This is a genomic window from Salipiger marinus (assembly GCF_900100085.1).
Lineage (GTDB): Bacteria > Pseudomonadota > Alphaproteobacteria > Rhodobacterales > Rhodobacteraceae > Salipiger > Salipiger marinus.
In genome coordinates this window covers 1-57671 of record NZ_FNEJ01000016.1, presented here as the reverse complement: position 1 = coordinate 57671, position 57671 = coordinate 1, and the positions used below count along the sequence as shown (strand labels likewise).

The window sequence follows — 57671 nt, the reverse complement described above, 5'->3', positions numbered from 1 at the left end:
GTTACGCTTGGAGCTGCACCAACTAGAGCGTGCTGGTGCTTGGTGAATTCCGGCACATCGAACCCACTCTGTTTGGCCAGATCCTCAATGGTGACCATACGGGTGTCATCTTCGCTGACGAAACGCAACAGCTTCGTCCAGTTGTCAGGATTACCGCACACCAGATCCTCGTAATGCACAGTCATGCACAGTTCTGGATAGGTCAGGCTGGCGGCAAGCCCCGGTGCGGTGCGGGCTGCCCACCAAGAGGCCGCCTGTATGGGAGTTGTCGGTCCCCACTCGAGCTTACGTACAGAAGAGAATACCGCCCGCCCGTCTCGCACCAGACTGATGAAGCGCGCTTTCGGAAAGGCATCGCGCAACAGAGAAAAATTATCGAGGTTGATCGGGGTATGGTCAATCCAGACCGGCACCTCGCCCGGTTTGAGGCCGTCCGGAAAAACAAGTTTGGCAAAAAATTCGGACGGAGTGTCGCAGGCCAAAAGCGCAGCACGGCTTGGACGCTTGGTCCACAGTCGGTAGGTATAATGGTTTTCAAGGATCGCGACAGCACGTTCAGTGTTCTTGTCGCGAAGAGCCATGAGAACCTGACGCTTGAACTGAGATTCAGGGGTCACGCGACCGTTCAGCAGAGCACCTAGCCGGTCACCAAGGAATGTCGTCCCGCTTCTGGGGCAGGCGCCGATGAAAACTGGTTGGATTTCAGGTAAATCTATCATTGGTTAGCCGCATAGTTCCGCCAAGCCGCGATAACTCGAACCGGATTCGCTGCACCGAAACAAGAATTTCCGCTGTGTCGCGCTATGAAGTGGTAAGCGCTCATTGCGAGCCTCTCATGATTTTTAGAAGTTTTAATATGTTGATAAGATTGATTACAACGCTCGATGCCGCCACGCTGATCACGGCAATTACGACAGTGTCTGTCATGGCAGCTAGAGCAATGCAACCAATGACGAGGACAAGCCCGACGATGTTGGCGAAGAAGTTGTTCCGCTCGTTGCCGCTCATTGCAAGAATGATCCCAACTGGCCCGACAAAGAGGTTGAAGGCCGCGCCTGCCATGATTATCAAGGTATAAAGCGGAAAGGGCGGGTCGGTCGGGAACGGTGGACTGACCAAAAGGTAAAGCCCGATCAGAAAGGCTATTCCGGTTATTCCCAGCGCGGCATTCAGCCATAACATCCTGAAATATAGACGCCGAACCTGTTCCATACTCTTGTCCGCAACTCTGGGCATGGTAAACAGCCGTGCAGGCTCGTTGAGATAGGTCAACAGGCCTCCGAAGCGGTTGGCCAAGGCAAAAACACCCGTCGCGGTCGGGCCGAAAATAGCGGCAATCGCCAATGTCACCCCATGACTGCGCGCCATGCCCATGCTTTGATATCCTAGGAAATACCATTGCTCGGGACCGAATAGGATCCTGACGCGTTGTGGATTGGCCCGTCTTTCTCGCAGGCAGTCCCTGAGGAAGCCACGTAGCCATATCGCACTGGTCAGGGCGGCAAAGTAATGGCCGACCGCGAAGAAACCGATCGCTAGGGTCGGACCGGAAATTGGCAACCTGTCCAGTGCGGGAGCCGCAACTGCAAAGAGCCCAGTACTGATCGCCATCGGCAGTGCATTGCTCAAGAACGAGGCAAGAGTAGGTTGTTTCCGTGCAATCATGATACGCGACAAAACAAGCGACAAATTAAACCCGATGACAAACAGCACGAACACAACGCTTTCCGGTCCTTGCCAAGTGCGAAAAACCAACAATGTCACCACCGCAAGTACTGTCAGCCCGGCGACAAGGGACATTCCTGCAACGGCAACCAGAAAGCCCGGAAAGTGGGCGCAAAACAGAGGATCCCTCTTGTAGTCCCGCACTATCAGATTGTCTGATCCCAAGCGCCCCAGAAGGCTCGCCATCGCCTGCGCGCCGAGGTAGGCAGAGGTGATGCCGAACGCATCAAGACCCAGAACAGCCGCCCAGAGGGTCGTCTGTGCAAGCGATAGAAGGATTACCGCCAACCGGACGGACATGATCCCCGCCACGAAGGTTAAAAGTGACTTCATGTTGTTGAGATGCAGTAGAACTGCCCATCTCTGCATGAAGCTACCAAACTAGTATACTGGGATATCAAGCTAGCCATCAACACCCCCTCTACGCACAGGAGATGCCATGCCACGATGCGCCTCCATTCCATGCCAAATCTCCAATAGGGTGCTGTTATCGCCTATTTTTTCAAACTTACGCTCGTCTTCGAATTACTACGAGTCGTCAGTTAGCTTTCCCTTGTCACGGGATCAGCGGAGCTGTCAAGCGATGGTCAGCTCTTAGTTCCGTGGCATATGAGCATATGCCCAATCTACTGACAAGGTTCTGCACCTATCTAACTCCCTTTATAGGTCAACGACCCGACCTGACGGCCGAAAACACCTGAAAGACAGGCGCTGCAGCTGATCTATCGGCTAGAAATCTCGTAGCCTAACTCCATGCCGATGCTCCAAATCACGTCGGACCGAAAATCGGCTAGATCACCGCCTATAAGGCCTCCGACACGCGCAGGCCCCATGGCGCCGTCGCTCGAACGAGGCGCCCGTCCCATTATACCGCTGCGCAAGAACGCCAAACCGTGGAAGTCACGAATGCCTGGGACGATTGTCCGAAGCGATTTTTCGCGCGCATCAAAATACCTCCGCTTCGCGATCTGGCGAAAATGGACCAGCTATCACCGCCGAGGTCGCGCTGAGACGAAACTGCACTGCCTGAAGCTAATGGGTAGCTCTCTCACTTCGCACGGAAATCATTTTGGTGATCAAGAAACCAGCTGTAGGTCTCATCAATGCCCTCGTGCAAGCCTTTCGACGCGGTCCAGCCCATCTCCTTGAGGCGGCTGACATCCATCAGCTTGCGCATCGTACCATCGGGCTTTGACGGATCTGTGACGATCCTGCCCTCAAACCCGGTGATCCGGGCCACCATCCGGGCAAGGTCGAGAATGCTCACATCCGTGCCGGAACCGACATTGATATGGCTGAGCATCGGGTCGGTATTGGCCTCGTAGCTGGCCTTGTCGAGGTCGAGCACAAACAGCGAAGCCTCGGCCATGTCATCCACATGCAGGAATTCCCGCATGGGCTTGCCCGAGCCCCAGATCACCACCTCGTCCCGTCCCTCCTGCGCGGCTTCGTGGAAGCGCCGGATCAGGGCGGGCAGCACATGGGAGTTCTCGGGGTGGAAATTGTCGCCCGGCCCGTAGAGATTGGTCGGCATCACCGAGCGGTAATCGACGCCATATTGCCGGTTGTAGCTTTCGCAGAGCTTGATCCCGGCGATCTTGGCCACGGCATAGGGCTCGTTCGTGGGCTCCAGCGTGCCGGTCAGCAGCGCGTCCTCGCGCATCGGCTGGGGCACCGCCTTGGGATAGATGCAGCTTGATCCCAGCTGCAGCAGCCGGGTGACCCCCGCGGCATAGGCCTGATGGATCACGTTGCATTCGATCATCAGGTTTTCATAGATGAACTGCGCGGGATAGCTGTTATTGGCAAGGATGCCGCCGACCTTGGCCGCCGCGAGGATCACCACATCGGGGCGCTCGGCCTCGAAGAAATCACGCACCGCCGCCTGATCGGTCAGGTCCAGCTCGGCGCTGGTGCGTGTGACCAGCGTGATCTCCTCGCCCGCCGCGCGCCGCGCCTCCAGACGGCGCGTGATCGCGCCGCCCACCATGCCGCGATGGCCCGCCACATAGACCTTCATCGCTCAGCCCTCCAGCGCCACGGGCAGCTCGTAGCCATGTTCCTTGAGCAGGGCGTGACGGCGGGCGGTCTTGAGATCCTCGGTGACCATCTCGGCGCACATTTCCTGCGCGGTGATCTCGGGCACCCAGCCCAGCACCTCCTTGGCCTTGGCGGGATCCCCCAGCAGGGTCTCCACCTCGGCGGGGCGGAAATAGCGCGGATCGATGCGCATCAGCACGTCGCCGGGCTTGACCGCCGGCGCCCGGTCGCCGCTCACCGCCGTGACGGTGGCGATCTCCTCCACGCCCTCGCCGGAGAAGGTGAGTTCAATGCCAAGCTCCTGCGCCGACCAGGTGATGAACTCGCGCACCGAATACTGCACGCCGGTGGCGATGACAAAATCCTCCGCCACCTCCTGCTGCAGCATCATCCACTGCATGCGCACGTAATCCTTGGCATGGCCCCAGTCGCGCAGGGAGTCGATATTGCCCATATACAGACACTGCTCCAGCCCCTGCGCGATATTGGCAAGGCCGCGGGTGATCTTGCGGGTCACGAAGGTCTCGCCGCGGCGCGGGCTCTCGTGGTTGAACAGGATGCCGTTGCAGGCATACATGCCATAGGCCTCGCGGTAGTTCACCGTGATCCAGTAGGCATACATCTTCGCCACGGCATAGGGGCTGCGCGGGTGGAAGGGCGTCGTCTCGCGCTGGGGGATTTCCTGCACCAGCCCGTAAAGCTCCGAGGTCGAGGCCTGATAGAAGCGGGTCTTCTTTTCCAGACCGAGGAAGCGGATCGCCTCCAGCAGGCGCAGCGTTCCCATGGCATCGACATCGGCGGTATATTCGGGAGCCTCGAAGCTCACCGCCACATGGCTCTGCGCCCCGAGGTTGTAGACCTCGTCGGGCTGCACTTCCTGAAGGATCCGCGTGAGGTTCGAGGAATCCGTCAGATCGCCGTAATGCAGCTTCAGCTTGGGGGCGGGCTCATGCGGATCCTGATAGATGTGATCGATCCGGCCGGTGTTGAACAGCGAGGCCCGGCGCTTGATGCCATGGACCTCGTAGCCTTTTTCCAGCAGGAATTCCGCAAGATAGGAGCCGTCCTGGCCCGTGACGCCGGTGATGAGTGCGCGTTTTGTCATGGTCTCAATTCTCAGAAAAATTGCTGGATCTTGGACAGGTTCTTCATGGCAAGGGCTCCAAGCCCGCCTACACCATTGCCTTTCAGGGCGCGATAGTCTTCCCGGCTCTTCTTCAGGATCCGGGAGAGGGATTTGTTGCTTTCTCCCCCCACGCGCATCTTCACGAAAACCTCCGGCACATAGGCGAGCCGGATCTCCCCCTTGGAGAGATAGCGCAGCATGGCATCGTAATCCGCCGCGATCCGGAAGGAGGTGTCATAAAGCCCCCAGCGGTCGAAGATCTCGCGCCGCAGATAGAGCGTGGGATGCGGCGGCATCCAGCCCCGGCGCAGCTTTGTCGGGTCATAGGAGCCCGAGCGCCATTTGCGGATGATGCGGCTGGTATCCTGTTCGGCCACGTAATCGAGATCGCCATAGACCCCGTCGACCGCCGGATCGGCCATCGCCTCGGCGACGCGGTCCAGAACATGCGGGCTGGCAAACAGGTCATCGGAATGCATCAGCCCCACGACATCGCCGGTGGTGCGGGAAATGCCCTTGTTGATGCCGTCATAAATCCCCGTATCGCGCGCGCTCTGCAGCGACACTTCCGGCCCGGCGACACGGGCGATCACCGCCAGCGTGCCATCCTTCGATTCGCCGTCCTGAATGACGTGTTCCACATTCGGATAGGTCTGGCTGGCGACGCTTTCGATGGCCTCCGCAATGGTAACCTCACGGTTGAAGACGGCCGTCACAACAGAAATTTTCAAGGTCAGCAACCTTTTGGAAAGGAGATAACAACCAAACTCACTTTGTGAAACGAAACACAAACCCAGTCCCAGCGGCACTTGGACCGGACAAATAGAAGCCTGTCTTCTCTCACACAGGCTCGGAGGATCCACAAGCAACAAGCCTATGACGATAGACGGGAATGTCCCGCGAAAGCACCTGCTGCAACTTGCGCGGGCAGTCACTTCTTCACCATTTACAACCTTCCAGCATAGACCTTTGGTTACGCGGCTTTGCAGTAAGGTTACGCATATAGCTTCACTGAACATTGAGGACGTGTCCGCCCCAGTGGCAGGTAAAGTCCAGTTCGTCGCGCGAGCAGGTTGGTTGGGCTTACTGATGCCAAACCTAAGAACCCATCGAATTCGCTCCGCACATCCCTATTCTGCATCAATCCAGCGAAAGCGGCCTCTCTTCGCGGAGAGCAATTCGAGTAGTGATCTCTGGCCTGACGTTAGCGCGATGCCATTTCCGCGTTCATGTCGGCGAGTTGGCTGCGCAGGACGGCGCGCTGCATGGGGCTGAGTCCGCCCCGGTTCAGCATCTGCCGCATCAGCCCTGCGGCTTCCTGCATTTGTGTCGGGGAAAGCTGTCCCACGTCAAAACTTTGAATCGTCAGCAGGGTGACGCCGCCGGGGGACATTCCGCTGGCGGCCCCGCCGAACGGATCCACTCCCGGTGCCACGGAGGGCGCAATGGGAGTAGGTGACACCGAGACCACCGGCGGTGGCGCGGGCGGGGTAGGAACCACGATATTCGGCGGGTTGATCACCGAGACTTGGCCGGCGGAGGCGAAAGTCGCCCCGGTCAGGCTGCAGGCGAGGATAAGGAAGATGCGGCGCATAAAACTCTCCAGTCCCGGCTCTCAGAAGATGTCCGCTCGGACAACGGCGATGCTGAGCATCCAGCGGCCATCGGAGTTGCGCTGGCCAACATCACCATAGCTGAGACCAAGCTGAAGATCGAGCCGGTCGCTCACTTCGAACGTGCTGGTCACGCCGGCGATCACCTCGTCGCCATACCAAGAGGCGCCAAGGGACAGATGGTCGCTCACCCCGAGGCCGAGGCCGAAGAACAGACCGTCCTCGTCCTCGCTCGTGCCGATCTCCGTGGCATAGCCCAGCGTCATCAGGCCCGGCAGCAGGATGTCGTCGTTCACCGGCAGGGAAAAGGTGGTGGTGCCAGCGGCATAATAGCTGGGATCGGCCTCTTCCATGTCACCCCAGCGTCCGGCTCGGTCCACGCCGACTGCCACGCTTGCCACCTCACCCTCGAAAGGCGCCGGAATGCGACGGGCAAACTTGATGCTGACCGATCCGGAATCGCCAAAGTCATCCCAGTCGATCTCATTGCCCTCACCTTTGCCGACGCTGCTGAAACCGAGGATGACATCGACCCCGACAGTTTCTTCGGCATCGCCAAAGCCCAGACCCAGCGCGCCGGATCCGTCCAAATTCTCAGACCCCGTGCGTTCGCGGCGGTCGCTGAGCGCCAAGGCCGCAAACCCCGTGCCCCGCGGCAGGGTGAACCCGCTGGGCAGCCCCACCGTAGAGGCGGTGCCGACCCGGCGGGGCGGCAGGCTGTCGGCCATGCTGCGCAGGGAGGCCAGATAGTCGCTTGGGGTAATCTCGCTGCCTTGGGCGCGGGCTGGCCCACTCACGCACAACACGCTTGCAGCACAGGCTGCGGCGAGACCAAGAAGGGACCGGGAGGGAAGGGCCATGGATTTTCTTTCCTGCATGCGGAAACGCCAGCCAAGCTGGCGTTTCCGGGTCTTATAAGAAGGATCAGACTTCGGGCAACGAGAAGTTGTCCTCGGTCAGGCTGCCCAGATCGAGCCCCGGCAGGAAGGCGACCTGCTGGGTGGCACCGCCCACTTCGACCGCATAAAGACCGGGTTCGGCCTCTTCGGTATCCGCGACCACATAGAAGCGGTCGCCGGTCTCCGCGCCCTCCAGCGAGCCGAGGAAGTCGGCGAGCGATCCCTGCAGCTCGTTGGTATAGACCAGCAGCCCGGTCTCTTCATCAAGGCTGTCGCCTTCGCCGGTCATGATCTGGATTTCCGACCCCGACAGCAGCGCCGGATCGATCCCGGTGATCAGGATCTGGTCGCTGCTTCCGGGCACCGACCCGCCGGTGAAGTTGAGGATCGTGTCCACATCCCCGGCAGCCGGAGTGCCATCCACCGCAACGAAGTCGCTGCCCCCCCCGCGAAGGTCGACGGTGTCGGCGCCGCCATTGCCGAAGATCAGCTGTGTGCCGGCCATGTCGGTGATCGAATTGGCGGCATCATCGCCCAGAACCAGCGGCACGGTGATTTCCGTATCGCCGTTCTGCACCACGATGAAGACATCCTGGGTGTCCAGATCGAGCTGCGAGGCATCATAGCTCTGGTCGAGCTCGTTGAAGAGCATGTCCAGCGCCGCCTGCCCGGTCCAGCCGGTAAAGTCGTTGCCCTGCTCCATGATCGCAGCCGTCAGCTGGCCGGTCTCTGCGGTCTCACCGACCACATAGACCCCGATCATGGTCCGGTCGCCCAGATCCGCGTTGAAGCCGTTGCCCTCGATCAGGACATTGCCGCTCAGCGCCCCGGCAAGGCTGATGCCCGACAGCGCGCCCAGATAGGAGGAGAGCGGCACCTCGAGATCGGCCAGACCGTCGAGGATCGCCGCAGAGGAGTCCTCCGTCCAGGTCAGCGGGTTCTCGGAGATTTCCAGCCCGGCGACATTGCCCTGCACGAAGATCAGCGAGCCCAGATCCCGTGCGGAATAGACCTGATCGGCCGCCGCGGTGATGACGTTGCCGGTGATCAGGACCCCGGAGGCCTGGCTGCCATCGCCCACCGAGACCGAAACCGCCCCCATGAAGCCCGACTGCCCCCGGCCCGCACCCAGCACGCCATTGGGATCGGCGTTCACGAAGTCGCGGAAGATGTTGCCCGAGATGGTGATGTTGTCGAAGCTGTAGCCCGCCTCCTCGCCGAAGATCTGGATGCCGCCGCTGTTATACTGGCCGTCATTGCCGGTGATGGTGACACCGTCATTGTCGCCCTTCAGCTCCAGCCAGAAGTTGCGCCCGAAGAACTCCGCGCTGTCATCCCCGTAGCCATAACCGTAACCATAGCCGCCGGAATTTCCCAGCTCCTCGGCCAGACCGTCGAAATCGGCCCCCCCCGCATGCAGGCCGTGGTAGAAGAAGTTGCCCTCCACCTCGGTGCCGGTCAGCGAGGACAGGTAGAGATGGCCCGCACCCGGGCGCCAGAACATGTTCTCGGAGATGCTGGAGTCAGCCAGACCGCTGAGATACATCGACCCGCCATTGCCGTTGGCCACGCCGCCGATCAGGTTGTTGCTGATCTCCCAGCCCGAGGCTGCGGCCGGGCCGGTATAGCTGCCCGGGGCCGCGTCGGAATTGGCGTTGAAGCTCGGCGCCCCGTCCGCGTCATAGCCGAAGAGGATGGAGTTGGTCAGGGTGAAGTTGTCGAGCGCGCCCGGCATGGTGTCGAGCAGCGCCTCGTCCCAGGTGATGGGCTGGCTGTCGTTTTCCAGCACCACACCGTCCAGCGTCACGCCGGCTGCGGCGATGGTGACCGTGCCGGTGATCTGGCTTTCCGCGCCGCGCGGGCTGTCCCCCGCCGCGATATCCGCCAGATCCTCGGGGCTGAACTTGGCGCTGTTGCCGGCCTGAACGCCCAGAAGCGTCAGCGGCTTGTCGATGGTCACCGCCTCGTCGAAGCTGCCTTCGGCCAGTTCCAGCGTGTCGCCTTCCGCCGCCGCCGCGATCGCTTCGGCCAGCGAGCCATAGCCGATGTTCTGGCTGGTGTTCACCACCACCGGCACCGTCACGCCCTCGACCGTGCCCGAGCCGCTGTTGCCGACATTGTCGGCATAGTCATAGCTGACCTCCAGAGCGCTGCCCGGCGCAAAGCCGGTCACCGCGATCGTCGTCGTTCCCGCCCCTGCGCCGGTGAAGACATAGTCGGTGCTGGTGGTGCCGTCGCTGACCGTCATGGTGCCGGTCACATCCTCGGCAAGGCCGGTGATGCCGAAGGTCAGGGCCGGACTGTCGCCCTGCACGTCGATCGGCGCCGCCTCGCTGCCGTCCAGCAGAGAAATGCTGACCGGATCAAGGACGGTATCAAGCTCGATGCTGCCGGAGGTGCCCGCCTGAGCCTGAGCTCCGCCAACGGTCACAACCGCGTCCACGGTCAGCGTGCCATCGGTCAGGCCGGTGACATCGACCTGAGCCGAGAAGCTGCCATCGTCATTGACCGCGATGCCGGTCAGCACGATGTCCTCGGTGCCGGCATCCTCGTCGGAGATGACCAGATCGACCAGACCGCCAGTGGCATTGGTGGTGGTGCCGAAGATCGCCGCGGTGGCGGCGGTGGCGGCCGAGATGTCCACAAGGTCAAGCTGGATCGTCGGCAGCTCGCCATCGGGATCGGCCACGCCGGTCACGTTGATTTTCAGCGTCTGCGTGGCGAAACGGCCATCCTCAAGCTGCACCGTGTAGGTGAAGTTGTCGGTGACCACGACCCCTTCGGGGATGGGCTCGGCATTTTCGCCGCCCACCTGATAGAGATAGTCGCCGCCCTTGGTCACCACCAGCGAGCCGTAATAGCCCGTGGCCAGCGTGGCGGTGATCTCATTGATCACATCGCCACCCTCGGCCACATTGCCAAGCTTGGTAAAGTCGTCCAGCGCCACGGTGCCAAGCGCATTGCCTTCGGCATCGCTCAGCTCGATGTTCCGCACCGTCATGATCGAGTCGACGATGGAGTCGCGCACATCGGTGACGCCGATGGCGATGGTGAAGGTGCCCGCTTCCTCGAACGTGTATTCAAAGGCGCCAGTGCGGGTGGCCGTGACCAGCTGACCCGCCTGATTGTAAAGCACCGGACCCTTCAGATCCCGCACATCCATCGTGCCGTCATTATCTTCGCCGCGCAGCACGACCCCTGACTGTTCCGCAGCCGATCCGCCCGACACGGCCTTGACCGCGAAGAAGCTGTAATCGTTGTAGGGCAGGTAGTCGAAGGACCCGAAGTCGTAATCGAAGGTGATGGTCTCTCCGGCCTCGACGGTGATTTCCTTGACGATGGCAGAACCGCGGGTCGGGTTGCCGCTGGGGCGACCGACGGGGAAGTTGCCCTCAAGGCCGATCGCGTCGGCGATGGTGCCGATCGGCACGGTCACACCAGTATTGGTCGCCCAGTCAGCCGTGCTGATCACATAGGTTTCCGAGGAACCTTCCCCGGCAGCTCCTTCCTCCAGCTCGGTGCCGTTCACCGAGAAGATCGCTGTGGAGGCGGGCAGGGCCGTGCCATCGGCCAGTTGGTCGTTTTCCAGCACGTTGCCCTTGACCAGCGCGGCCTGACCTTCGGTGGCCGACGCCGAGTCTCCAGCAAGGCGGATGCCCAGAAGCGTCTCGTTGACCGTCTCGGACACTTCTTCATCAGTCTCGTCGAGGGCCGCGTCCAACTGCTCCTTCAGCGCCTCTTCCAGCGCCGCAGCATCAGCCCCATTCGCGACGTCAAGATTTTCGAAGATGTCCTCGACATCCTGTGCCGAGTTGCCCAGCACATCGGCGGTGCGGGTGGAGCTGTCGGCCTGCGCATCGGTCAGGAGGCCATCCGTACGCAGCTGTTCGATGGTCTGCTGGAGGGCCTCCTCAGCCGACGCTCCGCCAGCGATCGCATCAATCAGGTTCTGGGCTGCGGCATCGGTGTCCAGCGCGGGGTTCAGCGCCCCGGCCATCACCACGCCCGACACCGCTTCGGTCACCTCGGCCAGCGACAGGCCTGCGGACATCTTTTCGATGACATTGACGGCATCCAGGAAGGCCTTTGCAGCCACCTGCTGCACCTCGGCCGCGTTGATCGCGCCGCCGGTGGCGGCGGCAGTCAGCGCCGCCTTCACGACAGAGGTCATGACGGTGGCTGCAGCCGACATCTTCTGCGCGGCATCCCGGACCGCCGGATCAGGGTCGGAGAGGGCGCTGAAGAAATCGAAACTCGCCAGATCCAGATCGGCAGGCAGACCAAAAATCTCCTTGATCTGCTCATCCGGCAGGCCGGCCGCCATCAGCGTGGAGATCGGCGAGATCACCTGATCCCCGTCAGCGCCAGTATCGTCGGCCTGCAGCACCTGATCGAAGATGTTGTCGGTGACCACATCGCGGGTGACCACATCTTCGAACTGACCGGCAAAGGCTTCGTCCCAACCATATTGCGCGATGGCATCGGCGACAGGTGCCGGAAGAATGATGAACTTGGCTCCGGCCACCGGCTCATAGGTCACGTTGAGCGCGCCGTTGCCATCGGTCATGCCCAGATATTCCATCTGGTCGGGGGCGCCATCAAGATCGGCATCGTAAAACACCAGCGCGTTTTCCAGCGGCGCATCAACGACGCGCAGGGTCTTGGAGACGCTGACGGGCGGCTCTTCGCCGCCACCACCGCCGCCGCCGCCACCGCTGCCCGCGATGAGACCAACGGCCAGCAGACCGCCCACCGCCGCGCCAATACCGCCAAGCTCTCCCGCAGCAGCGCCTTCGGCTCCGGGAGCCGCCGCCAGGGCCTCGATCTGTGTCGCGGCGGGCGCGCTGATCATCACCTGCCCATCAGCGGTGGAGACCACATTCGCGGCCGTCACAAGCGCCTTCGTGCCGTTGGCCAGCGTGATTTCGATCGAGCCGTCCGGCAGCACCTTGTAGCTGGTTACCCCGGCCAGGTCCGAGATCGAGACCGGGCCAGACGCGGTTTGAGCATGCGCGGCAAGGGGCAGCATGAGCAGCGTACCCGCCAGCGTGGTCAGCGCCGTGGCTTTTCTCTCGTTGATGCGCTTGAGGATCTGATGAATTTTGCTCTGATCAAGTAGCATGTCCGGGCGGGGAGCAGTCGGGGTTCTGGGCATGGTCATACTCAATTTTCTGAATAAAAGGGACAGGGATACAACCTGAATAGTCCGCTGGAGTCTGCACGTCAATTAATGGATGGCTCTTGACCTCCGGAAAACTTTGACCGCTCAGGACTGCAGCGCGCGCTAAAGTTGTAACCGGAGATGCGCCGGGGTCTTGCACATGAAAGGCAAAACAGGCATGTTACCCTAGGTTAGGTTTGCTAATGCATTGTTTTCAAAAGAACCTTGTGGCGACAGATTCTTCTGGAATCTGTAATTTCCTCATTCAGCCCCGCCTGAGGAATGCCAGCTTTCTTGGCAAGTGATCAGTTTAAGCGGTCGTGTGTCATCCGAATAACACAATCTAACTGCCTAATTTCCTGGCTCAGGAGAATGCCGGTTCCCTCCGTATCCTGCTGCAAACCAGCAGCCTCCGAACAGCTTCATGACGAAAATATGTCAGGAAGATAAAGTCAAGAATCTGGCGGTCTTTTTGTTAACACTTTTTCCATTCTGAAAAGATGGGAAAGTGATTAAATAAGATGTGGCCGGGACACAAAAAACCGAAGCACGTCTATCGCTAAAGGCTGACCAAGTATCTTGGCGCCGTCCCCGGAAAGCCTTGTTTCAGATCAGGCTCCCGAAGCATCTCTGGGCTGTCGTCACTGTGTTACCGGAGAGGATGGCCCAAGATCCAAACCGCCAAGATAGCTCGACAGATGTCGAGCTTAATCGCATGTAATCACTTTATAAACTTCGGGTGCGCAATCCAAGCCACACAAAGCTGCTCAGGATTTAACCAAGCCTTGTTGCACCGCAGAAAAACTCCACCCACCGCCCCACACAGAATTGACTTGGCGGAATGGCTGCAGTATCGCTCCAGAAAATAGTTAAGATTCTGCTAATTTCCGCCGAATAATTGGAGGTTGAGATGTTCGACCAGACTGCGGTTCCTGTTAACGAGTATGCCCGTTACTCTCGTTTCGAAAGCCGTTTCGGCCGGAAGTCGACCCAGCAGCCCATGTTCTTCATGGTGAAGCGCGCTTTCGACATCGTTCTCTGTATCGCCATGCTGCCGCTGCTGGGCCTGTTCATGCTGGCACTTCTCCTGCTCAACCCCTTCATGAACCAGGGAAAACTCTTCTTTGTTCAGACCCGGATGGGCCGGCACTGCAAGCCCTTCCGGGCGATCAAGTTCCGCACCATGCGCGACGCCTCGGCGGTCGCGGCCAAGCGCACCGCAAACTGCCCGCTGGAAGTCGACCGCATCACCAAGCTTGGCCGCTATCTGCGCAAGTGCCGGATCGACGAGCTGCCGCAGATTCTGAACGTGCTGCGCGGGGACATGAGCTTGATCGGGCCGCGTCCGGATTACTATGACCACGCCCTGCATTTCCTCGAAGAGGTGCGCGGCTACCGCGAGAGGCACCTTGTCCGCCCCGGGATCAGCGGGCTCGCGCAGACCGAGCTCGGCTATATCGAGGGGGTCGAGGCCACCCGACGCAAGGTGCGTGCCGATCTCTACTACATCACCAATGCTGGTTTCCGGCTGGAAGCCTGGATCATCTGGCGCACCCTGTCGGTGGTGTTCCGCTTCGCCGGCGCCTGATCCGCAGGCAGCGGACCCGGCTTACAGGTTTGTCAGGAACGTGACGCCGTCCATGGAGACATGGGCGGCGCTCAGCCGTCCAGTGGCATAGGCTCCAGTATCGGTGGCGATGCGGCCCGCCACGACCTGCGGCTCCGGCACGATAGTATGGCCATGCACCACCCAGAGCCCGTCCCGCCGGGGCGTCTTCTCGAACTCCGGATGGCCCCACATCAGAACGGACGGCCGCTGCGCCGCCAGAGGCAGCGCGGGATCCAGTCCGGCATGGACCACCACGACATTTCCCGACTGCCAAGACAGCGGCAGGCCCGCCAGCCAGTCGAGCAGATCCGGCCCCATCGCATCTGCCAGCTTGTCGCGCAACACTCTATGAGAAGCCTGCCCCGGGCGGTGACCGATGCCATAGCTGGCGAGGGTCTGGAGCCCGCCATGACGCAGCCAAAACTCCCCCCCCTCCTCGGGGTTTTCAAGAAAATCCAGGCACATCTGCTCGTGATTACCTTTCAGGCAAACAAAATCCTCGCCAAATTCTTTGGCGAGGGCCCATAGCCGCGTCAGGGCCTGCGCCGACTGCTCGCCCCGGTCCATGTAATCGCCGAGGCAGATGACAGGCGGAACCTGGGGCAGGCTTTCGATCTTTGAGAGCAAGGCTTCGAGAGCGGGCAGGCTGCCATGGATGTCGCCGATGGCGCAGAAGGGCCTATCGGGGGCAAGGGGGGCGTCGAATGCTGGCTTCGCTTGGCCCGAACCCTTGGCTCTGAACAGGTGGCTGAGAATCTTCATGTGCCCCCTATATCGGGGACACATGGCCTAGGCGAGGGGCCTTGCAGCCCATTGAACGGTCAAAGAGCGCTTCGTGCAGCAGAGTTTATCAATGTCGGGAAAAGCTGCTGCAGGGCGCGGTTCCACTGCGTGATCGGCTGCTCTTCAATGAAGATCACGTCGTTGGGACGCAGTTGGAAGCGAGTTGCCAAGATCATGTCAGCGGCATTGCGGGCATTGAGATGATAGGCAGTGATTGCGCCCACAACTTCAGGCCGGGAAGATCCGCGCAGCACATAGATCTGGCTCGGATCACCCGTCGTGTTGCTAAACCCGCCTGCATCATAGAGCGCATCGGCCAGCGTCGCATGCTGGTTGAAAGGCAGTGCGAACCGGCTCTGAGCCTTCACCTCGCCGGACAGGTAGACGTAATCCCGCTCGACTGCCCCCAACTCGTCCTGAAGCTGGAACAGTTGACGACGCTCGCTCAATGCGTCCCGGCGTAAGGTGATTTCATCTACGAGCACGTCTAGGGCAGAAGACCGCACCTCGTTGCGCAGGGTGATGACGTCGATCTGCGCCTGATAGAATTCCATGGCGCGGTCGAGATCGTAGCTGGTATCGACAAAGACCGCATCACCATTAAGCAACACCTTCTGCTGCAGATCGGAGCGCTGCAGATAGGTTTCCACAGGCATCTGATAGAGTGTGCCGCCCCGGTAGACTCGGATCGAGGCGAATTCCACGTCCCGCACCGTCATCCCACCCGCCGCGGTCAGCGCCTCGGCGAGGGTCAGCCGGTTGGGCGTGATCGGCAGCAGGGCAGGTGTTCCCACGGCACCGCCCACGGTGATCTTCTGCGAGTTGAACTCTGCCACTTCGAGGCTGAAGCTCGGGTTGATCTGGTTTTCCACGAGGACCTGGAAAATCTGGTCCTCGGCCTGTTGCAGGGTACGGCCTTCAACCTGCACGGCGCCGATCTCGGGAATGGCGATGCTGCCGTCATCGCGCACCGTATAGCCCTGACGCTGGTTCTGCGCCGCCAGAAGCCCGGAAAGCTGTTCCACCGTATCGCCCGCGCTGCGGGTCGCCAGCAGCAGGACATCGCCCACGCCGATGCGATAAGGTTGGGGCTGGACATCGGGCAGCGGCCGCAATTCCAACACGCGGCGGTTTTCATCGGGAAGATAGGGCATGGCGGGCAGCGCCCCCGGCCCCATCAGCCCTGAGCCCGTTCCGGCGGTGGCGAAGAATTCGGCGGGCAGCTGCCGAGGCGTGTATTTTGCGGCATTGGCGAGCACGACCGTTTCCGCATCCAGCGGCACCACCGTGACCGGCGCGCCTGCGGCGCGTTCCCTGACCGACGGGCTGTTATAGGAAACGCCGCAGCCCGCAGCGAGGCCCAGCAGAGCCAGTGTGGCGATCCTAGCAAAGGTCATCATATCGAAAGGCACTGAAATCCTCGCGTTCTAAAAATGGTCCAATTGACTGAGAGGATCGGACCGGATCAGCCTGACCCCTGTTTACTATGTCCGCTCCTGCGACACGACCTTGCCGCGTTCCCTGAGCCGGACAATCAAATTCGATCGCGCCAAATCTGCAACAATCCGGCATTTCCGCTTCACATTGCGTAGAACAGGACATCATTTCCGGCAAGAGCTTGCAGTATGCCTGCGTCCTGCAGGAAGACCGGGATCCGTGCAAGACCGGACTTGAACTCTGCAGACAGGACCGTCAGGCTCGGGCGCATAAGAGTGACGAAGTTGTTTTCATGGCCATATTTGGGACCGCGACATGAGCACGCCCACACAGATCATGTCTCTGGCAGACCATCTTGCCCGGACGGGCCAGCCGGTTGAAGCCGAGACCAGCCCGGCGCTGTCCTGGACGCCCTTTGCCTCCTACGGCTTTGCCCGGGATTTTCTGTCGGTCCCGGTCGTGCTGGCCGAACTGCACCAGACCGCCTGCGCCATGCCGATCCTCTTCGCCTCCCATGGCGGAGCGCTCTATCCCGCCGCCCTGCTCCGGCTGCAGGACGAGGCCGATACCCGCGTGATCACCGAGACCGGCGACTGGAGCGGCATCTATGTGCCGGGGCAGCTGCGCGCCCATCCCTTTGCCTGCGCGCTCGCGCCGGATTTCCGCATCCTCCGCGATCCCGGCAGCCCCTGTTTCGGCCCGGGCACCGCCGCGCCGCGGCGGGCCTTCGACGGCACCGGCGCCCCGACCCCGGATTTCACCAGGCTGCAGGCCTTCCTGCAGGCCTGGCATCTCTCGCTGCGCCAGACGCTGCGCGCCGGAGCCGCCATTGCCAAGGCCGCGCTGCTGCGGCCCGCGCAGAGCCTGCCCGCCTTTGCCGATCCCTGTTTCGCGCCCTACCGGGTCGTCGATCCGCCGGCCCTGTCGCGGCTGGGACAGGCGCGCAAGCTCGCCCTGCTGGACACGGGCGCGATGGAGCTTCTGCATGCGCATCTGACCTCGCTCGAGACCGTGCCGCATCTGCGGCGGCTGGCCCGGGCCCTGCGCGCGGGCCCCCGGCAGACCGGGGCGCAGAGCCCGTCGCCCGACGGTCTCGGGGGCTTTCTCGACGCCATGACGCTCGCCTATGAGCAAGACAGCGCAACCTCACCTTACTCAACCTCCGAGGGATCATGACCAGCTGGCACGGTATCATCTGCATCGCGGCGTCGGTAATCGCTCTGGGGGGATGCGCGGACCGCGCCCCGCAGCAGGACGCCGCCCCCGTGGCTCCCGCCGCCACAGCCTCCCCCCCGCCCGCGCCGCCCGCCGCCCGTCTGGCGCCGGATCTTGGACGCAGCGCCTTTGGCGCCTCGGTGGCCCGCGCGGTGCTGACCAGCCCCGACGTGCGCATCGCCACCTCCGAGATCGGCTCGGCCCGGGCCGAGCTGGTCGCGGCCAAGGGCGCCTTCCGCCCGGAATTCTCCACCGGGCTCGACCTGCAGTCGCGCTATTCCTCGCGCAGCGACAGCACCAACAGCAGCACCAGCCCCTATGTGCGGGTGAGCCAGCTGATCTATGACGGTGGCGTGGCCCGCAACCAGCGCACCGCCGCCACCGCCGGGGTCTGGCAGGCGCGCGACGCGCGGCTGGTGCAGGCCGCAGGCGCCGCCATGGCGGCGGTCGAGGCGCATGTGGGCGTGCTGGCCGCGCAGGAGGTTCTGGCGCTGACCCAGCAGAATCTCGACACCCATCGCGATTACATGACCCAGATCGAGGAGCGCCGCAGCGTCGGCGCGGGGCTCGAATCCGACGTGCTGACCATCCGCAGCCGTCTGGCCGATGCCGAGACCCGCGCCGCCGATGCCGAGGCCGGGCTGGATCAGGCCCGCGCCATCTATGCCGAGGTCTTCGACACCGACCCCTCCGCCCTCAGCGCCCCGCCCCGCGCCCCCGCGCTGGACTGGAGCACCGAGCGCACCATCGCGGCCAGCCCGCGGATGCGCAGCCTCGAAGGCCAGATCGAGGCCGCCGAGGCGCGGCTGCGGGCGGTGCGCGCCCAGCAGACCCCCCGGGTCGAACTGGGCAGCACGGCGCTGCGCGGCGATCGCGGCGGGGCGGATGTGGTTTTCGATATCTCGGTCGACTACACCTTCGACACCCGCCAGCAGTCCAGCGCCGCCATCGACCGGGCCGAGGCCGAACTGGACGGGCTGCGCTACGAGAAGGACCGGCTGGGCCGCGACATCCGCCGCGCGCTGGATTTCCTCGCCTCGGACCGCACCGCCGGGGAACGCCGCCTGACCGCCGCCCGCGCCGCCGTGGAGGCGAGCGAGGCCAATGTCGCCGCCGCCCGCGACGAATTCTCCATCGGGCGCCGCTCGCTGCTCGAGGTGCTGGACGCGCAGCGCGAATTTCTCGAAGCGCAGCGCACGCTGGTCGATGCCCGCCGGGAACGGCTGCTCACGGGCTATCAGGCGCTGGCCCTGACCGGCGACATCCTTGACGCCTTCGGCATCGCGCTCGAACCCGTGGTGCTGCCATGACCACGCCCGCCGCCCTGACCGAGGCGCCGCAGCGGCCGCTTTCGGCGCTGGAGGCCTGCCTTTTGCATGTCACCTCCGAACTCGACCGGCCGATCACCCATGCCGCGCTCTATTCGGCGGTCTCCGATCCGGAGGGCTACCTCACCATTCCCGACGCGCTGCAGGTGGCGGAACGGGCGGGGCTGCAGGCGGCCTTTGGCGCGCATCCGCTGAAGCGCTTCGATGACAGCCTGACCCCGGCGATCCTGTTTCTGGAAAATGACCGCGCGGTGGTGCTGCACCGGGTGCGGGGCAAGACCTGCATCGTCTATGATCCCGATCTGGGCGAGCGTCCCGGCGAGATCGCCCGCGACCGGCTGGCGGCGGGCTATACCGGCCATGCCCTGCTGCTGCGCGCCGATTACCGCGAGGATCTGGCGCGCACCCGCCCGGCGCGCGGGCACTGGTTCTGGTCCTCGCTCGCCGCGAACCGCTGGTCCTATGCGCAGGTGATCCTTGCGGCGGTGCTGACCTCGGTGCTGGGCCTGTCCACCTCGATCTTCACCATGGTGGTCTATGACCGCATCCTGCCGAACGAGGCGACGGAATCGCTGATCGCGCTGACGATCGGCATCGGCATCGCGCTGGTCTTCGACTTTCTCATCAAGACCCTGCGAGCGGGCTTCATCGACCGGGCCGGGGAAAAGGCCGATCTGATGATGGGGCGGCGCATCTTCGACCAACTTCTGGATCTGCAGCTGGCGGCCCGGCGCGGCAGCACCGGGGCCATGGCCAGCACCCTGCGCGAATTCGAGACGCTGCGCGACTTCTTCACCTCCGCCAGCCTCGTGGCGCTGGTCGACCTGCCCTTCATCCTGCTGTTCATCTTCGTCATCCACCTGATCGGCGGGCCTCTGGCGCTGATCCCCGCCATCGCGGTGCCGCTGGTGCTGGTGGTGGGGCTGGCGGTGCAGCCTTTTCTGGGCCGGCTCGCCGAGCGCAGCCAGCTGGACGGGCAGTCCAAGCAGAGCGTGCTGGTCGAGACCATCACCGGGCTGGAGACGATCAAGGCCAGCGGCGCGGCGCGCTTCATGCGCGCCCGCTGGGAGGAGGCCATCTCCAAACAGGCCCGGCACGGCGGCCAGAGCCGCGCCATCACCCAGTTCGCCCTGAACGCCACCGCCTTCACCCAGCAGGCGGCGCAGGTGATGATCATCTTCTACGGGGTGTTCCTGATCTCCGAAGGCGTGACCTCGATGGGGGCGCTCATCGCCAGCGTGATCCTGACCGGGCGCTGTCTGGCGCCGCTGGCGCAGCTGGCCCAGACCCTGACCCGGCTCAATCAGGCCCGCAGCTCGTTCCGCTCGCTCAACGCGCTGATGCGCGCCGACAGCGAGCGCCCGGATGACCGCAGCTGGATCTCCCGCCCGGTGCTGCATGGCGAGATCACCTTCGAGGAGGTGCGCTTCACCTATCCCGGCCAGCTCGTGGAGACGCTGAAAGGCGTGTCCTTCACCATCCAGCCCGGCGAGAAGGTCGCGATCCTCGGCCGGATCGGCTCGGGCAAGAGCACCGTGGCGCGGATGCTGCTCGGGCTCTACCAGCCCGCCTCGGGGGCGGTGCGGGTGGACGGGGTGGACATCCGCCAGATCGATCCGGGCGACCTGCGCCGCAATATCGGCGCGGTGCTGCAGGATGTCTGGCTGTTCACCGGGACGCTGCGCGACAATATCGCCATCGGCGGCATCCGGCCCTCGGATGCCGAGATCCTCAAGGCCTCTCAGATCGCCGGGGTCGAAGATTTTGTCGCCCGCCACCCCGCCGGCTATGACATGCCGCTTGGCGAGAAGGGCGAGGGCCTGTCGGGCGGCCAGAAACAGGCGATCAGCCTTGCCCGCGCGCTGGTGGGCGATCCGCCGATCCTGCTGCTGGACGAGCCGACCAGCGCCATGGACGTGCAGAAGGAGGCCGAGGTCATCCAGAACCTGCGCAGCCGCATGAAGGACAGCACGATGATCATCGTCACCCACCGCACCTCGCTGCTCGATCTGGTCGACCGGGTCATCGTGATCGGCGACGGCAAGGTGCAGGCCGACGGCCCCAAGAGCCTGTTGCAGCGCAACTCCGCCACCACACCCCGCGCCGTGGGGACCGGCGCATGAGCGGGCACCGGGATTTCGAGGCGCTGGCCCGGCAGATGAAGGGCCGGTCGCCCGCGCGCAACAGCCTGCTGCTGCTGCTGATCCTCGGCTTCATCGCCGCCGCCGTCCTCTGGGCGGCGCTGACCGAGATCGACGACGTCACCCGGGCGGACGGGCGCGTGGTGCCCTCGGGCGACGTGCAGATCATCGAGGCGGCGGAAAACGGTGTGCTGGAGGCGCTGCATGTCAGCGAGGGCGAGGTGGTGGCGGCCGATGCCCTGCTGATGGAACTGGACGGGATGCAGCTGACCGCGCAGCTCGATCAGGAACAGCAGCGCGCCTATGGGCTCATGGCCCGGATCGAGCGGCTGGAAACCGAGATCGCCGGCACGGAGGAAGGGCTGACCTTCGAGGAGTCGCTGGTGGCGCTGGCCCCGGAGGTGGTGAAGACCGAGGCCGCGCTCTATCAGGGGCGGCTCGATTCCCTCTCCACCGAGATCGCCATTCTGGAAAACCAGCGCGAGCAGCGCCAGCGCGAGCATGAGGAAGAACTGGTGGGTCTTGCCACCGCCGAGGAGACGCTGGCGGTCATGGCCGAGGAACGCGCCATGATGGAGCCGCTGGTGACGCGCGGCATCGAACCCCAGACCACGCTGCTGACCCTGCGCCGGAGCGAGGTGGAATGGGAGGGGCGCAAGGTGCGGGCCGAGGCGGCGATCGGGCGGTTCGCCTCGGTCATGGCCGAGATCGACGCGAAGATCGCGGCGCAGAAACGCAGCTACCGCGCCGATGCGCTCACCGATCTTGCGATCTCCACCGCCGAGCTTGCGGCGCTGAAACCCTCCCTGCCCGCCCTGCAGCAGCGCGCGGGCCGGGCCCAGATCCGCGCGCCGCTGCGCGGCGTGGTCAACCGCATCCACCGCACCACCCGCGGCAGCATGGCTCGGGCCGGCGAGCCGCTGCTGGAGATCGTGCCGCTTGACGACACACTGCTGGTCGAAGCCTATATCCAGCCCGATGACATCGCCTTTCTCTATCCCGGCCAGAAGGTGAAGGTGAAGATCACCGCCTATGATTTCGCGCGCTACGGCGCGCTGGACGGGGAGATCCTGCGCATCGGCGCCGACACGATCCAGCGCTCGGAACGCAATGACGAGGAGGTCTTCGTGGCCGAGATCCGCACGCAGAGCACGATCCTCGACGCGGCCGGAGAGACGGTGCAGATCATGCCCGGCATGATCGCCCAGGTCGATATCCTCGCCGGGCGCAAGACCGTGCTCGATTACATCATCAAGCCGGTGATCAAGGTCAAGGATCAGGCCTTCCGCGAGTAGAGGGCGTCTTCCGGATCCCGGAAACTTCCCGTCGCTGGCCCGGACGGCCAGCGACAGAAGGGCCGTCTGCGCGCGGGTGAGTCTCTCAGACCCACCGCCCGATCGCGCTGACCCGGACGTTGCGCACCTGCGCCGCCGGGTCGATCGGGGTGATGCCGGTCAGGTTCAGCACCACCGAGACGCCGCCGGATCCCTGTCGGCACAGGCCGAATTGCGACGCGGAACAGTTGATGTAGTCGGATCCCGAATTGGGCGCGGTCAGGCTGACGCTGCGCGTGCCGACAAAGGGCTGGGCAAAGGTCCATGTGCCGCCGACATTGTTATAGGCTCCGGCCAGCATGGTCAGGCTGTGGGTGCAGATCTGCGTGCCATCGGCAAGCCGCAGAAAGCTGCCATTGGCGGTGCTGCCCGACTGGATCGCGGCCCCGGTGGGCTGGCCGCCGCTCTGGCTGACCTCGCCCAGCAGGTTGCCGGGGCTGTAGCCGTAATCGGCGCGCATCAGCCGCCCCGGCGTCACGTCGCTGGCCGAGGCCTGCACCGCCGCGCCGCTGACATGGCCGGTGGCCCCGTCCACCGCCAGCGCCTCGATCCAGGCGCTGCCCTCGGCGCTGACCTTCAGCGCCCAGGCGTCGCTGCCCGAAAGCCCCATCTCGGCCCGGCCCGACCAGTTGGTCTGGAACAGCAGGCTTGCCGTGTCGGCGGGCGTGGCCTTGTTGACCTTCATCTGATGGCCCGCCCCGGCATGGCTGAAGAGCGACGCCTCGGCGGCCAGCGCCAGCCGGTTGACCGCATCATGCGCCGTGCCGATGCCCAGCCCCGGCAGCTGGTCCAGATCGGGCTGGCGGATTTCCCAGGCGCTGCCGGTCCAGACCACCTGCCGGCCTTCGGCGCGCACCTCGGCCCACCAGCCGGGGGCGGGCGGCACGAAGCGCCAGACCCCGCTGTCGAACACCGCCACCGCGCCCTCCTGCCCAGCCCAGTCCCCCACCGCCCCGGGCGCCACCAGATGGCGCTGGCCCTGCCCCGGCTCGGCGGGGGGCGCGGTGCGGCTGCGATCCTCCACCACCAGCTGCACCGCCGCCTCCAGCAGCAGCAGCGCCTCGTTCACGGTCACATGTTTCTGCGCCTGCGCGGGCTGCAGCAGCGGCAGGGCAAGGATGGGCGAGGTGTCGGGCATGGGGCTCTCCGCGGTCTGATCCGCGGGCAGGCTAGAGGCGCGGAGCTTGCCGGTTTCTTGCCGCCCCGCGCGCCGGAGGTGCCGCCGCCGCAACAGCGCCACCCAAGGCCCCGCCGCGAAACCTTTCGCATGCGAAAGGTTTCAGCGCCCGCGCGCGCGCAGCCAGGCCGAAAGATCGGCGATGAAGCCGCGATCCACCGCCTCCCCGCTCAGCACCACATGGCCGGCCCGCGCCTCCATGCGCACCGGCGGGGTGCGGGCGGGCACCGCCGCAGGCTGGGCCGGGCCGCGGCGGGCCCCCAGAAAGGCCTGCAGCCGCGCCGCCTCGTCTTCGGCATCGCGCGGCGGGCGCGCCTCCAGATCCGCGCGCAGGGCTTCCGCCTGTCCCTCCGCCTCCAGCGCCTTCGACAGCGCCAGCCCCAGCCGCTCGGTCAGAGCGGCGGGATGGCGCAGCGCCCCGTCCAGCGCCTGCACCACGGGCAGGAAGGATTTGATCTTGGACCGCCGCGCATAAGAGGCCGAGGCAAAGAGCGTCTGCAGCGCCTGTTTCTCGGTCTCGAACACCTCCGCCTCCAGCGCGCGCAGCACGATGCGGGCGCGTTCGTAATGCGAAAGATCGGCGCGGATCTCGTTTTCCTCGACCATGGCCACATAGCTTGCGGCCAGATCCTGCGGCTGGCGCAGCAGCGCCAGCACCTGCGCAAACCGCGCCTCGCCGGTCTCTGCCGCAAGCTGGCGCAGCGCCAGCAGCCGCCGCCAGCCGGAGATCAGCCCGTAGCGCGGACCCTGCCCCCCGGGCAGCGCCATCACCTCGATGGGCGTCTGCTGGCCGCGGGCGCGCAGGCTCTGCTTCAGCGCCTCAAAAGCCTCGGGCTCCACCCCCAGCCGGTCGCGCATCAGATGCTCGGCCTCGATCTGCTCCAGCGGCAGGGCGCGGATCATCCGGCCCTCGGCCTCGGCCCGGGCCAGAATGCCGGTCATCTCCGACAGCGCCGCCTCGGTGGCGGCGGCCCCCGCCACCTGCGCGATGGGCGGGCGCAGCGGGCTGAGCGGCCCGCCCTGCCCCGGCGCTGGGGCTGCCGCCCCCGGTGCTGTCTGTGCGGGCACGGCGCCCGGCTGCGGATCCGGTTCCGCCCCGAACCCGGCCTGCGCGGGTGTCAGCCGTCTGCGTTTTGCCATGACCCCGGTCCTTTCCCTGTGCTGGTCCGGCGCGGGCCCGCGCCGGAAGATGGAGATGCGCCGCGGCCTCAGCCTTCGGCCCGCGCCAGATCCTCGCGCCGCCAGATGCCGACCAGCAGCCGCTTGAAGGCGGCATAGGTCTCGTCGAAGGTCTGCCGCCCGCGGGCATAGGTCTCGCGGTTGAAATCGCGGTAATCGGCCTCGTAGATGCCCGCCACCTGTTCGCCCGCCTGCCCGATCAGCGCGGTGAAATCCTGCCGGTGCGGGCTCAGCACCGGACCCAGATAGGCCTGCATCAGGGCGGCCAGTTCCGCCTGCTGGTTGCCGTCATACCGGGTGATGACCGCGCGCACCGCATCCCATTCAAAGGCGAGCCCCTCGCGCCCCAGCGCGCGGGCCGCCATGTTCTCCGCCTCTTCGATAGAGGCGAAGGTGGAATGCAGCATGTCGAAAAACCGCCCCGTGCTGTCAAATTCCAGAAACGAGGCCCCGAGCGGCACCAGCAGGATATCCGCCGCCGCCAGCCCGTTGATGGTCAGATATCCCAGCGCGGGCGGCGTATCGAGAAAGATCAGGTCATACTGGTCAAGGATGCCATCCGCTTCGAGACTTTCCGACAGCGCATCCCAGAGCTTCCAGCTGCGCCCCTGCATCCGCCAGACCGGGATCTGGAATTCCGCCCAGTAAAGGTTCAGCTGCGCGCCGATCAGGTCGATATTGGGCCAGTGGGTTTTCTGCACCAGCGCGCCCGCCTCCAGCTTCAGCGCCTCCGACAGCGTGTCGTCCAGCGGCAGCGGGCTGTCGCCGCGATCCACCCGGGCGCGGTTCTCGGCCTGCTGGTGGCGGGCGTAATGGCGGGCGAGCAGCGGGAAGACCGTTGCCCATTCATCCGCCACGCGCCCCCCGAAGATCGAGGTCATCGAGCCCTGGCTGTCGAGATCGATGACCAGCACCCTGTAGCCATCAAGGGCGGCCGACATGGCCAGATGCGCGCAGGTCGAGGTCTTGCCCACCCCGCCCTTGAAATTCGCCACCGCCACGATCTTGGCGGGCAGGCCCTCGGGGCGGTAGGGGCGGTATTCCTTGGCCCGGGATCCTTCCGCCGCGAAATGCGCGCGCAGCCGCAGCACCTCGTCAAGCGTGAACCAGCGCGCCGCCCCTTCCGAGGCGGCACGCCCCTGGGGCAGGTCGGGATGCTGGCGCAGCACCCGGCGGAAATGCGCAGGCGCCACCGGGATCAGGTAGCGGGTGATTTCCCATGTGGAGAAGAGCCGCAGCTCCTTGCGGCCCTCGGGGTTGAGCCCGCGCCCGGCCAGATCGTCGCGCCCGCGTCCGCAGGCGGCGGCGATCTCGGCAAAGCGCGCGCTGCCTGCGGGCGCGCCCAGATCGGCCAGCGCCTGATCGGGATCGATGTTGAAATAGGGGGGTAGGGTCAGGGTCTCGGGGGCCATGCCAGCGCCTCATGTATCGCGTTTTTTTTAGGATATCACAAAACGCGATACATGAAAGGATTTTGAGGACACCCACATAATTTCTTTGCAAAATCTATGGGTTGTCGGGGGGTGTCCGGGCGGGCCTGGCCTTGCCTGTGGCATATCCGTCGCGCGGGATCTGTTAAATTGGGTTAGTTATACGTTACAGGTCCCGGGCTTGTGGTGCAAACCCCTGTATTTCAAGCCGGATCGGCGCTGACGGGCGGCACAGGCGATTCCGAAACCACGCTCAAACGATTCCGATCCCCCGATGAGGTGACTCCAAAGCCACGTTCGCGGCGGTCTGCGCACTGGACGCGGGCTGTGGACAACTTTAGTCTGGGTGTCACTGAAACCACGATGCGCCAAGGCCGACAGCAGAGCGGCCGCGCAGCGACGATCCCCCGGGGCGGGGCAGAGGGCAGGCTGATGAGCGGGGTGATCCCGGCACGCGGCGGAGGGCGGGAGCCCGACCGCCAACCGACGGCGGATTTCTTCCTCTGCGACATCTTTGATGCCTCGCCGAAGGATGACATGGCGAGCATGGAGCATCCGCTGTTCAGCCTTGCCACCCGGCCCGACCGCCGCATCCTGAGCTATGACCATAACGGCACCCGCATCGAGGTGGTGCCTTCGGTCAAGGGGCTGGCGACGATCCATGACAAGGACATCCTGATCTACTGCATCAGCCAGCTGATGGCGGCGATGAATGCGGGCCGCAGCCTCAGCCGCACCCTGCATCTGCGCGCCCATGACCTGCTGGTGGCCACCAACCGCGAAACCTCTGGCGATGGCTACAAGCGCCTGCGCGAGGCTTTCGAGCGGCTGGCGGGCACGCGCATCACCACCAATTACGAAACCGGCGGCCATGAGGTGACCACCGGCTTCGGCCTGATCGAAAGCTGGCAGATCGTGCGCAAGTCGCGCGGCGGGCGCATGGTCAGCGTCGCGGTCACGCTCAGCGAATGGCTGTGGCGCGCGGTGCTGTCGAAATCGGTGCTGACGCTCAGCCGCGAGTATTTCCAGCTGCGCAAGCCGCTGGAGCGGCGCATCTACGAGCTGATCCGCAAACATTGCGGCCGCCAGCCCGCATGGCGCGTCTCGGTGGAGGTGCTGCACAAGAAATCCGGATCCGCCTCGCCGCGCCGGGTGTTCCGCCGCATGCTGCGCGACATGATCGCCGCTGATCTTCTGCCCGATTACCACCTCTCCGAGGAGCCGGGCGACGTGATCCGCGCCAGCCCCCGCGCCAGCATGGTGGAGCCCCCCGTCCAGAGCCCGCGCCCGCAGCTGGCCGCAGCCACGCTGGAGGCCGCGCGCGCCACAGCCCCCGGCGCCGATGTCTATGCGCTGCAGGCGGAATGGGAGGCGATGTGGCGCCGCTCCGGCAGCCCGGTGCTGCGCAGCCCCGACCGCGCCTTTCTGGGCTGGCTGGCCCGCCGCGGCGAGGGCTGATCCTCGCGGGATCCCGCGCGCGCCGGGGGCTGCTGGTGACAGGCCGGGGGCCGGATGCTAAGAGCCGGACAGCATTCATCATCCGGATTGAAAGGCGTTTGCGCCCATGCAGATCGAAGAGACCGGGCTTGACGGCGTCAGGCTCATTACCCCCCGACGCTTTGGCGATCACCGCGGCTTCTTTTCCGAAAGCTGGTCGCGCAAGGCGCTGGCGGATCACGGCATCAGCATCGATTTCGTGCAGGACAACCATTCGCTGTCGATGACGCCGGGCACGGTGCGCGGCCTGCATTTTCAGGCGCCGCCCCGCGCGCAGGACAAGCTGGTGCGCTGCGGGCGCGGCGCGCTCTTCGATGTGGCGGTGGACATCCGCCGCGGCAGCCCGACCTATGGCAGATGGGTGGGCTATGAGCTGAGCTTCGAAAATGGCCGCCAGCTGCTGGTGCCCGCAGGCTTTGCCCATGGCTTCATGACCCTGCTGCCCGAGACCGAGATCGTCTACAAATGCTCCGACACCTATGCGCCGGAAACCGAAGGCGCGCTGCTGTGGAACGACCCCGGGATCGGCATCGACTGGCCGCTGTCGGGGATCGAGCCGGTGATTTCCGCCAAGGATGCCGAGGCGGGCGGCATCGCCGGGTTTGACAGCCCTTTCGCATGGAAAGACTGACAGCATGAAGATCCTTGTGACCGGCGGCGCCGGGTTTATCGGTTCGGCGGTGGTGCGGCTTGCCATCGCGCGCGGCCATCAGGTGGTCAATCTGGACGCGCTGACCTATGCGGCCTGTCTCGACAATGTGGCGCCGGTGGCCGACAGCCCCGATTACGCCTTCGAGCAAGCCGATATCCGCGACCGCGCGGCGCTTGACCGCATCCTCGCGCAGCACCGCCCCGAGGCCATCCTGCATCTGGCGGCGGAATCCCATGTCGACCGGTCGATCGACGGGCCGGGCACCTTCATCGACACCAACATCACCGGCACCTACACCCTGCTGGAGGCGGCGCGGAGCTACTGGCAGGCCGAAGGCCGCCCCGCGGCTTTCCGCTTTCACCACATCTCCACCGACGAGGTCTTCGGCTCGCTGCCCGCCGATCCGGCGGTGAAATTCACCGAGACCACGCCTTACGATCCGCGCTCGCCCTATTCGGCGTCGAAGGCCGGATCGGACCATCTGGTCCGCGCCTGGCACGAGACCTATGGCCTGCCGGTGGTGCTGACCAACTGCTCCAACAATTACGGTCCCTATCATTTCCCCGAAAAGCTGGTGCCGGTCATCATCCTCAACGCGCTGGCCGGAAAGCCGCTGCCGATCTATGGCGACGGCTCCAACATCCGCGACTGGCTTTACGTGGAGGATCACGCCGACGCGCTGCTGCTGGTGGTGCAGAAGGGCGCGGTCGGGCGCAGCTACAATATCGGCGGCGAGAACGAGCGCAGCAATCTTGACCTGGTGCGCACGCTCTGCGCCATCCTCGACGATCTGCGCCCCAAGGCCAGCGGCAGCTATGCCGACCAGATCACCTTCGTGACCGACCGTCCGGGCCATGACGCGCGCTATGCCATCGACCCGACCCGCATCCGCGAGGAACTGGGCTGGCGGCCTTCGGTCACGGTGGAAGAAGGCCTGCGTCGCACGGTGCAGTGGTATCTCGACAATCCCGCCTGGTGGCAGGCGCTGCAGTCGCGCCACGGCGTGGGCGAACGGCTGGGCGTCACCGCATGACACCCGGACCTTGCGCAAACCTTTCGCATGCGAAAGGTTTGGCAGACGGCGCTGCGTAAGGGTTTACACAAGGAGTCTGGTGACGATGACACGACGCAAGGGCATCATTCTGGCAGGCGGCTCCGGCACGCGGCTCTATCCGATCACGCAGGGCGTGTCGAAACAGCTGCTGCCGGTCTATGACAAGCCGATGATCTATTACCCGCTGACCGCGCTGATGCTGGCGGGCCTGCGCGAGATCGCGGTGATCACCACGCCGCAGGACCGCGACCAGTTCCAGCGCACGCTGGGCGATGGCAGCCAGTGGGGGCTGGATCTGACCTATATCGAACAGCCCTCGCCGGATGGTCTGGCGCAGGCCTATCTGCTGGCCGAAGACTTCCTTGACGGCGCGGCCTCGGCCATGGTGCTGGGCGACAACATCTTCTTCGGCCATGGCCTGCCCGACCTTCTGGCCGAGGCCGGGGCGCAGGACACCGGCGGCACGGTCTTTGGCTATCACGTCGCCGATCCCGAACGCTATGGTGTGGTGGATTTCGACCTTGCGGGCAATGCCCGCGCCATCATCGAAAAGCCCGAGGTGCCGCCCTCCTCCTATGCCGTCACCGGGCTCTATTTCCTCGACGGAACCGCCCCGGACCGCGCCCGCAAGGTGCAGCCCTCGCCGCGCGGCGAGCTGGAGATCACCAGCCTGCTGGAAAGCTACCTGCTCGACGGAACCCTGACGGTCAAACGCATGGGCCGCGGCTATGCCTGGCTTGATACCGGCACGCATGGCTCGCTGCTCGATGCGGGGAATTTTGTGCGCACGCTCACCGAACGGCAGGGCCAGCAGGTGGGCAGCCCGGACGAGGTCGCCTTCCAGATGGGCTGGCTTTCCGCCGAGCAGCTGACCGAACGCGCACGGCGGTTTTCCAAGAACAGCTATGGCGCCTATCTGCTGGCGCTGGCCGAAGGCCGCACCTGAAACGGGAGCGGATCTTTCGCATGCGAAAGATCTGTCACTCCTGCTCCCTTCGCCAGAAGGCCCGCTTGGCGCAGGTCTTCTGGCTGCCCCCCGCGGTCAGGCGGTTTCCTTGGTGATGTCATCGATCCGGCGCAGGGTCTTCAGCAACGCGCCCAGCTCGTGCAGCGGCACCATGTTGGGCCCGTCCGAGGGCGAGCGCGCGGGCTCTTCATGCGTCTCGATGAACACCGCCGCACTGCCCACGGCGACAGCGGCGCGGGCGAGGGCTGGCACGAACTGGCTCTGGCCATCCGAGGACGTGCCCTTGCCGCCGGGCAGCTGCACCGAATGGGTGGCGTCGAACACCACCGGATAGCCGGTTTCCGCCATGATCGGCAGCGACCGCATGTCCGACACCAGCATGTTGTAGCCAAAGCTTGCGCCACGTTCGCACAGCAGGATGCGCTCGTTGCCGGTGGAGGCGATCTTGTCGGCGACGTTCTTCATGTCCCAGGGCGCAAGAAACTGCCCCTTCTTCACGTTGATCGCGGCGCCGGTTTCGCCCGCAGCCAGCAGCAGGTCGGTCTGGCGCGACAGAAAGGCGGGGATCTGCAGGATGTCCACCGCCTGCGCCACGGGGGCGCATTGGCTGATCTCGTGGATGTCGGTCAGAACCGGGCAGCCGAATTCTGCGCCGATTTTCGAGAGGATGGTCAGGCCCTCGTCAATGCCCACGCCGCGCGTCCCCGACAGCGAGGAGCGGTTGGCCTTGTCGAAGCTGGCCTTGAAGATGAAGCGCGTGCCTGCCGCCTCGACAGCAGCGGCGATGGCCTCCGCAAGCATGCGGGCATGCTCCAGCGTCTCCAGCTGACAAGGTCCGCAGATCAGCGCGAGGGGGGCCGCGTTGCTGATCGCCACATCCTTGACTGTCACCGTTTTCATGCAAGTTCCTTTTGCAGCTCCGCCTCGATCAGCGGCACGTCGGTGGGATTGTTCAGCTCCCAGAACACCCGGCCGCGGGCATTCACCTCGACGCATTTCATCACCAGACCGTTTTCCAGAAACCGCAGCTGTTCCAGCCCTTCAAGCTGTTCCAGCGTGCCAACCGGCAGGTCGGGATAGGCAGCCAGCGCCTTGGCGCGGAAGGCATAGACGCCAACATGGTGAAACACCGGGATCGGTGCATCGGCGGCAAGCTGGTCGCAGAACGGGATGATTTCCTTGGAGAAGTAAAGCGCGTTCCAGTCCGTGCCGAAAACGGCGGTGGTGGCGCCGACACGGCCGGCGCGGCGGTCGTTCTTCAGCGATTGCAGCGTGGCGGCGTCACAGCGCAGCACCGGGGTGGCGGCGCTGAGCTCGGGGGCGCGGCGCATCGCCTCGATCAGATCGGCGACGAACCATGACGGGGTCAGCGGCGCGTCGCCCTGAAGGTTGACCACGATCTCGGCATCGGTGCCTAGGTTCCGCACCGCCTCGGCGCAGCGTTCGGTGCCGTTGCGGCAGCGGTCCGAGGTCAGCACCGTCTGGGCGCCGAAGCCTTCGGCGGCGGCGATGATGCGGTCGTCATCGGTGCAGACATAGACCTGGTCGCGCGGCAGCACGCGGCAGGCCACCTCCCAGCTGCGCTGGATCAGGGTCTTTTCGCCATCGGCGCCTTTCAGGCTGACCAGCGGCTTGCCGGGATAGCGGGTCGAGGCATAGCGGGCGGGAATGAGGATGATCGGTTCGGGCATCAGGCCACCTCGGCTCTCAGACAGTCGTGCAGATGAATCAGACCGACCAGGTTGTTGTTTTCGCCGACGACGCACAGCGCATTGACGCGAAGCGCATTCATCATGCCAAGGGCTTCCGAGGCAAGGGCCCCCGGGGCGATCACCTTCGGGGTGTAATTGACCACCTCGGACACCGCCTTGTCCAGAATGTTGCGGATGTTGCGCCGCAGGTCGCCATCGGTGACCACGGCCAGCAGCCGCCCGTCCTCGACCACCGCCGCGATGCCGAAGCCCTTGGAGGTCATCTCGAGGATCGCCTCCTCCATCGAGGCCGAAGGCGCCAGCACCGGCAGCGCAGCACCCTTGTGCATCAGGTGCTCCACCGTCAGCAGCTGCGCCCCCAGCTTGCCGCCGGGATGGAAGCCAAGGAAATCCTCGCGCTGGAACCCGCGTGCCTGCATCACCGCCACCGCCATCGCATCGCCGATGACAAGGCTGCAGGTGGTCGAGGTGGTGGGCGCCATGTGGATCGAACAGGCCTCTGGCATGTCCGGCAGCAGCAGCACCGCCGCCGCATGACGGGCCAGCGCGCTGTCGGCGCTTTTGGTGATGGCGATCATCGGGATGGCGCGGCGCGCGGCATAGGTCAGCACATCGGCCAGCTCCCGCGTCTCGCCGGAATTGGACAGCGCCAGCAGCACGTCGCCGGGCTGGATCATGCCCAGATCGCCATGGCTCGCCTCGCCGGGATGCACAAAATGCGCAGGAGTGCCGGTCGAGGACAGGGTGGCGGCGATCTTGCGCGCGATATGGCCGGATTTGCCCATGCCGCTGCAGATCACCCGCCCGCGGCAGTCAAAGATCAGCTGGCAGGCGGCGGCGATGGCCTGCGGATCCGCCAGGGCCAGCGCCTTTACCGCGTCGGCCTCCTTTGCCACCACCTCGGTGAACCGGGTCACGAACCCGTCAAGGACATGGCCCCCGATCTCTGCCGCATCATTCAAGGCGGAGTCTCCCCATCACATTTTCCGGCCCGATACCGCAGGCCCGGGCCCCTGCCCTGTCGCGGCCTGTCCCTGCGGGTGAAGCAGAGGCAGCGGTCTCTGGCAAGGGCAGGCACATCCGGGCCGCAATGGCCGCCACCCGAAGCGCGATTGTCGATGACCCGGGCAAGGGTTTCAAGCGGCATGTCCCCCCCGCGGCCCCTGCGCAACCTTTCGCATGCGAAAGGTTTATTGGGTCTGCTGCGCAGGCTGTGACTCACATCGCGCCCGAACTCCGAGATCCCGCCACATCCTGTCCCCGATTGTGGCCTGCCCGGCGTGGTATCCCCCAAGAGCGAAAGGTCTTGGCAGGGGTGTGCCGTGGTGCAGCTGAACTGGACCCGGAAGACGGGATCGCGGGGATCACCGCTCCCTTCCTCAGCGGGGTTACCGATCTGGAACTGACCTCTGCTGGGGGGCAGGTGGTGATCTATGCCGCCACGCGCGGCGGCGCGTGGGTGGCCGCATGGAGCCTCAATAGCCCCTGCACGCCAGCGCTGCTGCAGCGTTTCGACATGAGCAATGGCCCAGGCATCGCGGGGGCCTCGGCAGTGGTCAGCGCGGATCTGGACGGCGAGGTGTAGGTGGTAATGGCGGGGCAGGGCAGCGGCACGCTGGCGGTGTTCCGCGCCGGAACGGCGCGGCGGCCATGGATCTGCGGTGGGGTCGGACGGGGTGCTGCGGCTGGCCGTCATCTCGGGGTCGGAGCCGGGGATGCTGACCGCCGATGGCGCAGGTTCTGGTCGCCATCTTCGACCAGAACGCGCAGGTGGCCGCAGCGGATATCGAGATTTTCTGAGGCTGTCTACCCTGCCCCGGTCCGTACAGACCGGGGCAGAGGGGAGGGTCAGCCGAGCCTGCGGCGCAGCTCGGCCAGCCCCGCCTGCAGCAGCGCCTCCGCCCCGGCGCGGTCCTGCGCCTCCACGTAAAGCCGCAGTTCCGGGGCATTGCCCGAGGGGCGCACATGCACCACCCGGCCATCCGTCAGCGTGATCCGCACCCCGTCGGTCAGATCCACCGCCGCTTCGCTGCCGCCCAGTGCCGCCAGAAAGGTCGCGCGCGCCTCTAGATCGCTGGCCAAGGCTGCCACGAAAGGCTGCGAGGCCTCCTGCGACACCTCCTGCAGCCGGTCGGCCAGCGTCACCACCGGCGGCTCCTGCGCCACGCGCGCCGAAAGCGGCCCCGGGCCTGCGGCGATCAGCGCCATCACCAGCGGCAGCACGCAGTCGCGGGTGCGCAGCGGGGCGAAGGATCCCTTGGGCCCCTCGGCCTCGAACCCCAGCAGAAAGCCGCCATTGGCCTCATAGCCCACCACCTTGCCGCCTGCCGCTTCCATGGCGGCGATCACGAAGGGCGAGCCGATGCGGGTACGCTGCACTGCAGCAAAGCCCTTGGCCGTCACCCCGCTGTTGGAGGAGATCGGCGTCACCACGGTCTCTGCCCCCAGCGCCGCGGCGGTGATCTGGCCCATGATGTCGCCGGGCACGATGGCGCCGGTTTCATCCGCCAGAAGCGGCCGGTCGCTGTCGCCATCGGTAGAGACCAGCGCATCCAGCCGGTGCTCCGCCACCCAGTCCGCGATCTGCGCCCGCACCTCCGGATCCACCGCCTCGGTGTCCACGGGGATGAAGATGTCGGAGCGGCCCAGATCCACCACCTCGGCGCCGAGCCCGGTCAGGATCTCGGCCATCAGGTCGCGGCCCACGGCGGAATGGCTGTAAAGCCCGATGCGGCGTCCGCGGAGCGCGCCCGTCCCGCAGGCCTGCAGATAGCGGGCGACAAAGCGCGCGCCGCAATCCGGATCGGCCTGGGTCTCGGGGGCGGTGTCGGTGCGCGGCGTGGTGCCAAGCGCTGCAGTGATCGCCGCCTCGTCCTCCTTGGTGATCTCGCCCGAGCGCACGTAGAATTTCAGCCCGTTGCGGTCGGCGGGGATATGGCTGCCGGTGATCATCACGGCCCCCGCGCCGCGCGCCTGCGCCGCCAGCGCCAGTGCCGGGGTCGGCACGGCGCCGCAATCGATCACCGCCACATCCATGCTGGCGGCGGCGCGGATCACATCCTGCGCGATGCGCGGCGACGAGGGCCGCAGATCCCAGCCCAGACAGATCGCGCCGCCAGTGTCGCAGGCCGCCAGAAAGGCCCGCACGTGATCCTCGACCAGCGCGGGCGTCAGCTCCGTCACCAGCCCGCGCAGCCCGCTTGTTCCGAATTTTGGTGCCATGACCCGCTCTGTCCCTCGTGTTGTTCCCTGCCCCGGAACTGCGGCGATGCAGCCGGGATCCCACCGCTTTCTATAGGCGCGGCCATGACAGGATCGCAACGCCTGTGCCGCTGCAGCACGCCCGGATCTTTCGCATGCGAAAGGTTTTGCCCCCGCGCTGCCGGATCGGCAGGCTTTGAGTCAAACCCGGCACGAACTCCGCGATCCTGCCACATCCTGTCCCCGCTTGCCGCCGCGCCGCGCGGGCATCTCCGCAGGCGGGGGTCTTGGGCGGGGATGTGTCATGGTGCAGCTGGACTGGAACCGGGGGATGCGGGTCGCGGGGGCGGGGGATCCTTTCCTGCGCGGGGTCAGCGATCTGGAACTGGCCACGGCGGGGGGGCAGGTGGTGATCTACACCGCCACGCGCGGCGGCGGCGCGGGGCTGGCGGGCTGGCGGCTTGACGGGGCGGGCAGCCCGCAGCGGTTTGATGCGGCGGGCTTTCCCGGTGGCGTGGCCGTGGGGCAGGACACCCGGCTGCTGCTGCTGGACATGGGCGGCGCCGCGCCGCATCTGGCCGCGACCGGGGTGAACCGCGCCGGGCTCTGGAGCTTTGCGACGGGTGAGGGCGGCGCCTTTTCCGGCAGTGGCGCGAGCCCCGGCACCCGGGCGCTGCCCGCCGATCTGGCGCAGGTGCTGCAGCTGGATCAGGGCACGCGCAGCCTCGTCTTCGGCACGCCGCAGGGGCAGGACCGCATCCTGACATGGCAGCTGTCGCAGACCGGCGCGCTGGTGCAGATGGCCCGCACCCCGGCGGATCTGGCTGGGGAGGGCGGGCGCATCACCGGGCTTGCCAGCTACCGCCATGGCAGCACGGATTACCTTGTGGCCAGCGCCGATGGCGCCGCAGCGCTGGGGGTCTACCGGCTGGACGAGGCGGGCCGCCCGGCGCTGCTGCAGCGCTTCGACATGGACAGCGGCCCGGGCATCGCGGGGGCTGCGGCGGTGGTCAGCACCCTGTCGGGCGGGGTGGCCCATGTGGTGGTGGCAGGGCAGGGCAGCGGCACGCTCTCGGTCTTCCGCGCCGGGTCGGGCGGGCGGCTGACCGCCACCGATCACGTGATGGACGCGCCCGACATGCGGCTGGGGGGCGTGCGCCTGCTGGAGGTGGCAGAACATCATGGCCGGGTTTGGCTGGCCGCCGCCGGATCCGAACATGGGCTCAGCCTGTTCGAGCTTTTGCCCGACGGGCGGCTGCTGCATATGGGCACGCTGGAGGATGGCGAAGGCAGCACGCTGGCCAGCATCTCTGCCATGGATCTGGCGGTGGGGCCGGACGGGGTGCTGCGGCTGGCGGTCACCCCCGGATCGGAGCCGGGGATCACCGTCTTTGCCGCCGACCTGCCTGCGGGGCTGTTGCGGCAGGGGACCGGGACCGAGGCGCCGCTTGCGGGCAGCAGCGGCGATGACCTGCTGGCGGGCGGCGCCGGGGCCGAACGGATCCTTGGCGGTGCGGGCAATGACATCGTGATGGACGGGGCCGGATCCGACACGCTGACCGGGGGGACGGGGGCGGATATCTTCGTGCTGACCGCCGATGGCGCCCCGGATGTGATCACGGATTTCCAGCCGGGGATCGACCGGCTCGACCTGTCGGGCTGGGCCTTCCTGCGCAATCCCGACCAGCTGACCCTGCGCGAGACCGAGGATGGCGCCGAGATCGCCTTTGGCCGGGAGGTGCTGCGCCTCACCACTGCCACCGCCACCGGCCTGCCGGTGGCACGGATCCGCGCCATGGATCTGCTGGAGGCGGACCGGCTGATGCCGGGCTGGTTCGCGCAGGTGCTGGCCGCGTCCGAAGAGTCCAGCGGTACCGACCGCGCCGACCGGCTGACCGGCGGTATGGCGCGCGACGTCCTGTCGGGCGGCGGCGGCAGCGACACGCTGACCGGGCTGTCGGGCAATGACTGGCTGGATGGCGGGCCGGGCGCCGACCTGCTGATGGGAGGGCCGGGTTCGGATGTCTATGTCGTCGACAATCTTGGCGACCGGGTGCTGGAAAGCCCGCGCTGGCAGGGGCAGGACCATGTGCTGGCCTCGGTGGATTTCTGGATGGGCGGCGCGCATCTGGAGGATCTGACCCTGACCGGCACCGCGCCGCTGCGCGGCATCGGCAACGGGCTTGCCAACCGCATCACCGGCAATGCGGGCGCCAACCTTCTCGATGGCGGCAAGAACAGCGACACGCTGGTGGGGGGCGCGGGCCATGACACCTATCTGGTGCGCTCCCCCGGCGACACGGTGATCGAGGCCCCGGGCGAAGGGCACGACACCATCAAGGCCTTCCGCTCCTATGCCCTGCCCGCGCATGTGGAAGATCTCCATCTGCAGACGGTGCGCACGGCTGCGGGCACCCCGGTTTCCATCAACGGCATCGGCAACGATCTGGCCAACACCATCGTCGGCACGCCTTATGACAATGTCATCGCCGGGCGCGGCGGGCGCGACATCCTGCGCGGGCAGGGCGGGGCCGATACCTTCATCTTCGACCGCGCGCCGGGGCCGGACAATGTGGACCGGGTGCTGGATTTCACCCCCGGCGAGGATGCGCTCTGGATCAAGGCGCAGCTGTTCGGGCTGGCACCGGGCGGGGTCAGCCGGGCCATGTTTCACGAAGGCCGCAGCGCTGCCGATGCCGGGGACCGGTTGCTGTATGACGCCGCCACCGGCGGAGTTTGGGTCGATCCCGACGGCACCGGGCCGAAACCCGCGCAGCTGACCTTCGTGCTGAATGCGGGGGTGGACCTCGGTCCGGGGGATGTGCTTTTTTTCTAGAAAGCTCCGCCCCGGCGGGGATCATGGCCTTGACGGAGACCTATATGTCCATCGCCAGCGATCTCGAGCGTCACATGCTCGACCTCATCAATGCCGAACGCGCGGCGCTGGGGCTGCAGGCCCTGCGGCTTGAACAGCATCTGAACGCCTCGGCAGAGATCCATTCCGACTGGATGCTCGACAGTGACATCTTCAGCCATTCCGGGCGGGTGCTGCCCGGCGACAGCGACGCCAGCAGCGCCACCGACCGCATGCGCGCGGCGGGCTTCGATTTTTCCGGCAGCTGGCGGTCGGGGGAAAATCTGGCGGTGCAGTCGGCGCGCGGCGCCGAAGGCTATTTCGACGATGTCGAGGATCTGCATGTCAGCCTGATGAACAGCCCCGGCCACCGCGCCAACATTCTTCGCCCCGAATATGAGGTGATCGGCATCGGCATCGAGCTGGGCGAATTCACCTATTCCTCCGGCGCCACGCTGCTGTCGGTGATGGCGACGCAGAACTTTGCCGCCACCGATGGCGTGCTGCTGCTGGATGACGGCACCCCGCCCGATCCCGAACCGCAGCCCGACCGCCCGCAGGATCTGATGGGCAGCCGCGGCGGCGACATGCTGACCGGGGGCAGCGCCGATGACACGCTGAACGGCTGGTATGGCCATGACACGATCGATGGCGGCGCGGGCGCCGACAAGATGATCGGCGGGCCGGGGGGCGATCTGTTCCATGTGGACGATCTGGGCGATCTGGTGCTGGAAAGCCGCAAATGGGGTGGCACCGACACGGTGATCTCTTCGGTCGATTTCCGCATGGGCCGCCAGCATATCGAAAACCTCTTCCTTACCGGCGAGGCCGTGCTGGGGGCTGGCAACGGGCTGCGCAACGAAATCCGCGGCAATGATCAGGACAATATTCTGGATGGCGGGCCCAATATCGACACGCTGATCGGCGGGGCGGGCAATGACACCTATCTGGTGCGCACCCCCGGCGACACGGTGATCGAGGGGCCGGGCCGCGGGGGGGCGGATACGGTGAAGGCGTTCTTCTCCTATGCGCTGCCCGCGCATGTGGAGCGGCTTTATCTGCAGACGGTCCTGACCAAGGCGGGTGATCCGCTGACGATCAACGGCATCGGCAACGGGCTCGACAACCTGATCATCGGCAATCCCTATGACAACCTGATCGCCGGGCGCGAGGGCCGCGACACGCTGCGCGGGCAGGCGGGAGCCGACACCTTCGTCTTCGACCGCGCGCCGGGGCGGGACAATGTCGACCGCATCATCGACTTCAACACCAACGAGGCCAATGAGGGCGATCTTCTGAAGATGAAGGGCGCGCTGTTTGGCGGGCTGGCGGCGGGGCTGCTGGAGGCGGATCTGTTCGTCGCCGGAACCCGGGCGCAGGATGGCGATGACCGCTTCATCTTCGACCGTGCGTCGGGACAGCTCTGGTTCGATGGCGACGGCGCGGGCGGCGACGCCCAGCTTCTGGTCGCCACCTTCGAGCAGAACGCGCAGGTCACCGCCTCGGATATTGAGATTTTCTGAGGTCCGGCGCGGGCAGACAGCTGCCGCGCCAGAGCCGGATCGCGGGTTTTGCTGCGAAAGATCCTGGGCTTATGCCGGGGCGGGCGCCGGAATCCGGCACCTTGAAGGTCTGCAGGAACATCAGGGCCGCAAGGCCCAAGAGCCCCGCCGCCAGCAGGATGCCGGATAGTCGTTTGCTCATGTCATCACCAGGATTGAAGGGCTGGATGGCCCGTCAGGGCCATCCGGTCGCGGGCTCAGTTCACCATGTAGATGCCGATGTCGCGCGCCACTTTTTCCCATTGCGCCGCCTGATCGGCCCACCAGTCCGCGTAATCCTGACCGCCGACAAAGCGGATGGAGCTGCCCATCTTCGTCAGGGACTCGATGGCCGCCGGATCCTGCAGCGCCTTTTCGAAGCGCTCCGCATAAAGCACCACCAGATCGTCGGAGGCGCCCCCGGGCAGAAGCACGCCGCGCGCCATGCTGATCTCGATGTCATGCCCCTGTTCCATGGCCGTGGGCACATCCGGCAGGGTGTCGGACCGCTTGTCCGAGAAGATGGCCAGCGCCTTCAGCTGGTCTGGGAAATACTGCCGCCCATCGGATTCGCCGACCTGCCCAAGCTGGACCGTGTCCGACAGCAGCGCCGTCACCCGTTCCCTGCCGCCTTCATAGCCGATGATGTTGAAGCTGATGTCCAGCGAGTCCTGAAACTGCAGCAGGATGAAATGGGTGTTCGAGGCGATGCTGGCGGCGGCCAGCACCTCGCCCGGGTTGTCCTTGGCATAGGAGATGAGGCCGTCCAGATCGGAAAACGGCGCATTCGGCGAGGCGGCGAAGATGGCGGGTTCGACATTCGTCATGGCGACCGGGCTGAACCCGTCCCATGAAAAATTGACGCGCCCGGTCAGATAGCTTGCCAGAATGGCCTCGTGCTGGAACAGCATCGTGCAGCCGTCGGGATCCGCATTTGCCACTTCGGCGGCGCCCTTGTTGCCGCCCTGACCGGTGATCTTGATGACCAAAACGAGCTGACACAAGCCCCTTCCAAGCTGCTGTATTGGTGGGGAAGCCCTGTGGGCTGTCAGCTCACTCCGGGCGCTCTTGCGCCTGGACATACCTTTTGACCGTTTTCAGGCAGGCACCGCCGCAACTGCAGACGAAGTAGCTGGGCGACCACAGGGCCGGCCCCTGCCGCTTCAGGGCGGGGAAATCTCTCCGAAGCAGCCGCGAAGTCGATGTCTTGAGCGCGTTGGCGAAGTCCGCAAGCGCGGCCACGGGCGGCAACGAGAACAGGAGATGGAGGTGGTCCTCCTCTCCCCCGAACTCGAGCAGTTCGCCGGATCGGGCGGCGCAGCGCGCAGCAGTGATGCTGCGCGCCATGTCGATCATGGGGCCGGTTAGAACCGGCTGGCGCCACTTTGTTACCAGAACCATATGGTAGGTTAGGGAAAAGAAGCCATTATTTGTATGTGTTAAAGCTTGTTTTCTCATGACTGAACCAATATACATTTTCTCAAATGATCGCAACACGTTCCATTACCTTCCGGCTCTATCCGAGCCGAGCCCAGGACGAGGCTATGCTGCGCAAGCATGGCATGCTGAAGGACCTGTGGAACGCCGCGCTCGAAGAGCGCATCGGCGCTTGGCGCCATGGAGTGAGGATCAACCTCTCGCACCAGGAGAAGGCGCTGAAGGACATGCGGGCCGATGTCGGCGGCTGGCACGGTCTCGTTCACACGCATGAGGCACAGACCGTGCTCAAGCGGCTAGATCTGGCGTTCCGCGCCTTCTTCCGGCGTGTGAAAAACGGAGAAAAGCCCGGTTTTCCCCGCTTCCGCAGCGCGGACAGGTTTCGAGGCTGGGGCTACAAGGAGCACGGCAATGGCTTCAGGGTCGAGATGCGCGATGGTCGGCGCCATGGCCATGTCACGCTCTTCGGCATCGGCCGGATGCGCATGCGCGGCCGGGCCCGCACCCCGGGCCGAATCCTAAAGGCGGATGTGAGCCGCAGCGCTTTCGGCTGGAGCCTGAACTTGGTGGTAGAGACCGCCTGCGCGGAGCGCGCGCCTGCGCGTGGGTCGGCCGCGGGGCTCGACTGGGGCGTGGCCGATTTCGCAACTCTGGCGCTGCAGGACGGAACCTTCCAAGCTATCCCGAACCCGCGGCATCTGGACCGGGAAGCAGAGGAGCTGCGCGACGCCGGGCGCCGCCTCTCGGCCAAGGCCCGGGCTCGCAAAATCAGCCGCCGCGCGGTCCGCCATGAGCGCAAGCGCCTAGCGCGCCGGCACGCCCAGGTGGCGGCGCGGCGCAAGGACTTCCAGCACAAGACCTCGGCCCGGCTGGTCGCGACACATCCCGTGATCGCTACCGAAGCGCTGGCGGTCGGAAACATGACGCGCTCCGCGCGTGGCACCCTTGAGGCGCCGGGCCGGAACGTAGCACAGAAGGCCGGGCTGAACCGGTCGATCCTCGACACGGCTCCGGCCGCGTTTCTGAACATGCTCCGGTACAAAGCGGCAGAGGCTGGTTCGGAGTTCCTTGAAGCGCAGACGCGACGGTTAAAGCCGTCCCAGCGATGTCCGGGCTGCGGTGGTGTCCGGAAGAAGCCGCTGAGCCTGCGCCTCCACGACTGCGAGTGTGGATGCCGTCTCGGCCGCGACGAAGCGGCCGCGCGTGTTCTCTTGGACTGGGGTCTGGCAGAACTGGCCGGCTCTTGAAACGGTCAACCCGGCCGGGACGGTCGGGACCTTGTGCAGAAGCAACTGCAAGAGGTCAAAACCCCCTCCAAACAACTGTATTGGTGGGGGAGGTTCATGACAACAACAACACCGATTTCTCCGTCACCGGCTTTTCCGCCTGTCTGGTGGAGATGACCACCGGCAACAACCTGCTGGGCGCGGTGTTCGGTGGCAATGACACGATCAACGGCTCCGATTTTGGCGACACGCTGAAAGGATGCGGGCGCTGACCATCTGTCCAGCGGGCAGGGCGACGACTGATTCGTCTATAACGTGAGCACCATCGGCGCCGACGGCGTCTTCGGCAATCTCGGCAGCGACGCGATCGTGCTGTCGGGGGCGGCCGCCTTTGATTTCTTCAACGCCAACACCATCCTGCTGGAAGGGATCTCGGTGTCCGAGATCGGGGTGGGGCTGGCCTATTCGGCGGATGATTTCATCTTCTGAGCCACAGGCCCCTGCCGCGTCTGCCGGCGCCCGTTCCTTGCGGACGGGCGCCGGTCTGCCCTGTGCCAGTCTGCCCTGTGCGGGTCAGCGTTCCAGCATGTCGCGGTGATACTGGCGCAGAAAGATCAGCCCCATCACCCCGCAGATCGCCGAGACCATGAAAACGAAGGCGGGCGAGACGTAATCCGCCTCGTATTGCAGATAGAAGGCGCCGCGCATTTCGCCCGTCACATGCATGAGCGGGTTCCACCACAGGATTTCCTTCGCCCATTCCGGCAGGGTCTCGAACAGAAAGATCGGCCCCGAGATCAGGAACAGCGGCCGGGTCAGGATGCCCCAGGCCCGCTGCCAGAGCGGGAACATGGTCACCAGAAAGCAGTTCAGCGTGCCGACCCCGGCGCCAAAGGCCATGGCCATGGCATAGGACAGCATCAGCCGGTCCATGAGCAGCACGGTGCGGGTGTCCCAGATCGACAGGATCAGCGTGAACAGCAGCGCCCCCACCAGCAGCTGGGTCAGCGCCGACAGGATGAACCGGGCCAGCAGCGTGTCCAGAAAGGTCACGCGCGGATAGGCCAGCAGCGCCTTGGAATAGTTCACCGCCTGGGACATCTTGTTGCTGATATCGGTATACATCATGAAGGGCAGGAGGCCGGTGGCGTAGAAGATCGGGAAATTGGTCCCCAGCCGCGGCGAGCGGAAGCCCAGCGAGAAGATCGCGCTGAGCAGGGCGATGCCAAGCGCCGGTTCCAGCACCATCCACAGATAGCCCCCCGGCGATTTGCCATGGGTCGAGGACATCTCGCGCAGGATCAGCGCGAGGATGGTGCGGGGGGTGGCCAGCCGCATGGTCCGGTTCACCGGGCGCAGGCGCTGCGGGGAAGAGGGTGCGGCCATAAGGGCGCTCCTTCGGGCTCTGGACGGGGCGGGATCGGCCCGGTTTCCGGCATCCCTGCTAGCACGCGCCCCGGCATGGCGCCAGCCTGCTGCCAGCATGCTGCCCCGCTGTTACAGCGCTTTCACCTGCGGCGCGTGCGGAACCGGCAAGGATCTGCACGCCCGTCGCTGCAATGCGGCATCGAGGCCTTTTCCGCTTGCAACGGCGTGCCAAGCTAAGGAAACACATGCAGCAGAAGGTCCGCAGGACTGCCACGCAAAGTTTGAAAAAAGGAATACAGGATGCGCATTGCCATGATCGGCACCGGCTATGTGGGCTTGGTGTCGGGTGTCTGTTTCTCCGATTTTGGTCACGAGGTGATCTGCGTGGACAAAGACCCGCGCAAGATCGAGAAGCTGGAACGCGGCGAAGTGCCGATTTTCGAGCCCGGCCTTGATGCGCTGATGATCAAGAATGTCGAGGCGGGGCGGCTGTCCTTCACGCTGGATCTGGCCTCGGCGGTCAAGCAGGCGGATGCGGTGTTCATCGCCGTGGGCACGCCGACCCGGCGCGGCGACGGCCATGCCGACCTGACCTATGTGATGGCGGCGGCGGAAGAGATCGCGAAGGCCGCGGACCGCTACATCGTCATCGTCACCAAATCCACCGTGCCCGTCGGCACCAATGCCAAGGTGCGCGAGGTGGTTGCGGCGGCCAATCCGGATCTGGAGTTCGACGTGGCCTCCAACCCGGAATTCCTGCGCGAAGGCGCTGCGATCGACGATTTCATGAAGCCCGACCGCGTGGTGGTGGGGGTTGAGACCGAGCGCGCGGCGCAGGTCATGTCCGACATCTACCGCCCGCTTTACCTGCGCGATTTCCCCATCGTCACCACCGATCTGGAATCGGCGGAGATGATCAAATACGCCGCCAACGCCTTCCTCGCGGTGAAGATCACCTTCATCAACGAGATCGCGGCGCTCTGCGAAAAGGTCGGCGCCGACGTGAAGCAGGTCAGCAAGGGCATGGGGCTGGATGGCCGCATCGGCAACAAGTTCCTGCATGCGGGCCCCGGCTATGGCGGCTCGTGTTTTCCCAAGGACACCAAGGCGCTGGCCCGGATCGGGCAGGAACATGCCAGCCCGATGCTGATCACCGAGGCGGTCATCAAGATCAACGAGGACGTGAAGCGGCGGATGATCGACAAGCTGCTTGATCTTTGCGGCGGCTCGTTCAACGGCAAGACCGTGGCGGTGCTGGGCGTGACCTTCAAGCCCAATACCGATGACATGCGCGACGCGCCCGCGCTGACCATCGTGCCCGCGCTGGTGGGCGGCGGGGCCAAGGTGCGCGCCTGCGATCCGCAGGGCCGCCACGAGGGCGAGGCGCTGCTGCCCGGCATCGGCTGGTCCGAGGATCCCTATGCCGCCGCCGAAGGCGCCGACCTGCTGGTGATCCTGACCGAATGGAACGAGTTCCGCGCGCTGGATCTCAAGCGCATCGCGGGCGCCATGACCACGGCGCGCATGGCCGATCTGCGCAACGTCTATTCCGCCTCCGATGCCGAGGCGGCGGGTTTTGCCGCCTATGACAGCATCGGCCGCGCGGGGTATGGCATCTGATCCCGTCCGGGATCTGATCCGGCACTCCGGCAGGGCCCCCTTGCGGGGCCTTGCGTCATTCTGCGGGGTCTGCCGCGCGCCATGCTGCGGGCAGGCGGTCGCCAAAGCGCTGTTCGGCTGCCGCGTAATGCGGGGCCAGCAGGGCGCGCAGCCTCTGGCGCAGATCCTCCGGAATGGGGGGCAGCACCTCTTCGGGCAGCGGCAGCATGGTGATTTCCAGCACCTTGGGCACGTCCAGGAACTCGGTCAGCGGCATCAGCCCGGCCCGCCCGGTCAGATCCTCGTGGAAAAGATACAGCAGCCGCGCCGGGCTGACCCCCGCCTCCAGCCGCTCGAACAGTCCCGCGTAATCCGTCTCGGGGTAAAGCTCCAGCCGGGCGGGATTGTCCAGCAGCGCCCGGGCAAGCGCCTCCAGCGGTTCGGAGGTGACGCGCTGGCGCGGCAGCAGGCCGTCATGCATCTGCGCCCAGAGCCGGGTCACCGGATCGCGCAGCACGCAGACGAAGCGCGCCGCCCCCACCGTTGCCATCTCGGCCAGATCCGCCGTTCCCAGAAGCGCATAGGCGGGGGTGAAATCGCAGATCACCTGCTGGCCGCGATGCCGGGCCAGAAGATAATCCAGATAGGCGTCATGCCGGTCCGGCCCGTCCTGCGGCGCGGTGTGGATGGACAAAAGCGCGCTCATCTCGCCCAGAAGCTGCACGGTGTAGCGCCGCGCCTCCTCGGTTTCGGCGGGCATGCGGTCGGCCAGCGTTCTGGCGGTGCTGAAGCGCCGGTCGCGCAGCTTCTGCGACAGCCCGGCGCGGATGTCGAAATAATGCGGCTCCCGGGTCTGGGCAAAATGGCAGGGCCGGTGGCGGCGCAGGCAGTCCGCCACCCAGTCGATGCGGGTCTGCGGCAGGCCGATGCCGAACAGCATCCGGGAATCCCGCGGGAAATCCATCTGCGCCGCCCCTTCGGGCAGGGGTTCGGCCATGGCCGAGATCGCGCCATCGATCATGTGCATGTAGCGCTCGATGGCTTCCTCGACATCCTCGTAATAGGTCAGCTCGCCATTCTCGATCAGCGCGCCCGCCTTGCACATCTCGCGCACGGCCCCCATGGAATGGCTGACGAACACCGCGCCCGCCTTCTGCATCCGGGCCAGAAACACGTCGCGGCTCTTGCGCTTGAAGGCGGCATCGCCCACCGCGGTGACCTCGTCGATCAGGTAGGTGTCGAATTCGAGCCCCATATTGACCCCGAAGGACAGCCGCCCCCGCATCCCCGAGGAATAGGAGCGCACCGGCAGGTGGAAATGCTCACCAAGCTCCGCGAACTCCTCCACATAGGCCATCAGCGCATCGGTATCCGCGCCATAGATCCGCGCCACGAAGCGGGTGTTCTGCGCCCCCGTCAGGTCGGGATGCAGCGACGAGGCGAGCCCCACCGGAAACGAGATCCGCCCGTCCGACAGGATTTCGCCCGAGGTGGGCGTGGTGGTGCCCGCGATCATCTTCAGCAGCGTGGACTTGCCCGCGCCGTTGCGCCCCAGCAGCGCCACCGAGGTGCCGGTGGGAAACACCGCGTTGAGATTGCGGGCGACGGTCTTGCGCCGCCCGTTCAGCACGAAGGTCTTGGTCAGGTTGCGCAGGACGATCATCGCGCGCGCCGCCCCTTAACGCCGGTCACGCAGCGCATAAAGCGCCAGCACCAGAATGGCCCAGATCAGGAAGGCGAAGATGCCCACCAGCGCCAGCAGCGTCAGCCGCCGGGGATGTTCCGGCGCCTCGGCCAGCGTGGGCTGGATATGCGCGGCTAGATAGCGGCTCTTGCGCCGTGCCTCGGCCAGCGACGCGTCATAGGCGGCGCGGGCGGCGGTATAGGACTGTTCGGCAAATTCCCGCTCGACATTCAGCCGCTCGAACTCGCCCACCAGATCGGCAAAGACATTGCTGCCCGCCACGTCCTCGGCGCCAAGGCCCAGCTTCTCGCGCTCCTCGACCATGCGGTTCTCGATCACCTCCACCCGGCGCTCGGCCTGGGTGATGCGGGGATCGTTCGCGGCGGCGGTCTGGCGCAGGATGTCGAGATTGATCAGCGTCTCGGCCAGCTGCAGCTGCAGCGAGGACAGAAGCCCCATCTGGCTCTGCACCGAGGCGGAGGGATCGACGATCTGGGTGCGGTTGCGGAAGCGCGTCATCGCCTCGCGCGCGGTCTTCAGCGCCTCCTGCGACTGGTCCAGCTCCTCGCGCGCATAGGCGGTGGCATCCTCGCGCGCGATGGCGGTCAGCCGGTTGATCATGTCGGCGCTTTCGGCAAAGACGAACTCGGCGATGCGCTGCGCGTCCTCGGGCTCGAACGCCTGCACATGCAGCTCCAGCAGGCCGGTATCGTCGTTATAGACCTTCACCATGCGGCCCCAGTAGCTGACCAGATCCTCGATCGTGCCGGGGGGCTGGTAGACGAAGACCGGGTCGATCTCGGGGCCGCCCTTGACCCAAAGGCTGCGCAGGTCGAGCGCCTGATCGGCGCGGCGCACCAGTTCCTGACTCTGGATGAACTTGTAGAGGATTTCCGTGTCTGTGGAGCTGGAGCCCGACAGCTCCGCGATGCCGCCGAGCATCTCGATGGCCGAGCCCATTTCCTCGGTGCGCACCGAAAATCCCACGGTCGAGACATAGCGGTCCGCGGCGCGGGTCCACAGATACCAGCCCGCCACCAGCGGCGGCAGCAGCACCATGACAACAAAGCTCAGCAGGACCAGCCAGTGCCGCTTGCGCGGGTGGCTTCGGGTCACCTGGGGAATGGCGTGGGAGGTGTCGGACATGAGTGGAAACGGTCCTGCCTGTAAGATGCCGCGGATGCCGCGAGCCTGTCCATCATCCTGCCTGTCCTACAGAGGAAGGCGCCTTTTGACCAGCGGGCGCAGGCGGGCGCAGCGCCGCCAGCACCGCCTCTGCCGGATCCGCCGCCGGGTCATGCGTCAGGGCGATGCCGTTTTCCGCCGAGGCCACCGCATCGCCCTGCGCCCCCAGCGCAAAGGCCAGCACCGGCAGGCCGGTGGCCAGCGCCTCGTGGGTGGTGAAGGAAAACGTCTCGGGCCAGAGCGAGGGGATCAGCCAGTGGCTGATCCGGTAATGCCGCGCCAGCGTGGGGATGTCCGCCGGGCTGTAATCGCCATGCACCGGCACGCTGCGCGGCAGGCTGTAGCCGGGATCAAGATTGCCGATCAGCACCAGATCGAAGCCGCGCGCCTCGGCGCTCATCCGGCCCAGAGCCTGCAGCAGCCCCGCGCCCTTGTGCGGCGCGATGTTGCCAAGCGCTGCCAGCACCGGGCGGGGCCCCGGGGCGGGGGGATCAAGGCGGGGCGGGCGATGCGGCAGCTGATGCGGATCAAGGCTGATGCGGGGCCGGGCCTCGGGCCATGTCTGCGCCACCAGATCCGCCCCCGAGGCGCTGAACACCCGCAGCCGGTCCGCCCGCGCCACCAGCGCCCCCCAGGCCTGCTGCCAGTCGGCCAGCGGCACGCGGCCCCCGTCGGGGCGCCTGGCCTGATGGGCGGGATCGGGGGTGCCGGGGCGCGGGGCGCCATGAAAGCGGCCATCGGATCCCAGCAGGGTGAAGGCCGGAGACATGGGAAAGAAATCGTGAAACAGGATCTCGACCTCGTCCTGCGGGCTGCGGGCCAGCGCCAGCAGATGCCCGGGCAGGCTGACCGGATCGGGATCGCCCACGCCGCAGGAATAGAGGATGCGGCGCCGGGCCAGCGGGGCGAGCAGCCGCTCGATCAGGGCAAAATCCCCGGTCCAGCCCGACACCCGGCCCTGCGGCGTCACCAGATCGAGCTGCCAGCGCACCGCCCCGCCAACCCGCAGCACCACCGCCGCCCCGGCCTCGGCCAGTGCGGCGGGCAGCGCGTGCTGCAGCCAGCTTTCCGCCCCGCCACCCATGGCATGGGCCAGATAGACCGGCACCGGCCCGCGCCCCAGACTGCCCGCCCAGGCCAGCGCCAGCGCCATGCGGGCGCTGCGCAGCGGATCGCTGGTCAGAAACGCCTGCACCTCGTCGTCATAGGCGGGATAGCGGCGGGTGATCCGGGCGTTGTTGGCGAGGATCAGCGCCTGTTTTTCGGCGCTGCCAAAGCTGGCCCCGCCGCGATGCTCCACCACCAGCGTGGCGATGCCCAGATGCCGCCCGCCCTGCGCGCGCACCTTCTGGCACCAATCGACCTCTTCGCCGTAACCCCGGCCAAACGCCGTGTCGAACCGGGGCACCAGATCCAGAAACCGGCGCTGCAGCGCCATGCAGAAGCCGACGCCGGTCGGGGCCTCGGCCCGCGCATGGGTGGGATCGAGGCTGCGCGCCACCGCATCCATGGCCAGCGCCTGACCGGGGGCCAGACCGGCGGGGGCGCAGAGGACGGGCGCGGTGAAAATCTCGGCATCGTTGGACATGGGCGTGACGCTGGCCACGCCGGGATCGGCAAGCGGCGCCAGCAGCCGCGGCGCCCAGCCGGGCGGCAGCAGCGCGTCGCTGTTCAGCAGCACCACCGGCCCGGTCCGGTCGGCGGGAAGGCGCAGCACCTCGGCAAAGGCGGCGTTGACGCTGGCGATGAAGCCCCGGTTCTGCGGCGCCTCGATCAGCGTGACCTGACCTTCGGGGCGCGCGGCGGCAAAGGCGCGCAGGGCGGGGCGGATTCTTGCATCGGGGGATCCGTCCTCGACCACCACCATGCGCCACGGCTCCGGCGTGTGGCGCACCACCCGGTCCAGACAGTCCTGCAGCAGATCGAAGGCGTTATAGACCGGCAGCACCAGCGTCAGCGGGCCGGGGCTCTCCGCCGGGGCGGCCTCCTCGGTCTTGGCAAAGACCGCCGCCTCCAGCGGTCCCGCCGTCGGACGCAGCCCCAGCCCCAGCGCCTCCTTGACGCGGGCGCGGGCGGCGCGGTCCTGCCGCAGGATCCAGCGCCCCAGATCGGGGGTGAGGCGCAGCAGCGTGCCCCCCAGCCGCAGCGCCAGCGCGGCCTGCCGCCGCCGCACCGGCCCCAGCGGCAGCGGCAGCGGCGGGGCATCGTCCAGCAAAAGATCGGGCGTGGTGCCGGACAGCGCCAGCCCCGGCGGCCAGGGCAGGGCCAGCGCGAAGGCGCCGCCGCCTGCCGGCAGCCGGGCCTGCGCCCGCATCTCGCCAAGGCGCAGCGTCAGATCACCCGCGCCCTCCAGCCGCCCCTCCACCACCAGCCGGTTGGCGGCCCATGTGATGGCGGACAGATGGCCCGCCACCTTTCCGGCGGGGCCGGGGATCGGCCCCGGGCGCCCGCGCAGCACCAGCGTGGCGGCCATGTGGCGGCGCCAGATGCCAAGCGCGCGGGATCTCACCGCAGGGCCCCGGGCCGGGGCCGGATCGGACGGGGCGCCATGCGCGCGGGCCGTCTCAGACCGGGGCCTGAAGGCTCAGATCCAGCAGCGCCCGCAGCAGCGGCGGCTTGAGCCGGTCGCCAAAATTCAGCCCCTTGCGGAACTCCGCCGGAAAGACCGGGCCCTCGGCGGGCAGGTCGTCATGCAGCAGGAAGGGCCGCAGCGTCTCGTTCTGCGCGGCAAACCCGGTCTGAAACGTCTTCATCTCGCCCGCCCCGTTGAAGAACGAGCGCGCGCGGAAACCTTCGACCACCTCGGGGGGCAGCCGTTCGGCCAGCGCCTCGAGCTTGTCGCGCAGCGTGTCCTTGTCGTCGCGGCCCCGGTGCAGCATGCGTTTGAGCACCACCAGATCGACGGGCAGGCCTTCATTGGCGCGCGGCACCGGGCCCAGACCCTCGACCGGCAGGCCCAGCAGGCGGCAGAATTCGGCGGTGGGATCGCCGGTGGCGGTCAGCCGGTCGAAAAGCATGGCCTGCAGCCCCGGAAAGGCCGCGTTCCACGCCCGGGCCTGTTCGGCAAAGACGAAGTGATACCAGAAATCGTTCAGGAATTCCCGGAAGTTGCCGCGATAGCGGGTGACCTTCACATGTTCCTGATAAAGCGACTGCGCGTAATCGGCCTGACGGCGGAACACCACCACCACCTGCGCCTCGCCGAAGAGGTCGCGGATGCGGGCGATATAGCTCTCGCGCAGCGGCCAGTACTCCTCGGGGGTGTAAAGCGGCTCTTCCTCGGGATCGTTCAGCACATGGCGGTAGAAGGGTTCGGCGCTGAGGATGGTGGTGTCGTGATCAGGCACCCGTTCCAGCACCTTGCGGAAGAAACTCTCGGCCAGTTCGGCGCTGTAATTCTTGTGCCGTCCGGACAGCGCGTTGACCATGCCCAGATGCGCATAATGTGGCTTCCGTCCAATCAGCGAATAATCTGGGTAGAACACCCCCCGATCGGCCAGAGTGGCTTGGTGGTGCTTGAAGAACCTCTGGATGGAGGTGGTCGCCGTCTTGTGCGTACCGATGTGGAGGATGAGACGAGGCATTGAACCACTTTACTGCTTTTACATCTCAGTTTATCTACTAGAGTTCCATTTTGCGGACAATCGGCTAAGGTCCCGGAGGGCAGGAAAAGTTGTGTGTCCTTCGAGGGTAAGAGAATTTTATTGCGCAAGGTTCAAGATGGCTTCCTCCCAGGATCTTCAAGTTGTGCTGCACGCGGGCACTTACAAGACAGCAACAAGTACTATTCAGACCCTGATGTTTCGTAACCGTGACAGCATCGCAAGGCGTTACGGCCTGCTTTACCCCAAGACTGGCACTCGGCGAAACACCGGATCAGCCAATTCACATTCCGTAGCCCATCATCTGTTCTACCATGCTGTGCGCGACGATAAGACCCGTACGAGCAAGCAGCAGGTCGGCATCTTGCGCGACCGTTTGGCTGAGGAGATCGCTGCGCAAGATGCAAAGCGCATCGTGCTCTGCAGCGAGCTTTTCGCTAGTAGCTCACGCGCGGCCAAGAAGGCCTTTTTGGAAATGCTGGGTGGCGCCAAATTGTCAGTTGTCTACAGTGTGCGTCGGCCGGACGATTACGTAGAATCGATGGCCAACCAAGCCTATAAGAACTTTCGTACGCCCAAGATTGATGTTGACGGCTCGTTCGGCATGTTGCGGAATGTCGCCGAATGGGACGAGTTGTTGGGGCACAGATCTGTGCAGGTTCTTACCTTTTCAAAATCGGACTATCCAGGGTACTTGCGGCGTGTTTTTGAGGTGTTGGGGGTAGATCCAGAAGATCCGCTGATCGACCACGATCTGCATGACAACCCCGCCATGACGCTAACAGGTTTTCTCATGCGACGCACCCTGTTGCGTCGACTTGGTGCTCTGGGAGTCGAGGTCGATCGGAGTCTCCGCCATCGCCTTAACGTCGAGCTCGACAAGCTCGAAACCACCTTGCCCAAAAGCCCAAAAGCCTTGTTTTTAAGCCCTGTGGACCGAGAAAATGTTATGGCAGCCAATCGAGAACAGATGGAAACGCTGACCGATTGGATGACTGCAGAGGAGGCCGCGCTTTTGCTGAATGATCTTGCCTTGCCGGTGTCAAAGACTCCACGCAACACCGATGTCGATCCTACTATGAATGCGGAAACTCTCGCAGGAATCTGCGAAGGTTTCACATCGGAATTCTTTCGAAAAACTTTGTCTTGGTAGATGCAGGAATTTTAGTGGAGCGAGGGGCTTAGGTGTTTGTTCCCACGGATCGTTGGTGGGATCTGTTCGAAAGAATGGAAGGACGCACTATGGGACAAGCTCGTCAGGGCAGCGCCACAACAATGCACACCGCCAGAGCTGCGATACAGCGATCACAAGCTTGGCTCGTGCAGCCGAGCCGAGAACTTGGCATCAACTCACAGACGGTGGCGAAATGGCGGAAGCAGGCGACGGCCGTTGGTAAGCGTTTCCTGCCCACCACCTTCCGGCTTTTATCCTGATCGGTTCTTTGGACCTTGGTGATTGTTGGGATGGAGTTTCTCCATGGAGACTACATTGGAGGTTCTCGCGGTTGGCGGTCGCGGCCGCCGGAACCGGAAGTGGCCTGATGAGGTGAAGGCCCGGATCGTGGCAGAGACGCTGACGCCGGGTATCACGGTGAATGCTGTCGCGCGGCGTCATGGTGTTCCAGCGAACCACGTTTCGGCCTGGCGGACGCTGGCACGGAAGGGGCGGCTGGTGCTGCCTGCGCCGGAGGATCCGGTGGAGTTTGCGGCGCTGATGGTCGGCCCCGTTGAGGCTGTTCCGCGGGCCGACGTCGGTGTCGTGGCACGGCCCGAGATCGTTGCGGGCGCGTTGGTGATCCGTCTGGAAGCCGGCGCCTCGGCGGAGCGTATCGCGTCGGTCGTGCGCGCCCTGGCGTCCGCCCCATGATCTTCCCGTCCAACCGGGTGCGGATCATGGTCGCGACCAAGCCCATCGACTTCAGGAAGGGCCATGATGGCCTGGCTGCGCTGGTGTCGTCCATGCTGCGCAAGGATCCGTTCACCGGCACGGTATTTGTGTTCCGCTCGCGCCGGGCTGACAGGCTGAAACTGCTTTACTGGGACGGCACGGGCCTGGTGATGGCCTACAAGCGGCTGGAGGCGGCGACCTTCACCTGGCCCGCCATCACGGACGGGGTGATGGCGCTGAACCATGCCCAGTTCGAGGCGCTGTTTGCGGGTCTCGACTGGCGCAAAGTGAAGGCGCTGGAAACCCGCCCGCCGGCTGCGGCAGAGTGAATCAACCGGCTGGCTCAGCGTGTTTTTATTGGGATTTTGTGATAGCTCCGTCTCATGCAGGCTGCCCCCGCCATCGACCTTTCCGCCATTCCTGCCGCGCAACGCGCGGCGGTTCTGGCGTTGATGGAAACGGTTGCGGCGCTGACGGAAATCACCCGCCGCCAGGAGCATCTGATCGCCGAGCTGAACCACTCCCTGCATGGGAAACGGTCGGAAAAGCTGTCCGAGGATGAACGGCAGCTGGCGTTCGAAGACCTGTCCATCGCGCTGGCCGAGGTCGAGGCGGAGAAGGAAACGCGGGCCGCCAGGGCGGGTGACGACGGGGCGGCGAAGCCCACGCCGAAACGCACCATCGGCAACCTGCCAGTGACGCTGCCGCGCATCGAAGAGGTCATCGAGCCAGACAGCCTGATCTGCCCTTGCGGCTGCGGCGTTCTGCACAAGATCGGCGAAGACCGCAGCGAGCGGCTGGACATCGTGCCGGCACAGTTGCGCGTCATCGTGACCGTGCGCCCGAAATATGCCTGCCGCACCTGCACCGATGGTGTGACGCAGGCACCAGCACCTTCCCACCTAATCATGGGTGGCCTGCCGACCGAGGCGACCATCGCCCATGTCCTGGTCAGCAAATACGCGGACCATCTGCCCCTGTATCGCCAGAGCCAGATCCTGGCGCGGGCGGGCCTTGATCTGCACCGCGCCGTGCTGGCGGATTGGGTAGGCAAGGCCGCGTTCCATCTGAAGCCGGTGGTGGATCGGCTGGCCGAACATCTCAAACAGTCCGGCAAGCTGTTCATGGATGAGACCACCGCCCCGGTGCTGGATCCGGGGCGCGGGACGACCAAGACCGGATATCTCTGGGCGCTGGCCCGCGATGACCGGCCTTGGGGCGGCGAGGACCCGCCCGGCGTGGTCTACTTCTACGCCCCCGGCCGCGCGGGCGAGAATGCCGAAACCTTCCTGATCGGCTTCGATGGCATCCTGCAGATCGACGGCTATACCGGCTACAACCGGCTGACCAAACCCTCGCGCAAGGGTGGTGCCCCCATTCGGGTGGCCCATTGCTGGGCACATGCACGGCGCAAACTGAAGGAAGTCTTCGACCGCGACGGATCGGATATCGCCGCCGAGGGCCTGCGCCGTATCGCCGAGTTCTATGCCGTCGAGGCCGACATCCGTGGCATCTCGCCCGGCCAGCGCCTCTCGGCCCGTCAGGCCCGCACCGCGCCGCTGGTGGCCGCCTTCGGCGACTGGCTGCAGGCGCAGCGCCGCAAGATATCCGCCAAATCCCGGCTGGGCGAAAAGCTGACCTACATCCACAATCACTGGGACGGGCTGCAAACCTTCTTGATCGACGGCCGCGTCGAGATCGACTCCAACAGGGTCGAAAACCTGATCCGTCCTATCGCCGTTGGTTGGTCATTATGCACCCCCTTCGTAAGTGCTTGGAAACATTGAGAGCTGGTCTGCGAGATCAGCGCGACACGGGCGACCTTTTCGTGCGAGAGCGGTTTTGACAGTATCCGAATGCAGGTCAGTTGTCCGTATTTGGTACGGTGCGCCATCGACCACCTGATTTGCGGGCAGAATACCGTCCTTTATCAGCTTGCGGATGACGTGATTGGTGACACCAAGCTCTTTCGCCGCCTCGGTCATGGTGCGCCACGGGCCATCCTTGTCGGCAGACAGGTATCCGTGAATATCATTTACACGCCGGATGGATGAAACACGTTTCGCATTCCATGTCTTGCCCTGACCAGTCGGCATGCCCATGCGGTTGAGACAGGCTGCGATCGCCTCATCGGACCAGCGCCCCGCCATCTCGCGGATGATCCCCAAAGCCTCTTCACTGGTGCGGGCATTGTGCTCTCCGGACTTCGGCTTTTTGACGCGCAATTCCGTATGCCGACCGCCTTTCCAATGAACGACCAAAACGATTTCCCCTGTATCGTCATCGATATCCGCCACGATGTCTTCGATCAGTGTCCTGATCAATCTTTGCTTGTCGCGCATGGATGTCGCCGGAGCGTTCCAGGCGGTCTCAAGGTCCTGCGCCAGCCCTTCAAGGCGCGTGACATCTACCTCCGGTGCCGCAGCGTTATCTGTATTAAGACGCTGTTCGAAACTGCGAACGCGGCCCAAGGCTTCTTCCCACCGTTTCTCCAGTTCTGATGCGATGAGGCGATTGTCCGGGTCACAGGCGGCATAGCGTCGTTCCGCCAGGGATGCATCGTATCTGGCTTGCTGCAACTCCATCTCGAGCACCAACCGCTTGTCTTCGGCAGCTTGGTTCAACATTGCACGGGCCTCGATGGCCGCATCGATGGCAAATGGTGCCACAGCCTCAAGAACAGCGTCTGCAATGAGTTTGTCAGGGCGGAACCCACCGAAGGTGATGCAGCGTTTCTGTCCGAGAAGAAGGTTTGGATTGTCGCAGCGGTAGACCGGGCGTGGCGTGCGGCCTGTATAGACCACATGCAGCCGCCGCCCGCATCTCGCGCAGCAGAGGAGACCGGCCAATAGCGCGCCGCCGCCGCGACCGGATTTGGTGCCGCCAGCACGTCCGAACGCGTTCTTGGCCAGCTGTGCCTGATTGCGTTCATATTCTTCCCAATCGATATAGCCGACATGGTGATCCCTGATTACCACATCCCAGTCTTCCGGGGATTTGCGGTTCTTGTAAGTGACATGCGCGCGGCCGTCCCGGATTTTTGCCTGTCTTCCGGTTTTACCATAGGCGTAGACCCCGGCATAAAACATGTTCTTCAAGACGCTGATCACGTTGCGGTAGCGAATGGGCTGCCAGTCGAAACTTGTCAGCCGAATGCCATCGGAGGGTCGAGGAAAGTGAATGCCTTCGCTCGACATGGCGAGAAGAACCTGCCGGGCGCTTCCAAGCTCGCGGAACCGGCAGAAGATCTGCCGGATGACCTCCTGGATGCGGAGATCGGGATCGAGCATCACCCCGGCGTCGCGGTCCCACAGGTAGCCGATCGGCGGCGTATAACGCAGTTCGCCGCGGCGCGCTTTCGCTCTTGCGGCTTCAACCATGCGCGTGCGCAGGACGCCAAGCTCGAACTCGCTGATGCTGCCCTTCATACCAAGAAGCAGCCGGTCATTTGGATGGCGCGGGTCGTAGACGCCGTCATGGTCAACGACACGGGCTTCTACCAGGCCGCAAAGCTCAAGCATATGGTGCCAGTCCCGCCCATTGCGGGCCAGGCGCGACACTTCCAGGCAGAATACTGCGCCAACTGACCCCGAACACAGCATAGCGACAAGCCGTTCGAAGCCGGGCCGGGCCTGGCAGCCGCTGGCTGATACACCAAGATCGTCGTCGATGACATCAATCCCGGCAAAGCCATAGCCACGGGCCATCTCGACAAGATCGTATTGCCGGCGCTGGCTTTCGAGGTTCGTCATGACTTGGCTCTGCGTCGACTGACGTACATAAATGACCGCCTGACGCTTGAGCAGTTCGGGCGGAAAAGTGAGGGCCATGTCATTCATCGCTGCGCCCTCCCGGCTCCGATTTTGCCGCCGTTAGGAGCACTTGCGCCAGTGCTGTCACGATCGACCGGTAGAGAAACACGCGAAAGTTGGTGATGCCCTGAGGGGCGGCATATCATGGCGGTGTTCAGACGCCGTCAATTCTCAGCCGAGAAAGGGATATGCCAC

General features: G+C 65.1%; 44 protein-coding genes and 2 pseudogenes (1 of these 46 running past the window's edge). 21 read left to right on the top strand and 25 right to left on the bottom strand.

Translation table 11 applies throughout. The features are described 5' to 3' along the window. A protein-coding gene (locus tag BLR51_RS17460) for a sulfotransferase family protein (RefSeq protein WP_089849385.1) crosses the window boundary here: on the bottom strand, positions 1 to 719 show its 5' portion. Its footprint begins 247 nt before the window's first position; only the first 719 of its 966 coding nucleotides appear in the window; the start codon lies at positions 717 to 719; its stop codon lies off the left edge, out of view. Positions 720 to 819: 100 nt separating this feature from the next. Further along, positions 820 to 2094: a lipopolysaccharide biosynthesis protein gene (locus BLR51_RS17455; protein WP_131821837.1), complete on the bottom strand. Its 1275-nt coding sequence runs from the start codon at positions 2092 to 2094 to the stop codon at positions 820 to 822. 425 nt (positions 2095 to 2519) lie between these two features. On the opposite strand from BLR51_RS17455, the pseudogene BLR51_RS28240 reads away from it, so the two are divergent. Beyond that, positions 2520 to 2775 (top strand): annotated as a pseudogene (locus BLR51_RS28240) (IS5/IS1182 family transposase); the annotation flags it as partial. Here the strand turns inward: BLR51_RS28240 and fcl are convergent. From fcl to BLR51_RS17425, 6 genes are all read right to left on the bottom strand, one after another. Next, positions 2774 to 3745 carry a GDP-L-fucose synthase gene (gene fcl / locus BLR51_RS17450; RefSeq protein ID WP_089849381.1) on the bottom strand — a complete coding sequence of 324 codons (972 nt, stop codon included), beginning with the start codon at positions 3743 to 3745 and terminating at the stop codon, positions 2774 to 2776. The pseudogene BLR51_RS28240 and the gene fcl overlap by 2 nt on opposite strands. A 3-nt stretch (positions 3746 to 3748) precedes the next feature. Continuing rightward, on the bottom strand, positions 3749 to 4870 hold the full coding sequence (gene gmd, locus BLR51_RS17445) for a GDP-mannose 4,6-dehydratase (protein WP_089849379.1): 1122 nt from the start codon (positions 4868 to 4870) through the stop codon (positions 3749 to 3751). Between the two features lie 11 nt (positions 4871 to 4881). Further along, positions 4882 to 5622 (bottom strand): glycosyltransferase family 2 protein, encoded by a 741-nt coding sequence (locus BLR51_RS17440; protein ID WP_089849377.1) that lies wholly within the window; start codon positions 5620 to 5622, stop codon positions 4882 to 4884. Between the two features lie 473 nt (positions 5623 to 6095). Further along, positions 6096 to 6485: a hypothetical protein gene (locus BLR51_RS17435; RefSeq protein WP_089849375.1), complete on the bottom strand. Its 390-nt coding sequence runs from the start codon at positions 6483 to 6485 to the stop codon at positions 6096 to 6098. A gap of 21 nt (positions 6486 to 6506) precedes the next feature. Next, complete coding sequence (locus BLR51_RS17430) at positions 6507 to 7301, bottom strand: hypothetical protein (protein WP_131821836.1); 795 nt, start codon at positions 7299 to 7301, stop codon at positions 6507 to 6509. A gap of 127 nt (positions 7302 to 7428) precedes the next feature. After that, positions 7429 to 12564: a beta strand repeat-containing protein gene (locus BLR51_RS17425; RefSeq protein ID WP_165616864.1), complete on the bottom strand. Its 5136-nt coding sequence runs from the start codon at positions 12562 to 12564 to the stop codon at positions 7429 to 7431. Between the two features lie 910 nt (positions 12565 to 13474). On the opposite strand from BLR51_RS17425, the gene BLR51_RS17420 reads away from it, so the two are divergent. Then, positions 13475 to 14152 carry a sugar transferase gene (locus BLR51_RS17420; RefSeq protein ID WP_242656769.1) on the top strand — a complete coding sequence of 226 codons (678 nt, stop codon included), beginning with the start codon at positions 13475 to 13477 and terminating at the stop codon, positions 14150 to 14152. A 21-nt stretch (positions 14153 to 14173) separates the two neighbouring features. Here the strand turns inward: BLR51_RS17420 and BLR51_RS17415 are convergent, their stop codons facing one another. Beyond that, on the bottom strand, positions 14174 to 14935 hold the full coding sequence (locus BLR51_RS17415; protein WP_089849367.1) for a metallophosphoesterase family protein: 762 nt from the start codon (positions 14933 to 14935) through the stop codon (positions 14174 to 14176). Between the two features lie 59 nt (positions 14936 to 14994). After that, positions 14995 to 16368, bottom strand: a complete 1374-nt coding sequence (locus tag BLR51_RS17410) for a polysaccharide biosynthesis/export family protein (RefSeq protein ID WP_242656768.1) — start codon at positions 16366 to 16368, stop codon at positions 14995 to 14997. 340 nt (positions 16369 to 16708) lie between these two features. On the opposite strand from BLR51_RS17410, the gene BLR51_RS17405 reads away from it, so the two are divergent. Genes BLR51_RS17405 through BLR51_RS17390 form a run of 4 tightly spaced genes read left to right on the top strand, consistent with a single transcriptional unit; the run spans position 16709 to position 22372 of the window. Continuing rightward, positions 16709 to 17569: a SapC family protein gene (locus tag BLR51_RS17405; RefSeq protein WP_089849365.1), complete on the top strand. Its 861-nt coding sequence runs from the start codon at positions 16709 to 16711 to the stop codon at positions 17567 to 17569. Continuing rightward, positions 17566 to 18918 carry a TolC family protein gene (locus BLR51_RS17400; RefSeq protein ID WP_089849363.1) on the top strand — a complete coding sequence of 451 codons (1353 nt, stop codon included), beginning with the start codon at positions 17566 to 17568 and terminating at the stop codon, positions 18916 to 18918. Before BLR51_RS17405 ends, BLR51_RS17400 begins: the two co-directional genes overlap by 4 nt. Continuing rightward, positions 18915 to 21059, top strand: coding sequence for a type I secretion system permease/ATPase (locus tag BLR51_RS17395; RefSeq protein ID WP_089849361.1), 2145 nt, complete (start codon positions 18915 to 18917; stop codon positions 21057 to 21059). The genes BLR51_RS17400 and BLR51_RS17395 overlap by 4 nt, the downstream gene beginning before the upstream one ends. Beyond that, positions 21056 to 22372: an HlyD family type I secretion periplasmic adaptor subunit gene (locus BLR51_RS17390; protein ID WP_089849359.1), complete on the top strand. Its 1317-nt coding sequence runs from the start codon at positions 21056 to 21058 to the stop codon at positions 22370 to 22372. Before BLR51_RS17395 ends, BLR51_RS17390 begins: the two co-directional genes overlap by 4 nt. A gap of 85 nt (positions 22373 to 22457) precedes the next feature. On the opposite strand, the gene BLR51_RS17385 is transcribed toward BLR51_RS17390, so the two are convergent. The 3 genes from BLR51_RS17385 to BLR51_RS17375 form a co-directional block, all read right to left on the bottom strand. Continuing rightward, positions 22458 to 23549 (bottom strand): DUF2793 domain-containing protein, encoded by a 1092-nt coding sequence (locus BLR51_RS17385; RefSeq protein WP_089849358.1) that lies wholly within the window; start codon positions 23547 to 23549, stop codon positions 22458 to 22460. Between the two features lie 141 nt (positions 23550 to 23690). Next, positions 23691 to 24728, bottom strand: a complete 1038-nt coding sequence (locus BLR51_RS17380; protein WP_089849356.1) for a ParB/RepB/Spo0J family partition protein — start codon at positions 24726 to 24728, stop codon at positions 23691 to 23693. Positions 24729 to 24796: 68 nt separating this feature from the next. Continuing rightward, entirely contained in the window at positions 24797 to 26179 is a 1383-nt protein-coding gene (locus BLR51_RS17375) for an AAA family ATPase (protein WP_089849354.1), read from the bottom strand. A gap of 450 nt (positions 26180 to 26629) precedes the next feature. On the opposite strand from BLR51_RS17375, the gene BLR51_RS17370 reads away from it, so the two are divergent. The 4 genes from BLR51_RS17370 to rfbA all read left to right on the top strand — a co-directional run bounded on the left by BLR51_RS17370 (position 26630) and on the right by rfbA (position 30346). After that, positions 26630 to 27655 carry a replication initiator protein A gene (locus tag BLR51_RS17370; protein WP_089849352.1) on the top strand — a complete coding sequence of 342 codons (1026 nt, stop codon included), beginning with the start codon at positions 26630 to 26632 and terminating at the stop codon, positions 27653 to 27655. Positions 27656 to 27761: 106 nt separating this feature from the next. Continuing rightward, entirely contained in the window at positions 27762 to 28325 is a 564-nt protein-coding gene (rfbC, locus tag BLR51_RS17365) for a dTDP-4-dehydrorhamnose 3,5-epimerase (RefSeq protein ID WP_089849349.1), read from the top strand. A 4-nt stretch (positions 28326 to 28329) separates the two neighbouring features. Continuing rightward, a complete protein-coding gene (rfbB, locus tag BLR51_RS17360; RefSeq protein ID WP_089849348.1) occupies positions 28330 to 29379 on the top strand; it encodes a dTDP-glucose 4,6-dehydratase in 1050 nt (349 codons plus the stop codon). A gap of 85 nt (positions 29380 to 29464) precedes the next feature. Further along, positions 29465 to 30346 (top strand): glucose-1-phosphate thymidylyltransferase RfbA, encoded by an 882-nt coding sequence (rfbA, locus tag BLR51_RS17355; protein ID WP_089849346.1) that lies wholly within the window; start codon positions 29465 to 29467, stop codon positions 30344 to 30346. 96 nt (positions 30347 to 30442) lie between these two features. On the opposite strand, the gene kdsA is transcribed toward rfbA, so the two are convergent. From kdsA to BLR51_RS17340, 3 genes are read right to left on the bottom strand one after another with little or no spacing between them, the layout of a single operon-like run. Then, positions 30443 to 31267, bottom strand: coding sequence for a 3-deoxy-8-phosphooctulonate synthase (kdsA, locus tag BLR51_RS17350; RefSeq protein ID WP_089849344.1), 825 nt, complete (start codon positions 31265 to 31267; stop codon positions 30443 to 30445). After that, a complete protein-coding gene (locus BLR51_RS17345; RefSeq protein WP_089849341.1) occupies positions 31264 to 32058 on the bottom strand; it encodes a 3-deoxy-manno-octulosonate cytidylyltransferase in 795 nt (264 codons plus the stop codon). The genes kdsA and BLR51_RS17345 overlap by 4 nt, the downstream gene beginning before the upstream one ends. Then, positions 32058 to 33041, bottom strand: a complete 984-nt coding sequence (locus BLR51_RS17340; protein ID WP_242656767.1) for a KpsF/GutQ family sugar-phosphate isomerase — start codon at positions 33039 to 33041, stop codon at positions 32058 to 32060. The genes BLR51_RS17345 and BLR51_RS17340 overlap by 1 nt, the downstream gene beginning before the upstream one ends. A 344-nt stretch (positions 33042 to 33385) precedes the next feature. On the opposite strand from BLR51_RS17340, the gene BLR51_RS17335 reads away from it, so the two are divergent. Further along, positions 33386 to 33664 (top strand): hypothetical protein, encoded by a 279-nt coding sequence (locus tag BLR51_RS17335; protein WP_089849339.1) that lies wholly within the window; start codon positions 33386 to 33388, stop codon positions 33662 to 33664. Positions 33665 to 33927: 263 nt separating this feature from the next. Here BLR51_RS17335 and BLR51_RS17330 read toward each other — a convergent pair whose 3' ends face one another. Next, a complete protein-coding gene (locus BLR51_RS17330) occupies positions 33928 to 35301 on the bottom strand; it encodes a phosphomannomutase (RefSeq protein ID WP_089849337.1) in 1374 nt (457 codons plus the stop codon). A 283-nt stretch (positions 35302 to 35584) separates the two neighbouring features. Here BLR51_RS17330 and BLR51_RS17325 point away from each other — a divergent pair, with 283 nt between their 5' ends. Beyond that, positions 35585 to 38116: a calcium-binding protein gene (locus tag BLR51_RS17325; RefSeq protein ID WP_089849335.1), complete on the top strand. Its 2532-nt coding sequence runs from the start codon at positions 35585 to 35587 to the stop codon at positions 38114 to 38116. Between the two features lie 29 nt (positions 38117 to 38145). Beyond that, a complete protein-coding gene (locus BLR51_RS27785) occupies positions 38146 to 39657 on the top strand; it encodes a CAP domain-containing protein (protein ID WP_165616863.1) in 1512 nt (503 codons plus the stop codon). 236 nt (positions 39658 to 39893) lie between these two features. Here the strand turns inward: BLR51_RS27785 and BLR51_RS17315 are convergent, their stop codons facing one another. Both BLR51_RS17315 and tnpA read right to left on the bottom strand, forming a co-directional pair. Continuing rightward, positions 39894 to 40679: a Bug family tripartite tricarboxylate transporter substrate binding protein gene (locus BLR51_RS17315; protein WP_165616862.1), complete on the bottom strand. Its 786-nt coding sequence runs from the start codon at positions 40677 to 40679 to the stop codon at positions 39894 to 39896. Between the two features lie 49 nt (positions 40680 to 40728). After that, the gene (gene tnpA, locus BLR51_RS17310; RefSeq protein ID WP_278184865.1) at positions 40729 to 41133 is read right to left on the bottom strand and encodes an IS200/IS605 family transposase; all 405 of its coding nucleotides are present in this window, start codon (positions 41131 to 41133) and stop codon (positions 40729 to 40731) included. Between the two features lie 26 nt (positions 41134 to 41159). Between tnpA and BLR51_RS17305 the strand changes: the two genes are divergently transcribed. The 3 genes from BLR51_RS17305 (at position 41160) to BLR51_RS27775 (ending at position 42827) form a co-directional block, all read left to right on the top strand. Further along, positions 41160 to 42359: an RNA-guided endonuclease InsQ/TnpB family protein gene (locus BLR51_RS17305; RefSeq protein WP_089849327.1), complete on the top strand. Its 1200-nt coding sequence runs from the start codon at positions 41160 to 41162 to the stop codon at positions 42357 to 42359. Between the two features lie 83 nt (positions 42360 to 42442). Further along, entirely contained in the window at positions 42443 to 42610 is a 168-nt protein-coding gene (locus BLR51_RS27780) for a hypothetical protein (protein WP_165616861.1), read from the top strand. 43 nt (positions 42611 to 42653) lie between these two features. Continuing rightward, positions 42654 to 42827, top strand: coding sequence for a hypothetical protein (locus tag BLR51_RS27775; protein WP_165616860.1), 174 nt, complete (start codon positions 42654 to 42656; stop codon positions 42825 to 42827). An 84-nt stretch (positions 42828 to 42911) separates the two neighbouring features. Here BLR51_RS27775 and BLR51_RS17300 read toward each other — a convergent pair whose 3' ends face one another. Next, a complete protein-coding gene (locus BLR51_RS17300; RefSeq protein ID WP_242656765.1) occupies positions 42912 to 43724 on the bottom strand; it encodes an ABC transporter permease in 813 nt (270 codons plus the stop codon). 282 nt (positions 43725 to 44006) lie between these two features. Here BLR51_RS17300 and BLR51_RS17295 point away from each other — a divergent pair, with 282 nt between their 5' ends. Continuing rightward, positions 44007 to 45326: a UDP-glucose dehydrogenase family protein gene (locus BLR51_RS17295; protein WP_089849325.1), complete on the top strand. Its 1320-nt coding sequence runs from the start codon at positions 44007 to 44009 to the stop codon at positions 45324 to 45326. Positions 45327 to 45381: 55 nt separating this feature from the next. Here the strand turns inward: BLR51_RS17295 and BLR51_RS28575 are convergent, their stop codons facing one another. The 4 genes from BLR51_RS28575 to BLR51_RS17275 are packed head-to-tail and all read right to left on the bottom strand — an operon-like array spanning position 45382 to position 51758. After that, positions 45382 to 46968, bottom strand: a complete 1587-nt coding sequence (locus BLR51_RS28575) for an ABC transporter ATP-binding protein (protein WP_089849323.1) — start codon at positions 46966 to 46968, stop codon at positions 45382 to 45384. Positions 46969 to 46983: 15 nt separating this feature from the next. Beyond that, positions 46984 to 48135, bottom strand: a complete 1152-nt coding sequence (locus BLR51_RS17285; RefSeq protein ID WP_089849321.1) for a KpsE/RkpR family capsule polysaccharide export protein — start codon at positions 48133 to 48135, stop codon at positions 46984 to 46986. A gap of 52 nt (positions 48136 to 48187) precedes the next feature. Further along, entirely contained in the window at positions 48188 to 50683 is a 2496-nt protein-coding gene (locus BLR51_RS17280) for a glycosyltransferase (RefSeq protein ID WP_089849318.1), read from the bottom strand. A gap of 55 nt (positions 50684 to 50738) precedes the next feature. Beyond that, positions 50739 to 51758 carry a hypothetical protein gene (locus tag BLR51_RS17275; protein WP_131821834.1) on the bottom strand — a complete coding sequence of 340 codons (1020 nt, stop codon included), beginning with the start codon at positions 51756 to 51758 and terminating at the stop codon, positions 50739 to 50741. A 136-nt stretch (positions 51759 to 51894) separates the two neighbouring features. On the opposite strand from BLR51_RS17275, the gene BLR51_RS17270 reads away from it, so the two are divergent. From BLR51_RS17270 to tnpC, 4 genes and pseudogenes are all read left to right on the top strand, one after another. Beyond that, positions 51895 to 52929 carry a hypothetical protein gene (locus BLR51_RS17270; RefSeq protein ID WP_131821833.1) on the top strand — a complete coding sequence of 345 codons (1035 nt, stop codon included), beginning with the start codon at positions 51895 to 51897 and terminating at the stop codon, positions 52927 to 52929. 324 nt (positions 52930 to 53253) lie between these two features. Continuing rightward, positions 53254 to 53643, top strand: a complete 390-nt coding sequence (locus BLR51_RS28490) for a transposase (protein WP_089849310.1) — start codon at positions 53254 to 53256, stop codon at positions 53641 to 53643. Beyond that, the gene (gene tnpB / locus BLR51_RS17255; RefSeq protein ID WP_089849308.1) at positions 53640 to 53993 is read left to right on the top strand and encodes an IS66 family insertion sequence element accessory protein TnpB; all 354 of its coding nucleotides are present in this window, start codon (positions 53640 to 53642) and stop codon (positions 53991 to 53993) included. The genes BLR51_RS28490 and tnpB overlap by 4 nt, the downstream gene beginning before the upstream one ends. A 54-nt stretch (positions 53994 to 54047) precedes the next feature. Then, positions 54048 to 55406: pseudogene (tnpC, locus tag BLR51_RS17250) on the top strand (IS66 family transposase); the annotation flags it as partial. A 9-nt stretch (positions 55407 to 55415) separates the two neighbouring features. Here the strand turns inward: tnpC and BLR51_RS17245 are convergent. Then, positions 55416 to 57503: a recombinase family protein gene (locus BLR51_RS17245; protein ID WP_207543652.1), complete on the bottom strand. Its 2088-nt coding sequence runs from the start codon at positions 57501 to 57503 to the stop codon at positions 55416 to 55418. Positions 57504 to 57671: the final 168 nt, after the last annotated feature.

Excerpts from the sequence above, each read along its gene's own strand:
- BLR51_RS17270 (WP_131821833.1), top strand. The coding sequence starts at position 51,895 with ATGGCTTCCTCCCAGGATCTTCAAGTTGTGCTGCACGCGGGCACTTAC.
- kdsA (WP_089849344.1), bottom strand. The coding sequence starts at position 31,267 with ATGAAAACGGTGACAGTCAAGGATGTGGCGATCAGCAACGCGGCCCCC.
- rfbC (WP_089849349.1), top strand. The coding sequence starts at position 27,762 with ATGCAGATCGAAGAGACCGGGCTTGACGGCGTCAGGCTCATTACCCCC.
- BLR51_RS17405 (WP_089849365.1), top strand. The coding sequence starts at position 16,709 with ATGAGCACGCCCACACAGATCATGTCTCTGGCAGACCATCTTGCCCGG.
- BLR51_RS17370 (WP_089849352.1), top strand. The coding sequence starts at position 26,630 with ATGAGCGGGGTGATCCCGGCACGCGGCGGAGGGCGGGAGCCCGACCGC.
- BLR51_RS17295 (WP_089849325.1), top strand. The coding sequence starts at position 44,007 with ATGCGCATTGCCATGATCGGCACCGGCTATGTGGGCTTGGTGTCGGGT.
- BLR51_RS17390 (WP_089849359.1), top strand. The coding sequence starts at position 21,056 with ATGAGCGGGCACCGGGATTTCGAGGCGCTGGCCCGGCAGATGAAGGGC.
- BLR51_RS17330 (WP_089849337.1), bottom strand. The coding sequence starts at position 35,301 with ATGGCACCAAAATTCGGAACAAGCGGGCTGCGCGGGCTGGTGACGGAG.
- tnpB (WP_089849308.1), top strand. The coding sequence starts at position 53,640 with ATGATCTTCCCGTCCAACCGGGTGCGGATCATGGTCGCGACCAAGCCC.
- BLR51_RS17300 (WP_242656765.1), bottom strand. The coding sequence starts at position 43,724 with ATGGCCGCACCCTCTTCCCCGCAGCGCCTGCGCCCGGTGAACCGGACC.
- BLR51_RS17285 (WP_089849321.1), bottom strand. The coding sequence starts at position 48,135 with ATGTCCGACACCTCCCACGCCATTCCCCAGGTGACCCGAAGCCACCCG.
- rfbB (WP_089849348.1), top strand. The coding sequence starts at position 28,330 with ATGAAGATCCTTGTGACCGGCGGCGCCGGGTTTATCGGTTCGGCGGTG.
- fcl (WP_089849381.1), bottom strand. The coding sequence starts at position 3,745 with ATGAAGGTCTATGTGGCGGGCCATCGCGGCATGGTGGGCGGCGCGATC.
- BLR51_RS17395 (WP_089849361.1), top strand. The coding sequence starts at position 18,915 with ATGACCACGCCCGCCGCCCTGACCGAGGCGCCGCAGCGGCCGCTTTCG.
- BLR51_RS17245 (WP_207543652.1), bottom strand. The coding sequence starts at position 57,503 with ATGAATGACATGGCCCTCACTTTTCCGCCCGAACTGCTCAAGCGTCAG.
- BLR51_RS17325 (WP_089849335.1), top strand. The coding sequence starts at position 35,585 with ATGGTGCAGCTGGACTGGAACCGGGGGATGCGGGTCGCGGGGGCGGGG.
- BLR51_RS17420 (WP_242656769.1), top strand. The coding sequence starts at position 13,475 with ATGTTCGACCAGACTGCGGTTCCTGTTAACGAGTATGCCCGTTACTCT.
- rfbA (WP_089849346.1), top strand. The coding sequence starts at position 29,465 with ATGACACGACGCAAGGGCATCATTCTGGCAGGCGGCTCCGGCACGCGG.
- BLR51_RS17375 (WP_089849354.1), bottom strand. The coding sequence starts at position 26,179 with ATGGCCCCCGAGACCCTGACCCTACCCCCCTATTTCAACATCGATCCC.
- BLR51_RS17345 (WP_089849341.1), bottom strand. The coding sequence starts at position 32,058 with ATGCCCGAACCGATCATCCTCATTCCCGCCCGCTATGCCTCGACCCGC.
- BLR51_RS28490 (WP_089849310.1), top strand. The coding sequence starts at position 53,254 with ATGGAGACTACATTGGAGGTTCTCGCGGTTGGCGGTCGCGGCCGCCGG.
- BLR51_RS17455 (WP_131821837.1), bottom strand. The coding sequence starts at position 2,094 with ATGCAGAGATGGGCAGTTCTACTGCATCTCAACAACATGAAGTCACTT.
- BLR51_RS17275 (WP_131821834.1), bottom strand. The coding sequence starts at position 51,758 with ATGCCTCGTCTCATCCTCCACATCGGTACGCACAAGACGGCGACCACC.
- tnpA (WP_278184865.1), bottom strand. The coding sequence starts at position 41,133 with ATGAGAAAACAAGCTTTAACACATACAAATAATGGCTTCTTTTCCCTA.
- BLR51_RS17305 (WP_089849327.1), top strand. The coding sequence starts at position 41,160 with ATGATCGCAACACGTTCCATTACCTTCCGGCTCTATCCGAGCCGAGCC.
- BLR51_RS17415 (WP_089849367.1), bottom strand. The coding sequence starts at position 14,935 with ATGAAGATTCTCAGCCACCTGTTCAGAGCCAAGGGTTCGGGCCAAGCG.
- gmd (WP_089849379.1), bottom strand. The coding sequence starts at position 4,870 with ATGACAAAACGCGCACTCATCACCGGCGTCACGGGCCAGGACGGCTCC.
- BLR51_RS17380 (WP_089849356.1), bottom strand. The coding sequence starts at position 24,728 with ATGGCAAAACGCAGACGGCTGACACCCGCGCAGGCCGGGTTCGGGGCG.
- BLR51_RS17435 (WP_089849375.1), bottom strand. The coding sequence starts at position 6,485 with ATGCGCCGCATCTTCCTTATCCTCGCCTGCAGCCTGACCGGGGCGACT.
- BLR51_RS17400 (WP_089849363.1), top strand. The coding sequence starts at position 17,566 with ATGACCAGCTGGCACGGTATCATCTGCATCGCGGCGTCGGTAATCGCT.
- BLR51_RS28575 (WP_089849323.1), bottom strand. The coding sequence starts at position 46,968 with ATGATCGTCCTGCGCAACCTGACCAAGACCTTCGTGCTGAACGGGCGG.
- BLR51_RS17425 (WP_165616864.1), bottom strand. The coding sequence starts at position 12,564 with ATGACCATGCCCAGAACCCCGACTGCTCCCCGCCCGGACATGCTACTT.
- BLR51_RS17385 (WP_089849358.1), bottom strand. The coding sequence starts at position 23,549 with ATGCCCGACACCTCGCCCATCCTTGCCCTGCCGCTGCTGCAGCCCGCG.